This is a genomic window from Methylobacterium sp. J-092 (genome assembly GCF_022829325.1).
Lineage (GTDB): Bacteria > Pseudomonadota > Alphaproteobacteria > Rhizobiales > Beijerinckiaceae > Methylobacterium.
On sequence record NZ_JAKSXU010000070.1, the window covers coordinates 113,872 to 166,279 of the forward strand.

At 68.8% G+C, this 52,408-nt stretch carries 50 protein-coding genes, 1 tRNA gene and 2 pseudogenes (1 of these 53 cut by a window edge); 27 read left to right on the forward strand and 26 right to left on the reverse strand.

Translation table 11 applies throughout. The annotated features are described in order from the left end of the window. The 3 genes from MKK60_RS07840 to thiE all read right to left on the reverse strand — a co-directional run. On the reverse strand, positions 1–19 hold the start of the coding sequence (locus MKK60_RS07840) for a helix-turn-helix domain-containing protein (RefSeq protein WP_147729642.1). Its footprint begins 605 nt before the window's first position; the window shows 19 of its 624 coding nt (coding positions 1–19); the start codon lies at positions 17–19; the stop codon falls past the left edge of the window. A gap of 126 nt (positions 20–145) precedes the next feature. Continuing rightward, positions 146–958: a bifunctional hydroxymethylpyrimidine kinase/phosphomethylpyrimidine kinase gene (gene thiD / locus MKK60_RS07845; protein ID WP_243984862.1), complete on the reverse strand. Its 813-nt coding sequence runs from the start codon at positions 956–958 to the stop codon at positions 146–148. After that, positions 955–1,680 (reverse strand): thiamine phosphate synthase, encoded by a 726-nt coding sequence (gene thiE, locus MKK60_RS07850; protein WP_243935550.1) that lies wholly within the window; start codon positions 1,678–1,680, stop codon positions 955–957. Before thiE ends, thiD begins: the two co-directional genes overlap by 4 nt. 250 nt (positions 1,681–1,930) lie before the next feature. On the opposite strand from thiE, the gene MKK60_RS07855 reads away from it, so the two are divergent. Both MKK60_RS07855 and MKK60_RS28435 read left to right on the forward strand, forming a co-directional pair. After that, complete coding sequence (locus MKK60_RS07855; protein WP_147729042.1) at positions 1,931–2,911, forward strand: NUDIX hydrolase; 981 nt, start codon at positions 1,931–1,933, stop codon at positions 2,909–2,911. 194 nt (positions 2,912–3,105) lie between these two features. Further along, complete coding sequence (locus MKK60_RS28435; protein WP_279604018.1) at positions 3,106–6,369, forward strand: autotransporter domain-containing protein; 3,264 nt, start codon at positions 3,106–3,108, stop codon at positions 6,367–6,369. A 337-nt stretch (positions 6,370–6,706) separates the two neighbouring features. Here the strand turns inward: MKK60_RS28435 and MKK60_RS07870 are convergent, their stop codons facing one another. After that, a complete protein-coding gene (locus tag MKK60_RS07870) occupies positions 6,707–8,965 on the reverse strand; it encodes a sensor histidine kinase (protein ID WP_243984865.1) in 2,259 nt (752 codons plus the stop codon). A gap of 7 nt (positions 8,966–8,972) precedes the next feature. After that, positions 8,973–9,302 (reverse strand): SelT/SelW/SelH family protein, encoded by a 330-nt coding sequence (locus MKK60_RS07875; RefSeq protein ID WP_147844652.1) that lies wholly within the window; start codon positions 9,300–9,302, stop codon positions 8,973–8,975. A 179-nt stretch (positions 9,303–9,481) separates the two neighbouring features. Between MKK60_RS07875 and MKK60_RS07880 the strand changes: the two genes are divergently transcribed. From MKK60_RS07880 to MKK60_RS07890, 3 genes are read left to right on the forward strand one after another with little or no spacing between them, the layout of a single operon-like run. Then, complete coding sequence (locus tag MKK60_RS07880; RefSeq protein WP_409567377.1) at positions 9,482–10,117, forward strand: LemA family protein; 636 nt, start codon at positions 9,482–9,484, stop codon at positions 10,115–10,117. Positions 10,118–10,130: 13 nt separating this feature from the next. Then, positions 10,131–10,913 (forward strand): TPM domain-containing protein, encoded by a 783-nt coding sequence (locus tag MKK60_RS07885; RefSeq protein ID WP_243984867.1) that lies wholly within the window; start codon positions 10,131–10,133, stop codon positions 10,911–10,913. Next, positions 10,903–11,529: a TPM domain-containing protein gene (locus MKK60_RS07890; protein ID WP_243936442.1), complete on the forward strand. Its 627-nt coding sequence runs from the start codon at positions 10,903–10,905 to the stop codon at positions 11,527–11,529. Before MKK60_RS07885 ends, MKK60_RS07890 begins: the two co-directional genes overlap by 11 nt. 144 nt (positions 11,530–11,673) lie before the next feature. On the opposite strand, the gene moaA is transcribed toward MKK60_RS07890, so the two are convergent. Then, positions 11,674–12,693 (reverse strand): GTP 3',8-cyclase MoaA, encoded by a 1,020-nt coding sequence (gene moaA, locus MKK60_RS07895; RefSeq protein WP_243984869.1) that lies wholly within the window; start codon positions 12,691–12,693, stop codon positions 11,674–11,676. Positions 12,694–12,846: 153 nt separating this feature from the next. Here moaA and MKK60_RS07900 point away from each other — a divergent pair, with 153 nt between their 5' ends. Further along, the gene (locus MKK60_RS07900) at positions 12,847–13,293 is read left to right on the forward strand and encodes a gamma-butyrobetaine hydroxylase-like domain-containing protein (protein WP_147728341.1); all 447 of its coding nucleotides are present in this window, start codon (positions 12,847–12,849) and stop codon (positions 13,291–13,293) included. An 82-nt stretch (positions 13,294–13,375) separates the two neighbouring features. Here MKK60_RS07900 and MKK60_RS07905 read toward each other — a convergent pair whose 3' ends face one another. The 5 genes from MKK60_RS07905 to nadA all read right to left on the reverse strand — a co-directional run bounded on the left by MKK60_RS07905 (position 13,376) and on the right by nadA (position 19,482). Beyond that, positions 13,376–14,035, reverse strand: coding sequence for a L,D-transpeptidase (locus tag MKK60_RS07905; protein ID WP_147843841.1), 660 nt, complete (start codon positions 14,033–14,035; stop codon positions 13,376–13,378). A gap of 516 nt (positions 14,036–14,551) precedes the next feature. Then, positions 14,552–15,949 carry a cytochrome P450 gene (locus MKK60_RS07910; protein ID WP_243984872.1) on the reverse strand — a complete coding sequence of 466 codons (1,398 nt, stop codon included), beginning with the start codon at positions 15,947–15,949 and terminating at the stop codon, positions 14,552–14,554. 136 nt (positions 15,950–16,085) lie between these two features. Further along, entirely contained in the window at positions 16,086–16,940 is an 855-nt protein-coding gene (nadC, locus tag MKK60_RS07915; RefSeq protein WP_243935559.1) for a carboxylating nicotinate-nucleotide diphosphorylase, read from the reverse strand. Next, positions 16,937–18,463: an L-aspartate oxidase gene (locus MKK60_RS07920; protein WP_243984874.1), complete on the reverse strand. Its 1,527-nt coding sequence runs from the start codon at positions 18,461–18,463 to the stop codon at positions 16,937–16,939. The genes nadC and MKK60_RS07920 overlap by 4 nt, the downstream gene beginning before the upstream one ends. Then, a complete protein-coding gene (gene nadA, locus MKK60_RS07925; protein ID WP_147724910.1) occupies positions 18,460–19,482 on the reverse strand; it encodes a quinolinate synthase NadA in 1,023 nt (340 codons plus the stop codon). Before nadA ends, MKK60_RS07920 begins: the two co-directional genes overlap by 4 nt. Before the next feature lie 396 nt (positions 19,483–19,878). Here nadA and MKK60_RS07930 point away from each other — a divergent pair, with 396 nt between their 5' ends. The 7 genes from MKK60_RS07930 to MKK60_RS07960 all read left to right on the forward strand — a co-directional run bounded on the left by MKK60_RS07930 (position 19,879) and on the right by MKK60_RS07960 (position 27,386). Beyond that, positions 19,879–20,631, forward strand: coding sequence for a sigma-70 family RNA polymerase sigma factor (locus MKK60_RS07930; protein ID WP_147724908.1), 753 nt, complete (start codon positions 19,879–19,881; stop codon positions 20,629–20,631). A gap of 309 nt (positions 20,632–20,940) precedes the next feature. After that, entirely contained in the window at positions 20,941–21,594 is a 654-nt protein-coding gene (paoA, locus tag MKK60_RS07935; RefSeq protein ID WP_243984876.1) for an aldehyde dehydrogenase iron-sulfur subunit PaoA, read from the forward strand. Positions 21,595–21,605: 11 nt separating this feature from the next. Then, positions 21,606–22,577, forward strand: coding sequence for an FAD binding domain-containing protein (locus MKK60_RS07940; protein ID WP_243984878.1), 972 nt, complete (start codon positions 21,606–21,608; stop codon positions 22,575–22,577). A gap of 26 nt (positions 22,578–22,603) precedes the next feature. After that, positions 22,604–24,829 carry a xanthine dehydrogenase family protein molybdopterin-binding subunit gene (locus tag MKK60_RS07945; RefSeq protein ID WP_243984880.1) on the forward strand — a complete coding sequence of 742 codons (2,226 nt, stop codon included), beginning with the start codon at positions 22,604–22,606 and terminating at the stop codon, positions 24,827–24,829. Between the two features lie 71 nt (positions 24,830–24,900). Then, positions 24,901–26,436 (forward strand): acyl-CoA synthetase, encoded by a 1,536-nt coding sequence (locus MKK60_RS07950; RefSeq protein ID WP_243984882.1) that lies wholly within the window; start codon positions 24,901–24,903, stop codon positions 26,434–26,436. After that, the gene (locus tag MKK60_RS07955) at positions 26,433–27,281 is read left to right on the forward strand and encodes a glycosyltransferase family 2 protein (protein ID WP_243984884.1); all 849 of its coding nucleotides are present in this window, start codon (positions 26,433–26,435) and stop codon (positions 27,279–27,281) included. Before MKK60_RS07950 ends, MKK60_RS07955 begins: the two co-directional genes overlap by 4 nt. A 13-nt stretch (positions 27,282–27,294) precedes the next feature. After that, positions 27,295–27,386 (forward strand) — tRNA-Ser (locus MKK60_RS07960). Positions 27,387–27,519: 133 nt separating this feature from the next. On the opposite strand, the gene MKK60_RS07965 is transcribed toward MKK60_RS07960, so the two are convergent. The 8 genes from MKK60_RS07965 to MKK60_RS08000 all read right to left on the reverse strand — a co-directional run bounded on the left by MKK60_RS07965 (position 27,520) and on the right by MKK60_RS08000 (position 31,340). Next, positions 27,520–27,726 (reverse strand): hypothetical protein, encoded by a 207-nt coding sequence (locus MKK60_RS07965; protein WP_243984886.1) that lies wholly within the window; start codon positions 27,724–27,726, stop codon positions 27,520–27,522. 98 nt (positions 27,727–27,824) lie between these two features. After that, positions 27,825–28,424: a hypothetical protein gene (locus MKK60_RS07970; protein ID WP_243984888.1), complete on the reverse strand. Its 600-nt coding sequence runs from the start codon at positions 28,422–28,424 to the stop codon at positions 27,825–27,827. Between the two features lie 173 nt (positions 28,425–28,597). Beyond that, entirely contained in the window at positions 28,598–29,656 is a 1,059-nt protein-coding gene (locus tag MKK60_RS07975) for a hypothetical protein (protein WP_243984890.1), read from the reverse strand. A gap of 36 nt (positions 29,657–29,692) precedes the next feature. Further along, the gene (locus MKK60_RS07980; protein ID WP_243984892.1) at positions 29,693–30,106 is read right to left on the reverse strand and encodes a hypothetical protein; all 414 of its coding nucleotides are present in this window, start codon (positions 30,104–30,106) and stop codon (positions 29,693–29,695) included. Next, the gene (locus tag MKK60_RS07985; protein WP_243984894.1) at positions 30,103–30,345 is read right to left on the reverse strand and encodes a hypothetical protein; all 243 of its coding nucleotides are present in this window, start codon (positions 30,343–30,345) and stop codon (positions 30,103–30,105) included. The genes MKK60_RS07980 and MKK60_RS07985 overlap by 4 nt, the downstream gene beginning before the upstream one ends. Next, complete coding sequence (locus MKK60_RS07990; protein ID WP_243984896.1) at positions 30,342–30,632, reverse strand: hypothetical protein; 291 nt, start codon at positions 30,630–30,632, stop codon at positions 30,342–30,344. Before MKK60_RS07990 ends, MKK60_RS07985 begins: the two co-directional genes overlap by 4 nt. 2 nt (positions 30,633–30,634) lie before the next feature. Beyond that, a complete protein-coding gene (locus tag MKK60_RS07995; RefSeq protein ID WP_243984898.1) occupies positions 30,635–30,925 on the reverse strand; it encodes a hypothetical protein in 291 nt (96 codons plus the stop codon). Between the two features lies 1 nt (position 30,926). Then, a complete protein-coding gene (locus MKK60_RS08000; RefSeq protein WP_243984900.1) occupies positions 30,927–31,340 on the reverse strand; it encodes a hypothetical protein in 414 nt (137 codons plus the stop codon). 506 nt (positions 31,341–31,846) lie between these two features. On the opposite strand from MKK60_RS08000, the gene MKK60_RS08005 reads away from it, so the two are divergent. From MKK60_RS08005 to MKK60_RS08035, 7 genes are all read left to right on the forward strand, one after another. After that, the gene (locus MKK60_RS08005) at positions 31,847–33,565 is read left to right on the forward strand and encodes an AAA family ATPase (protein ID WP_243984901.1); all 1,719 of its coding nucleotides are present in this window, start codon (positions 31,847–31,849) and stop codon (positions 33,563–33,565) included. Further along, complete coding sequence (locus MKK60_RS08010; protein WP_243984903.1) at positions 33,565–33,816, forward strand: hypothetical protein; 252 nt, start codon at positions 33,565–33,567, stop codon at positions 33,814–33,816. The genes MKK60_RS08005 and MKK60_RS08010 overlap by 1 nt, the downstream gene beginning before the upstream one ends. Further along, the gene (locus MKK60_RS08015) at positions 33,804–34,379 is read left to right on the forward strand and encodes a hypothetical protein (RefSeq protein WP_243984905.1); all 576 of its coding nucleotides are present in this window, start codon (positions 33,804–33,806) and stop codon (positions 34,377–34,379) included. Before MKK60_RS08010 ends, MKK60_RS08015 begins: the two co-directional genes overlap by 13 nt. Then, complete coding sequence (locus MKK60_RS08020) at positions 34,369–34,779, forward strand: hypothetical protein (RefSeq protein ID WP_243984907.1); 411 nt, start codon at positions 34,369–34,371, stop codon at positions 34,777–34,779. Before MKK60_RS08015 ends, MKK60_RS08020 begins: the two co-directional genes overlap by 11 nt. Continuing rightward, positions 34,776–35,192, forward strand: coding sequence for a DUF6634 family protein (locus MKK60_RS08025; RefSeq protein WP_243984909.1), 417 nt, complete (start codon positions 34,776–34,778; stop codon positions 35,190–35,192). The genes MKK60_RS08020 and MKK60_RS08025 overlap by 4 nt, the downstream gene beginning before the upstream one ends. Next, the gene (locus tag MKK60_RS08030) at positions 35,189–35,767 is read left to right on the forward strand and encodes a hypothetical protein (RefSeq protein ID WP_243984911.1); all 579 of its coding nucleotides are present in this window, start codon (positions 35,189–35,191) and stop codon (positions 35,765–35,767) included. The genes MKK60_RS08025 and MKK60_RS08030 overlap by 4 nt, the downstream gene beginning before the upstream one ends. Before the next feature lie 62 nt (positions 35,768–35,829). Continuing rightward, complete coding sequence (locus MKK60_RS08035) at positions 35,830–36,192, forward strand: hypothetical protein (RefSeq protein WP_243984913.1); 363 nt, start codon at positions 35,830–35,832, stop codon at positions 36,190–36,192. Between the two features lie 269 nt (positions 36,193–36,461). Here MKK60_RS08035 and MKK60_RS08040 read toward each other — a convergent pair whose 3' ends face one another. Both MKK60_RS08040 and MKK60_RS08045 read right to left on the reverse strand, forming a co-directional pair. Next, entirely contained in the window at positions 36,462–37,955 is a 1,494-nt protein-coding gene (locus MKK60_RS08040; RefSeq protein ID WP_243984915.1) for a hypothetical protein, read from the reverse strand. Positions 37,956–38,201: 246 nt separating this feature from the next. Next, positions 38,202–39,257 carry a dsDNA nuclease domain-containing protein gene (locus tag MKK60_RS08045; protein WP_243984917.1) on the reverse strand — a complete coding sequence of 352 codons (1,056 nt, stop codon included), beginning with the start codon at positions 39,255–39,257 and terminating at the stop codon, positions 38,202–38,204. Positions 39,258–39,680: 423 nt separating this feature from the next. On the opposite strand from MKK60_RS08045, the pseudogene MKK60_RS08050 reads away from it, so the two are divergent. Beyond that, positions 39,681–40,058 (forward strand): annotated as a pseudogene (locus MKK60_RS08050) (SbcC/MukB-like Walker B domain-containing protein); the annotation flags it as partial. A gap of 104 nt (positions 40,059–40,162) precedes the next feature. Here the strand turns inward: MKK60_RS08050 and MKK60_RS08055 are convergent. Genes MKK60_RS08055 through MKK60_RS08065 form a run of 3 tightly spaced genes read right to left on the reverse strand, consistent with a single transcriptional unit; the run spans position 40,163 to position 41,826 of the window. Beyond that, positions 40,163–40,444, reverse strand: coding sequence for a hypothetical protein (locus MKK60_RS08055; RefSeq protein ID WP_243984919.1), 282 nt, complete (start codon positions 40,442–40,444; stop codon positions 40,163–40,165). Between the two features lie 8 nt (positions 40,445–40,452). After that, positions 40,453–41,445, reverse strand: coding sequence for a caspase domain-containing protein (locus tag MKK60_RS08060; RefSeq protein WP_243984921.1), 993 nt, complete (start codon positions 41,443–41,445; stop codon positions 40,453–40,455). A gap of 9 nt (positions 41,446–41,454) precedes the next feature. Beyond that, a complete protein-coding gene (locus MKK60_RS08065) occupies positions 41,455–41,826 on the reverse strand; it encodes a TIR domain-containing protein (protein WP_243984924.1) in 372 nt (123 codons plus the stop codon). A gap of 165 nt (positions 41,827–41,991) precedes the next feature. Between MKK60_RS08065 and MKK60_RS08070 the strand changes: the two genes are divergently transcribed. The 6 genes and pseudogenes from MKK60_RS08070 (at position 41,992) to MKK60_RS08095 (ending at position 48,612) form a co-directional block, all read left to right on the forward strand. Then, the gene (locus MKK60_RS08070; RefSeq protein WP_243984926.1) at positions 41,992–42,594 is read left to right on the forward strand and encodes a DUF6338 family protein; all 603 of its coding nucleotides are present in this window, start codon (positions 41,992–41,994) and stop codon (positions 42,592–42,594) included. Positions 42,595–42,854: 260 nt separating this feature from the next. Beyond that, positions 42,855–43,024 (forward strand): annotated as a pseudogene (locus MKK60_RS08075) (ArsB/NhaD family transporter); the annotation flags it as partial. A gap of 57 nt (positions 43,025–43,081) precedes the next feature. After that, a complete protein-coding gene (locus MKK60_RS08080) occupies positions 43,082–43,477 on the forward strand; it encodes a hypothetical protein (RefSeq protein ID WP_243984928.1) in 396 nt (131 codons plus the stop codon). Between the two features lie 82 nt (positions 43,478–43,559). Beyond that, positions 43,560–43,955 (forward strand): FixH family protein, encoded by a 396-nt coding sequence (locus MKK60_RS08085; RefSeq protein ID WP_243984930.1) that lies wholly within the window; start codon positions 43,560–43,562, stop codon positions 43,953–43,955. Beyond that, positions 43,952–45,457: an efflux RND transporter periplasmic adaptor subunit gene (locus MKK60_RS08090; RefSeq protein WP_243984932.1), complete on the forward strand. Its 1,506-nt coding sequence runs from the start codon at positions 43,952–43,954 to the stop codon at positions 45,455–45,457. The genes MKK60_RS08085 and MKK60_RS08090 overlap by 4 nt, the downstream gene beginning before the upstream one ends. Beyond that, entirely contained in the window at positions 45,454–48,612 is a 3,159-nt protein-coding gene (locus MKK60_RS08095; RefSeq protein WP_243984935.1) for an efflux RND transporter permease subunit, read from the forward strand. The genes MKK60_RS08090 and MKK60_RS08095 overlap by 4 nt, the downstream gene beginning before the upstream one ends. Positions 48,613–49,123: 511 nt before the next feature. On the opposite strand, the gene MKK60_RS08100 is transcribed toward MKK60_RS08095, so the two are convergent. Further along, positions 49,124–49,345 (reverse strand): hypothetical protein, encoded by a 222-nt coding sequence (locus tag MKK60_RS08100; protein ID WP_243984937.1) that lies wholly within the window; start codon positions 49,343–49,345, stop codon positions 49,124–49,126. A gap of 96 nt (positions 49,346–49,441) precedes the next feature. Further along, a complete protein-coding gene (locus MKK60_RS08105) occupies positions 49,442–51,772 on the reverse strand; it encodes an FdhF/YdeP family oxidoreductase (protein ID WP_243984939.1) in 2,331 nt (776 codons plus the stop codon). Between the last annotated feature and the right edge of the window lie 636 nt (positions 51,773–52,408).

Below are 52,408 nucleotides of genomic sequence, written 5' to 3' on the forward strand. Positions count from 1 at the left end.
GTTCCGCCTGTTCCTGCATCGCCGAAGCCATCCGCATTCCGCCATCGCGTTCCGTTTATCGGAACGAACGTGCGCTACTACAAACGCAATCCCCCCGCGGATGCAAGGCGACCGGCGCGGATGCCGCAGCGTGCCGGTTCGGCGTTCAGGCCCAGATCGCGAAGAAGTGGTGGACCGGCCCATGCCCCTCGCCGATCGCGAGGTCGTCGGCGGCGGCGATCGCGGCGGCGACGTAGGCCTTGGCGGCGCGGACCGCCGCCTCGAGGCCGAGGCCCTTCGCGAGGCCGGCGGCGACGGCGGCCGACAGGGTGCAGCCGGTGCCGTGGGTGTTGCGCGTCGGGTGGCGTGCGCCCGAGAAGCGCCGCACCAGCCCCTCCGAGGTCAGCAGATGGTCGACGCTCTCGTCGCCCGCGGCATGGCCGCCCTTGATCAGCACGCCGTGGGCGCCCGCCGCGACGAGGCGCCTGGCCTGCGCGGCCGCGCCGTTCTCGTCGGCTGCCGGTGCCTCGTCGAGAAGGCTCGCCGCCTCGGGCAGGTTCGGGGTGATCAGGTCGGCGAGCGGCATCAGGCGGCTGCGCAGCAGCATCACCGCGTCGTCCGAGATCAACCGGTCGCCGCTGGTGGCGACCATCACCGGATCGAGCACCACCGGGATGCGCCGCGGGATCGCGTGGCGCTCGAGCGCCGCGGCCACGGCCTCGATCACCGCCGGCTGCGACAGCATCCCGATCTTCACCGCCGTCACGGTGAGGTCGGAGAAGACGCTGTCGATCTGCGCGGCGACGAAGTCGGCGGGCACGTCGTGGATGCCCTGGACGCCGCGCGTGTTCTGCGCGGTCAGCGCCGTGATCGCGCTGGCGCCGTAGACGCCGAGCGCCGAGAAGGTCTTGAGATCGGCCTGGATCCCGGCGCCGCCGCCCGAATCCGATCCTGCGATGGTCAGCGCGATCGGCGTCATCGGGCGGCTCCCCGTTCGGCCAGCGCCGCGTCGACCCGCGCCCGCAGGTCGCGCGCCCGGCCCTCGACCGCCTCCGCCCCGAACAGGGCCGAGATCACCGCGATCCCGTCGGCGCCGGCGGCGATCACCGCGGCGGCGTTGCTCGCGTCGATGCCGGCGATCGCGCCGACCGGCACCGCGGTGCCGCGGGCGAGCCTGGCGCGGAACGCGATCCGCGCGAACCCGTCGAGGCCGACCGGTGGATCCGGGTTGTCCTTGCTGGTCGTGGCGAAGACGCCGCCGATGCAGGCGTAATCCACCGGCAGCCGATAGAGCTCGTCGGCCTGCGCGCCGGTCTTCAGCGTCAACCCGACGATCGCCCGGTCGCCGAGCAGCCGGCGGGCATCGGCCGGGTGCAGATCCGACTGGCCGAGATGCACGCCCTCGCAACCCGCGGCCAGCGCGAGGTCGACCCGGTCGTTGACCAGCAGCGGCGCGCGGCCGGCGAGGGCCGCATGGATCGCGCGGATGCGGGCGAGCGCGGCGCGGGCGTCGGCGATGTCCTTCTCGCGATACTGGAACAGGGTGCAGCCCCCGGCGACCGCCGCCGCCGCCATGTCGGCGAGGCGAGGCCCGTCGTCGCCGCAGACGCCGACGTCGAGGAGACCGTAGAGGCGCAGGTCGACCGTCGGACCGGACGCGCGGCCGGTCGTCGCGTTTCCGAGGCTGCCGCCCGCCTGCATCGCCCGCCTCCTCACGACCGGCTGTCGTCCCGGCGCGTTCGGCCCTGTCTGGCCACCGCAGAGCCGCTTAGCAAGCGCTTTCGGCCTCGGAGGCAAGAGGGCGCCATCCCCGCCGGAATGTCGGCGCCGCGTTGACGGATTGCGGCCGTTTGCGGCTTAAGCAACGACAGGTCGATGCGCGGCCGCTCCATCGACGACCGCTCGGCCTCGGGCGGCGGGTCATGCGATGGACAGGGCGACGGGAAAGACGATGTCGGCGGACTTGCGCGCGGCCGGGACGGTGCCCAGCCCCTCCTCCGTGGGGCTCGCCGCGGCGATCATCGCCGCCACCGAGGGCGAGCCGCGGGCGCTGACCGTCCAGGTGGCCGACCAGGCCGCGGGACGCGGCGACGGGCTGCCGGCCGGGCCGCTCGTGTCGGAGCATGCCACCCTGGAGCGCGGCCTGCGCGCCTGGGTCGAGCGCCAGACCCACCAGCGCCTGGGCTACGTCGAGCAGCTCTACACCTTCGGCGACCGCGACCGGCAGGCCGACGCCAGGGCAGGCGTCCACACCCTGTCGGTGGCCTACCTCGCCCTCGTGCGCGAGGAGCGCCCGGCGGGCCTGGCCGAGGCGGCCTGGCGCAACTGGTACCGCTACCTGCCCTACGAGGATTTCCGGAAGGGCCGGCCGCCCGAGCTCGACGCGATCGAGGCCGAGCTGCTGGCCTGGGCCGGCGCGCCGACCGATGCCAAGCTCCGGCGCTCGCGCGCGGACCGCCTCGGCCTCACCTTCGGCCTCAACGGCGCGACCTGGAACGAGGAGCGCGTGCTGGAACGCTACGAGCTGCTGTTCGAGGCGGGGCTGATTCCGGAAGCCGCCGGCAATGCCGGGCCCGCGCGCCCCGGCGATCCGACGGGAGTGCCGATGGCGTTCGACCATCGCCGGGTGCTCGCCACCGCGATCGGACGCCTGCGCGGCAAGATCAAGTATCGCCCGGTGGTGTTCGAGCTGATGCCGCCGCACTTCACGCTGCTCCAGCTTCAGCGCACCGTCGAGGCCCTGTCGGGAACGCAGCTCCACAAGCAGAACTTCCGCCGGCTGGTGGCGCAGCAGGGGTTGGTGGAGGAGACCGAGGGCGTCACCAGCGGCACCGCCGGGCGGCCGGCGCGCCTGGTCCGCTTCCGCCGTGAGGTCCTGCTCGAGCGCCCCGCCCCCGGCCTGCGCCTGACGCCGTCGCGCCGGTCGCAGTGATGCGAGCCGGCAAAGTCATCCTCGAGACGCCGTGTTCCGGGCCGAGGTATTTAGCCAACACAGAATAGTCCTTGTTGCTTTTCAGCAACCCCGCGTACTTCTCAATATTATGACTGGATTATGACGAAGACTCCGACGTAGACTTCGCTAGTCCTGCTCTCCGAACGCCGAAAATCGGCACGAGGGGACGAATCATGGACTTCAAGCAGGGTGTCTCGATCGCCGCGGTGGTCGTCGCGGCCTATGGGCCGGCAGCCGTCCAGGCGCAGACCGCGAACACGACGCCGGCCAACGTCAACGTGCTGAACCTGCTCGCGCCGTTCCTCTCGCTGAACGGAACGGCGGTCGGGCAGCAGACGCTGCAGCTCAACCTCTCGCAGGCCATCGCCCAGAACCAGGGCGCCTTGGTCGCCGACCAGCAGCGGGCGATCAGCGACAAGGCGCTGCCCGGAAGCGCCGCCTTCGCGACGACGATCACCCTCCTCGACGGGACGCGGGTCAATCTCGGGCCGGGCGACAACCTCGCGGGCGGCCTGCCGCTGCAGGCGGCGCAGAGCCCGGGCGGCCTCAACCCCTACCAACCCGTGGGCGGGCTCGGGCCGCAGCTCGGCGCGATCTACCAGACCGGCATCCGGGCGAGCACCGCGACGAGCGGGCCGCTCACCAACACCTTCAACCTCCTGAATCAGGCCTACACGGTGCTCAGCGCCAACCTCGGCGTGGCGAAGAGCTACTTCGCGAACGGGGCAGCGAACAACCCGAGCACCGCGCCCTCCGGCAACGCGCCGCCGATCCCGGCGGTGGCGCCGGCCGGCTACACCCTGCCCACCGGTCCCTACACGATCCCCGCCGGCTCGCCCGCCGGGGCGGCCGGGACGACCGGCACGCTGCCCAACCGCTTCGACAGCGTCCTCGACCTCGCCTACGGCGTCCGCAACACGCAAGCGGGCCAGGACGTCTACGGCTCCTCGCGGCCGATCCAGGTCGCCGCGAGCCGCTACAACGTGTTCGACCCGACGGCGCTGAGCGGCATCGCCACCAACCCGTCCTTCCCGAGCGGGCACACCCAGTACGCCTATACCGACGGCTACCTGCTCGCGATGCTGGTGCCGCAGCAGTACCAGAACATGCTGCTGCGCGCCTCGGACTACGCCAACGACCGCATCGTGCTCGGCGTGCATTATCCGCTCGACATCATCGCCTCGCGCGCCTTCTCGGCCTACGACCTCGCCCAGACCTTCACCAACCCGGCCTACAACAACAACGCCGCGACGACAGGCACGGCGATCAACATGCCGGGCCTGTTCACCCGGGCCGCGGCGGAGCTGCAGGCCTACGAGGCGGCGCAGTGCGGGAACACGGTCGCTGCGTGCGCGGCGAGTGCCGCCAACACCGCGAGCAACCCGTACGTGCCCTCCGCCGCCAACCAGGCGCTGTACCAGTCCCGCCTGACCTACGGCCTGCCGACCCTGACCTTCGCCCAGGCGCCGCGCGAGACGGCGCCCGTCAACGGCCCCGACGCCTCGATCCTGCTGGCGCCGCTCTACGGCGGCAGCACGACCGCCGCCAGGACGATCGCGCCGAACGGCGGCCTCTACGGCAACCTGCAGACCGGCACGATCAACCAGATCCTCGTCAACACCGAGACCAACGCGCTCGCCGCCTTCTACGGCACGGCGCTGAGCTACTGGAGCCGTCTCGACCTGTACTCGGCCGCCGGCTACTTCGGGAACGTCACCGGCACCCTGCGGATGGATGCCGCCGACGCGCTGGCGACGAACGTCACGGTCGGCAACGGCGGCGCGCTCTACGCCAACGGCACGATCGCCGGCCTCGCCACGGTCAACGACGGTGGCCTGCTCGGCGGCACCGGCACGGTCGGCGGCATCAGCGCGCTTCCGGGCGGCACGGTGGCGCCGGGCAACTCCATCGGCACGCTCACCGTCGCGGGCAACGCCGCGTTCGCGGCCGGCTCGGTGTTTCAGGTCGAGGCCAACGCCGCCGGCCAGTCCGACCGGCTCGCGGTCGCCGGCACGGCGACGCTCGCCGGCGGCACCGTGCAGGTGCTCGCGGCGCCCGGCACCTACGATCCGCGCACGCAGTACGCGATCCTCACCGCCAGCGGCGGCGTGGCCGGGCAGTTCGCGGGCGTGACCGCGAACTTCGCCTTCCTCTCCCCGACGCTGCGCTACCAGGCCAACGAGGTCGACCTCACGCTGACCCGCAACGACATCGCGTTCGCGACGATCGCGCAGACCCGCAACCAGGGCGCGGTCGCCAACGCGATCCAGGCCGGGGGCCCCGGCACCGGCGCCTACGACCGCACCATCGGGCTGACGACGCCCGAGGCGGTCGGAGCCTTCCGTGCGCTGACCGGGGACATCCATGCCAGCGCGATCTCGGCCGAGTTCGAGACCGCGTTCTTCGTCCGCGAGGCGATCCTGGATCGGATGCGCTGGGGCGCCACCCCCGGCTTCGCGGAGGGCGCCGATTACGGACGCCTGCCGGCCGCCTACACCGCCGACCTACCCGGTCGCCGCGCCGCGCCGGTGCCGGTGGCCGTCCGCACCCTCGACCCGCGGGTGTTCGGGTTCTGGGGACAGGGCTTCGGCAGCTTCGGGCAGGCCCGCAGCGACGGCAACGCGGCGAGCCTGTCGCGCCAGACCTCGGGCTTCGTGCTCGGCGCCGATGTCCGCGTCGCGGGCGGCTTCCGCCTCGGCGTGGCCGGCGGCTACACCGCGACCAGCCTCGACACGGCCGGGCGCCTGCAATCGGGCTCGATCGAGAGCGGCTTCGGCGGCCTCTACGGCGGCTACGAGCGCGGGCCGGTCTCGCTGCGGCTGGGCGCGGTCTACGCCGACAACGCGGCGCGCCTGACCCGGACGGTGGCGTTCGCCGGCTTCGCCGACACGCCGAGCGCCCGCACCGGCGGCTCGACGATCCAGGGCTTCGGCGAGATCGGCTACAAGCTCTTCCTGGGCGGTGCCGCGCCGCCCGTCGGCCAGGACGCCGCCCCGGTCCCGGTGGCGCTCTCCTACATCGAGCCCTTCGTCGGGGGCGCCGTCGTCGCGATCGGCCGCGACCGCTTCACCGAGACCGGCGGGATCGCCGCGCTGACGGGGTTCGCCCGCGACTACGACCTCGGGGCGGCCACCGCCGGCATGCGGGCGCAGACGAGCTTCGATCTCGGCCTCGGCGCGCCGGTCTCGGCCCACGGCCTGCTCGGCTACCGCCGGGCCTTCGGCGACGTGGTGCCGACGGCGCTCCTGGCCTTCGGCGCCACCGGCCCGGCCTTCCTCACCGCGGGCATCCCGATCGACCGCGACGCCCTCGTGGCGGAAGCCGGCCTCGACCTGCGGGTCTCGGCCGCCGCCACCCTCGGCATCGCCTACACCGGCCAGGTCGGGTCCCGCGCCGAGGACCACGCCGTCAAGGGAAACTTCACCTACCGGTTCTGAGCTGTTTCGGACCCATCACGATCGGGCCAAATTCCCACCGCCGCAACCCTCGGGTCGCGGCGGTTTTGCGTCTCACGCGATGTCCCTGCGCGCCGACCCAACCCCTCATCTCGATCCTGAACGCTTCCGAGAACCGGTAGCCTCGAAGGAGCCCGCCGGCTGGCCTCGCAATCGCAAGAGGGCTCCTTCGAGGCTGCCGAGGCAACACCTCAGGATGAGGGCGTTGGTTGGGATAGGGGGACGCCTACCCATTTGACTTCCGGTGCGCGCTATCCGCGGAACGCCGGCAGGCACCTCAGTGGAATCTGCGTCGGGCCATCCTGAAACACCCGCCCCATCAGCCGAATCGCGGCAGCGGCGCGATCCGGGGCACGTCGGTGCCGCCCTTGCGCTCGAGCAGGCCGGGCGGCGGAACCGGCGCCACGATCGTGCAGACGACGCCTGCGGGATCGAAGGCGAGATTGACCTCGCCGGCAAGCTCGCGGGCGAGGCTGCGCTCGATTAGCCGCGAGCCGAAACCGGTGCGCGTCGGCTTCGCCACCGGCGGGCCGCCGCTCTCGACCCATCGCAGGGTGAGGCTGACCTCGTCGTCGCGCCGGAGCGTCCAGGCGATGTCGATGCGGCCGCCTTCGCGCGAGAGCGCACCGTACTTGACCGCGTTGGTGCCGAGCTCGTGCAGCGCCATCGCGATCGACAGCGCGATCCGCGGCGGCAGCCGCAACGGCGGCCCGGAGACACGGAAGCGCGAGACCTCCGGGGAATCGAGCGGGCGGATCGCGTCAGCGACGACCGTGGCGATCTCGGCCCCCTCCCAGCTCTCGCGGGTGAGCACGTCGTGGACGCGGGCGAGCGCCAGGAGCCGCGCCTCGAAGGCGCCGCGGGCCGCATCGGCCTCGGCCCCGTCGAGGCTGCGCAGGGACTGGTTGGCGATCGACTGGACGGTGGCCAGCGTGTTCTTCACCCGGTGGTTCAGCTCGTGGATCAGGAGCAGCAGGTGCTCCTCGGCGGACTTCGCATCGGTGATGTCGACGTTGCAGCCGGTGTAGCCGAGGAAGGTGCCGCCGTCGTCGAGGCGCGGCACGCCCTCGCAGCGGAGCCAGCGAACCGCCCCGTCGCGGTCGATCACCCGGACCTCGGTGCGGAAGGGCTTCCGCGCGTCGAAGGCGTCGGTGAAGGTGGCCGAGAAGCCGGCGAGGTCGTCGGGATGGACGATCTTGTGCCAGCCCTCGTTGGCCAGCGCCGTCGCCGGCATTCCGAAGATGTGCTCGAAATGCATGTTGACGAAGCTGACCGTCGCGGCCTCGTCCGTCATCCAGATCAGCGCCGGCGCGGAATCGGCCATGTGGCGGAAGCGCGCCTCGCTCTCCCGCAGCGCCGAGAGCCCGCGGCGGGTGTCGGCCAGCGCGCGGTCGCGCTCGCCCTCGCGGGTCTTCAACCGGAGCGAGGCGTCGGTGAGCACGTCGCCGAGGCGGCGGATCTCGTGCACCGGCGAGGCGATGCGCGGGATCGCCTCGCCGCGCGACAGGGCCGGGCCGGAGGCCGCGAGCTGGCGCAGCGGACGCGACACCCGCGACCACAGCACGACGGCGAGCGCCGACGACGTCGCCAGGACGAGAAGGCCGAACCCGCCGAAGGCCCAGACCCAGCGGCGCAGCCGCGCGTCGACGAGGGTCTGCGGGATGCTGGTGCCGACCGTCCACCCGGTGAGGCGCGAGCGCGCCTCCACCACGACGACCAGGCGGTGCTGCCGGTCCTTGCCCTGCCAGACGCCGGGCGTCTCCGTCTGGATCTGCCGCAGGCTGGCGAGGCGCGGGCGTCCGACGATCGCGCCCGGGTCGGGCAGGCGGGCGAGAACCAGCGCCTGCCGGTCGGCGATGCCGGTGGTCCAGCCCTCGACGACCTCGCGGGCGAGGATCGCCTGCAGGCGGCTCACGGGCGCGCTGAAACTGAGGATGTAGGCGACGTTCGGGCCGACCATCACCGGCACGGCGACACCGTAGGTGGCATCGCTCGGCATCGGCCCGGGAAGGTAGCCGGTCACCATCGCCCGCTGCGTGCCCGAGGCGATCTCCTTGTCGAACGGCAGCACGGTGATCGGCAGCATGCCGCCGCGCTTGATCCCGGTGTTGACGATCTGCTGCCCGTCGGGACGGCGCAGCATGATGTCGAGGTCGATCGCCTCGCGGACGAGACGGGCCTGCGCGTCGAAGGCCTCGAACTCGCCGTCCTTTAGGCGCGGCGAGGTGGCGAGGGTCTGCAGCACCGAGACCAGGCCGGCGGTGTCGCGATCGATCGACAGGGCGATGCCGCGCACGTTCTCGCGGGCATCCTGCTCGAAGCGCGCACGCTCGACGGAGGCGTAGCGGGCGAGCAGGATCGCGGTGAAGATCAGGCCCGGCCCGATCAGCGCGATCACCAGCGCGACGAGGTAGACCTGCGTCGAGGCGCCGTTCCGCTCGAGCCGCTCGATGCGACGGCGGAGCCAGCTCGGACGCGGGCCGCGGCGGCCGCGGGCGGCGGGCAGCTCGCTCGGGCTCACCGCAGCATCCGGATCGCGGGCGGGCGCGGCGTCATCGGGGGCGTAGTCCTGCAGCATCGCGCCATCACGGGTCGGACTTCGGCCGATCGGAGCTCGGCCGGTCGATATGGCCGAGATCGCGCGCCGGATCGAGCCGGTCGCGCACGCGCTGCTTCAGGGCCTTCACGTCGGGGAAGCCGCCGTCGCGGGTCCGCTCCCAGACCGTGTCGGGGCCGACGGTGATCGAGAAGGCGCCGCCGCTCGCCGGGATCAGCGCGACCTCGCCGAGGTCGTCGCGGAAGGTCGAGAGCAGTTCCTGCGCCATCCAGGCGGCCCGCAGGAGCCAGTTGCACTGGGTACAATAGGTGATGGCAACGCGCGGCTTGTCCGCCGCAGCTTGAGGCGTGTCATCCATGGGGCGCACAGCGCACCGCGGCGATGGGCTTGTCAACCTCGACCGGCTCCGCCCGGACGAACGCGCGACGCATCGCGAACGCGCGGCGCGGCCCTTCTCCCGGCGGGTGCGGCACCCTATCTCACGTTGGCGTGATTACGGCCAAGCTGGGCCGGACGAGGCAGGCAGGAGTGGTGGACATGTCGTCGAGTGCGGACTTCGCAACGCCGCGGACCAGCCCGATCATCGCCCGCATCGCCGGTGCGCTGATCGCGATGCTGTTCGCGTCCTGCCTCTCCGGTTGCGGCGCGATCAACCGCGTGCCCACCCTGGAGGAGCAGGCGAAATCCTCCTGGAGCGAGGTGCAGAACCAGTACCAGCGCCGGGCCGACCTGATCCCGAACCTTGTCGAGACGGTGAAGGGCTACGCCAAGCAGGAGCAGGACACCCTGACCAAGGTGACCGAGGCCCGCGCCAACGCCACCAGCGTCAAGGTCGACGCCTCGACGATCACCGACCCGGCCAAGTTCAAGCAGTTTCAGGACGCGCAGAACCAGCTCAGCGGTGCGCTCGGGCGCCTGCTGGCCACGGTCGAAGCCTACCCCGACCTGAAGTCGAACCAGAACTTCCTGGCGCTGCAGTCGCAGCTCGAGGGCACCGAGAACCGGATCGCGGTGGCGCGGCGCGACTACATCGGCACGGTCCAGGCCTACAACACCGAGATCCGCACCATTCCCGGCCGCTGGATCGCGGCGTGGTTCTACCCGGAATCGAAGCCGATAGAGACTTTCACGGCAACGCCCAATTCCGAGCGGGCGCCGAACGTGAAGTTCTAGGGATTTCTCGCGCATGCGGCGCGGAGCGCTCAGGGCCTTCCCCCTCGTCCTCGCCCTCGTGGCCTGCGCCGGGCTGTGGACGGTTGCGGCGACCGCGGAGCTGACCTTCCCGAAGCTGACCGGGCGCGTCGTCGACGCCGCCGGGATCCTCACCCCCGAGCAGCGCGGGACCCTGGAGGCCAAGCTCAAGGCCTACGAGGACAAGACCTCCGATCAGGTCGTCGTCGCGACGGTGCCGAACCTTCAGGGCACCACGATCGAGGATTACGCCAACCGCCTGTTCCGGGAGTGGAAGATCGGTGAGGCGAAGACCAACAACGGCGCCCTGCTGATCGTGGCGCCGACCGAGCGCAAGGTCCGCATCGAGGTCGGCTACGGCCTCGAAGGCGCCCTCACCGACGCCCTGTCCCGCGTCATCATCGCGAGCGCGATCACGCCGCGCTTCAAGGACGGCGACTTCGCCGGCGGGATCACCGCCGGCGTCGACGGCATGCTCTCGATCCTCTCGGGCGACGCCGAGGTCTGGCAGCGCAAGCCGAAGGTCCGTTCCGACGAGGTCGATCCGGCGCAGGTCGCGATCTTCATCGGCCTGTTCCTTCTCGTCCTGTTCGTGGCGTGGCGGATGAACCGCGGCGGCCGCGGGCGCGGCGGCGGCATCGTCTTTCTTCCCGGGCCGGGGACCGGCGGTTGGAGCGGCGGCACCTCGGGCGGGTTCGGCGGCGGCTTCTCCGATGGGGGCGGGTTCTCGGGCGGCGGCGGCTCATCCGGCGGCGGGGGAGCCTCGGGTGATTGGTAGCCCCCTGCTCACGCCGGATGCCTGCGCACGGATCGAGCGAGCCGTCGGCCGCGCGGAGGCCGGCACCGCCGGCGAGATCGTGGTGATGGTGGCGGCCCGGGCCGGGCAGTACCGCTCGGTCGCGCACGTCGCGGCCCTCGTCGCCGGCCTGATCCTGCCCTGGCCGCTGCTGGTGCTGACCAGCTGGAGCACCGGAGCGATCCTGCTCGCGCAAGCCGCCCTCGTGGCGGCCCTCCTCGCGGCGGCCCTGTCGGAGCGGCTGCGCGTCGCCCTGACGCCGCGTCGTGTCCGGCGCTCGCGGGCTCGCGACGCCGCCCGCCGGGCGTTCTGGTCACGCGGGCTGGGACGCACCCGCGGACGGACCGGGATCCTGCTCTACCTGTCGCTGGCCGAGCATCATGCCGAGATCGTCGCCGACCAGGGCATCCTGGATCGCGTCGGCTCGGAGCACTGGACCGCGACGCTCGCCGACCTCACTGCCGCCCTGCGCAAGGGCGAGGCGGAAGCCGGGCTTCTGCGCGCGGTCGAACGCATGGGAGCGGAGCTTGCGCGTCACGTACCGGCCGGCCGCGGCGACCCGGACGAGCTGCCGAACCACGTGATCGTCGTGGAATAGGACCGCAGCGGTCCGGACGATGGCGGGAAACGCTCCCCGCACCGCGACGGAGGCGATCGCCCGGCCGGGATACCGGAAGCGGATATCCGCTCACCCCCTCACAGTGAGAGTTGTGGGGATGAGAATCGAGGGGTCGGGCCGGTCCTAGCCGCCGGTGACGCTCATGTGGCGCGGCACCGCGGCCGGGCGCTGGCGCTCGATGACGAAGTCGTGCCCCTTCGGCTTGCGCGAGATCGCCTCGACCACGGCCGCCGTCACGAGCGCGTCGTCCGGCGAGGCGCGCAGCGCCGCGCGGAGGTCGGCGGCGTCCTCCTGGCCGAGGCACATGTAGAGCTTGCCGGTGCAGGTCAGGCGAACGCGGTTGCAGCTCTCGCAGAAATTGTGGGTCAGCGGGGTGATGAAGCCGAGCCGCCCGCCGGTCTCCTCGACGCGGACGTAGCGGGCTGGGCCGCCGGTGCGGTCGGGCAGCGGCGTCATCGTGTAGCGGTGCTCGAGACGCGCGCGGGCGACCGAGAGCGGCAGGAACTGGTCGGTGCGGTCGCCGTCGACCTCGCCCAGCGGCATCACCTCGATCAGCGTCATGTCCATGCCGAGGCCGTGGGCCCAGGCGATCATGTCGGCGATCTCGTCCTCGTTGACGTCCTTCAGCGCCACCGCGTTGATCTTCACCTTGATGCCGGCGGCCCGCGCCGCCGCGATGCCGTCGAGCACCACGGGCAGGTCGCCGCGGCGGGTGATCGCGCGGAACTTCTCCGGGTCGAGGGTATCGAGCGAGACGTTGACCCGGCGGATGCCGAGCTCGGCGAGCTCGGCCGCGAAGCGCCCGAGCTGGGTGCCGTTGGTGGTGAGCGTCAGCTCGTCCAGCGCACCGGTGCCGAGATGGCGGGACAGGCGGCGGAACAGGTGCATGATGTCGCGACGCACCAGCGGCTCGCCGCCGGTGATCCGCAGCTTGCGCACGCCGCGATCGATGAACACCCCGCAGAGCCGGTCGAGCTCTTCCAGCGTGAGCAGGTCGCGCTTGGGCAGGAAGTTCATCTCCTCCGACATGCAGTAGACGCAGCGCAGGTCGCAGCGGTCGGTCACGGAGATGCGCAGGTAGGTGATCGCCCGCTGGAACGGGTCGATCAGCGGCGCCGGCTGAACGTGGCTTTGATGGCCCATGCGGGACTCTGAAGGCGGCGATGCAGTTTCCGCGCGGCGATCGGATGACGAACCTAGCATGGATGCGCATATGATGGGACGCAGGCCCGTGGGCAAGCGCGTGCAGGGACGCAGACGCGCCGCCGGCCTCAGAAGTTGCAAGGGAGTTCGACCGTGACCGAGGAACGCTGGCCGACCGAGATCCGGCTTTCGGGAGACAAGCGCGTGCTCAACATCGCCTTCGACGATGGTGGGCGCTACGCGCTGCCGGCGGAGTATCTGCGGGTGTCGAGCCCGTCGGCCGAGGTGCAGGGCCACTCGCCGGCCGAGCGCAAGGTGATCGGCGGCAAGCGCGCGGTCGCGATCCTCGAGATCCAGCCGGTCGGCAACTACGCGGTCAAGCTCGGCTTCGACGACATGCACGACACCGGCATCTTCGGCTGGGGCTACCTGCACGAGCTCGGCCGCGAGTACGACGCCCGCTGGTCGACCTACCTCAGCGAGCTGGCCGAGCGCGGCCTGGACCGGGAGACCGCGAAGGTCGCCCCGATCAAGGGGGGCTCCCCCAAGGACGCCGGCGCGAAGGGCGGATGCGGCGGCGGCGGGTGCGGCTGCCATTGAAACCCGCCTGCGAAACGAGAAAGGCCGGCGTCTCCGCCGGCCTTTCTCGTTCTGCAACCGTTCCGGACCGGCGATCGGCCGATCAGCGCTGGACGATGACCTTCGTGCCGACCTTGGCGCGGGTGTAGAGGTCGATCACGTCCTCGTTGGCCATGCGGATGCAGCCCGAGGACACGGCGGTGCCGATGGTCTCCGGCTCGTTCGAGCCGTGGATGCGGTAGATCGATCCGCCGAGATACATCGCGCGGGCGCCGAGCGGGTTCTCGATGCCGCCCTTCATGAAGCGCGGCAGGTCGGGGCGGCGGCGCAGCATGGTCGCCGGCGGGCGCCAATCCGGCCATTCCTTCTTCATCGTGATGTTCTGCACGCCGCCCCAGGTGAAGCCGGGACGGCCGACGCCGACGCCGTAGCGCAGAGCCTCGCCGTTGCCGAGGATGTAGTACAGGCGGCGCTCGGCGGTGGAGACGACGATGGTGCCGGCCGAGTACGGGCCGTTATAGGCCACGGTCTCGCGCGGAACCGCCGACATCTGCGGGACGGCGGAGGCCATCGGGTCGGCTGCGTTGAGCGAAGCGTTGGCCGTCGGGACCGCCACGGCCTGAACCGCCTGCGGGCGCACGCGCACCGACAGCGCGTTGTCCAGCGGCTGACGGGTCAACGGGTCGATCTCGTAGGCGAGTGCAGGCGCCGCCCAGGCGGCAGCCGCACAGACGAGCCCGATCAGGGCGAAGTTACGACGCATCAAGGCCTCTCAAAAGGCAGGCGAAAGTTGTGGAGAACGCGGTGGACGACGCTTCGGCACGATGCCGTGCCAAGTCTCGCCAAGGGGTAAACGAGCGCGGCCCAAAGCCAAGCCTGAAACCGCGCCGCACCATGGTTCGCGTCGCGCCGTGACACGGTGGCAACACTGTGGCAGCTTTGCCGTATCGGAGCGAGAACGTGGCCGGGTCGCGCGCTGTGGATAACGAACGCTGAAACATCTTTTGCCGGCAGCTGCCGAATACGGCGACGGTGCGGCGGGATCGAGATGAGGACCTGCCGCGACGTGACGCGAACCGATCGTCATCCGGTCGAGCGCTGTCCTGGCCGCGACATCGCGCGGGCTTTGTAGTCTATTCGGCGCCATGCCCCGATACGGATGCCTGCCGCACCGGATAGGAAATCTTCGCCCGTATCCTGAGACCACGGGCCACCTTCCGAAGCGCGTTCCTCAAGATCGAGGACGCGCTTTTTCCTTTTCGGGAGGTCGATGCTTGGCTCAGCGCGGCTCGACCAGCACCGGCAGGCCGCCCTTCGGCTGCAGGCTGATTGCGCCGAACGGCACCACCGGCGCGTCGGAGGCGAGGCGGAAGCGGAAGCGGCGCCCGAGCACGGCGATCACGACCAGCATCTGCGTCAGCGCGAAGGATGCCCCGACGCAGACCCGCGGGCCGGTCGCGAACGGCAGGTAGGCGAGCCGCGGGCGGCCGACGCCGTTGCCTTCCGTGAAGCGCTCGGGATCGAACAGGTCGGGATCGCGCCAGAGCTTTCGGTGCCGGTGCACGATCCACGGCATCACGGCGATGATCGCGCCGCGCCGGACCCGGTGGCCGCCGACGACGTCGCGAGCCGCGGCCTGCCGCAGGATGGCGGGGATCGGCGGATACAGCCGCATCACCTCGTCGAGCACGCGGCGGGTATAGGGCAGCTTGTCCAAGGCGTCGGGGGTCGCGACGCCGTCGGGCATCGCCGCGTCGAGCTCGGCATGGAAGCGCGCCTCGACGGTGGGATGCAGGGCGAGGAGGTACCAGATCCAGGTCAGCGCTCGCACGGAGGCCGCGCCGCCGGCGATCAGGCTCGCGGCCTCGTCGCGCACCTCCGCATCCGGCAGGCCTTCGCCGGTCTGCCGGTCGCGCCCGTGGGCGAGGCGCCACAACAGGTCGTGCGGGCCGGCGTAGTCCGGCCCTCGCCGTGCGGCGATCATCGCGTGCAGGTCGGCGTCGAGCAGCGGCAGGGCCGGGTCGCGGCGGCGGTGGACGAGGCGGTCCGCGAGCCAAGGCGGCTTCGGGATCAGGTCGATCAGCCGCGGCTTGTGCGGCACCTTCGAAAGCCAGCGCAGGATCGGCAACCCGGCAGGATCGCCGCCGGTGACCACTTGGTTCCACAGCAGCGTCGAGAGGCTTCCGACCGAGCGCTCGATATCGACCGGCGCGGTCGAGCCCTCGGCCTCGACCGCGTCGGCGATGCGGCCGGCCAGTTCCAGCATCGCCGGGATGTCGGGACGGATCGAGCGCGGATCGATCGTCGGCGTCGCGACGCGGCGGTGCCGCCGCCAGACCTCGCCCTCGCTCGCCAGGGTGCCGGTGCGCAGATCGGTCTCGAACAGGCGGCGGATCGAGGTCACGCGGGGATAGTTGTCGAACCGGTCGATCAGCACGTGACGGATCGCGTCAGGATCGCTGACGAAGAGGACCTGCTGGCTCCAGTAGTTGCGCGGGACGATCAGGCGCTCGAACAGCTCGGCGTCGCAGGCCGCGAGCGAGTTGGTCGCGGCGGTCCTCAGGAAGGTCCAGGTCGGCAGCCGCCGAGCCGGACGCGGCGGCATGCCGGGAATCGGCGGATCGCCGGCCGCCGAAGCCGCCCGTTCCGCCACGTCGTCCGATACGCCGACCGCCATGGAACCCCAACCCGATCACCGGGCCGGATGCTGCCGGACCGCCTCGCCTCGCCCCGAGACGACCCTCCCATGCCGATCCGACGGTCGCGGCACAAGGGCTGATGCCGGGAGGCACCTACCGGTCCGGGTGTTCCGGTCAGGCGGCGTCGAGGCCGAGATCGATGATCGCGGCGCTGTGGGTGATCCAGCCGCAGGAGATCAGGTCGACCCCCGACGCCGCCACTGCGCCGATGGTCGCCGCGGTGATCCGGCCCGAGGCTTCCGCCAGCGCACGCCCGTCGATCATCGCCACCGCCCGGGTGAGCTGCTCCGGATTCATGTTGTCGAGGAGCACCGCGTCGGCGCCGACCGAAAGCGCCTCCTGCAGCTGGTCGAGCGTGTCGACCTCGACCTCGATCTTGACGAGGTGCCCCGCCCGGGCGCGCGCCCGCTCGATCGCCGGAACGATGCCGCCGGCCACCGCCACGTGGTTGTCCTTGATCAACACCGCGTCGTCGAGGCCGAAGCGGTGATTCGAGCCGCCGCCGGCGCGCACCGCGTGCTTCTCCAGCGCGCGCAGGCCCGGCGTGGTTTTGCGGGTACAGACGATCGAGGCCTTGCCGTGCGGCCGCGCCGCCTCGACGAGCCCTGCCGTGGCGGTCGCGACGCCCGACATCCGGCAGAGCAGGTTCAGCGCGACGCGCTCGGCGGTGAGGATCGCGCGGGCCGGCCCCGACAGCCGGATCACCACGTCGCCGGGCGCGACGCGGGCGCCGTCGCCGCGCTCGACCACGGCCCGCACCGCCGGATCGATCAGGGCGAAGGCGATCACCGCGGCGTCGACGCCGGAGATCACGCCGTCCTGGCGGGCGGCGATGACGCCGTCCAGGCGTGCGTCCGGCGGCACGATCGCATCGGTGGTGATGTCGCCGGCGCGGCCGAGATCCTCGAGCAGCGCGGCGCGGACGATCGGCTCCACGAGGAGCCGCGGCAGGGGCAGGATATCGCTCATCGGGCCAACGCCTCGTCGGTGCGCGCGGGCTCGGATGGCGCCGCGCCAGGGCTGCGCAGCGTCGCCTCGGTGTGCCGGGCCGGCGCGGCGTGCGGATGGTCGCTGCGCCAGTGGCCGCCGCGGCTCTCGCAGCGACCGAGTGCCGCCTGCGCCATCATCCGGGCGGTGAGCGCGGCGTCGCAGCCCGTTTCAGCCAAGCGCGACAGGCCGTCGACGGCGATCTGCAGGCCGGCCGCGTCGCGGACCACGCCGACATGGCGCTCCATGATCGCCCGGATCGCCGGCAGGTCGCTCGATGCGCGCGCGGTGCGGATCTCGGGCAGGACGGCGGCCGGAGGCATCGCGTCGAAGGCGTCGGCGATGAAGCCGGAGAAGGCCAGCGCCTCGAGCAGCGAGTTGCTGGCGAGCCGGTTCGCGCCGTGCAGGCCGGTCGAGGCGACCTCGCCGTTGGCGTAGAGGCCGGGAACGCTCGACGCGCCGGTGCCGTCCACCTGGATGCCGCCCATGTGGTAGTGCGCGGCCGGCCGCACCGGGATCGCCTGCCGCGCCGGATCGATGCCGGCCGTCGCGCACAGGCCGGCGACGGTGGGGAAGCGCGTCGGCATCGAAGCGTCGAGCGCCCCGCGGGTGTCGAGATAGACCGTGCGGCCCCGCGCCAGGGCCTGGAAGATGCCGCGGGCGACGACGTCGCGCGGGGCGAGGTCGCCGCCGGCGATGCCGGCCATCACGGCGGCGCCGGTCTCGTCGACGAGCCGGGCGCCCTCCCCCCGCAGCGCCTCGGTGGCGAGCGGCATCGGGTCGGCGCCGACGGCGATCGCCGTCGGGTGGAACTGCACGAATTCGAGGTCGCGCATCACCGCGCCGGCCCGGGCCGCCAGCGCGAGGCCGCGGCCGGTGGCGCCGCGCGGGTTCGTGGTCGAGGCGTAGAGCGCGCCGACCCCGCCCGTGGCGAGCACGACGGCGCGGGCACGGATGCGGAAGCGCGCGCCGTCGCGCTCGCACACGACGCCGGCCGCCGCCCCGTTCTCGTCCTGAAGCAGGTCGTGGACCGAGGCGGTCACCACCTCGATGGAGGGCGTCGCGAACACCGCGCGCACCAGCGTCTCGAGGACGCGCGCGCCGGTGGAGTCGCCGCCCGCCCGCACGATCCGGCGACGGCCGTGAGCCGCCTCCAGGCCGAGGGCCAAAGCACCGTCGGCGTCGCGGTCGAACGGCGCGCCGAGCGAAACCAGCCAGTCGATCAGCCGCGGACCTGCCGCGGCCACCCGAAGGGCGACCGCAGGATCGGTGAGGCCGGCACCCGCAGCTTCGGTGTCGGCGGCATGGAGCGACGGGGCGTCGTCGGCGCCGATCGCGGCGGCGATGCCGCCCTGCGCCCAGCCGGTGGCGGTGCCGAGCCCGAGCGGCGCAGCGCTGACCAGCGTCACCGGCCGCGGCGCGAGCCGCAGGGCGACGCTCAGGCCGGCGACGCCGGCGCCGACGACGACGACGCGGTCGGCGGGGTTGCGCGAGAACGCGTTCATCGCGCACCCACCGCGAGCATGCGCTCCACCGCGGCGCGCGCCCGGTCGGCCAAGGCCGGGTCGACGACGACCTCGTGGGTCAGGGTCTCCAGGGCGTGCCGGATGTTCGACAGGCTCATCCGCTTCATGTGCGGGCACATGTTGCACGGCTTGATGAACTCGATGTCCGGGTTCGCGGCCGCGATGTTGTCGGCCATCGAGCACTCGGTCACGAGCACGACCTGCGCCGGGCGCTTCTCGGTGACGAAGTTCATCATCATCGCGGTCGAGCCCGAGAAGTCGGATTCGGCGACGACGTCCGGCGGGCATTCCGGGTGGGCGATGACGGTGACGCCGGGATAGCTCTCGCGCACCTCGCGGATGTCGGCGGGCGTGAAGCGCTCGTGCACCTCGCAATGCCCGGCCCAGGTGAGGATCTCAATCTCGGGCAGCACCGCCTGGACGTTCTGCGCCAGGAACTCGTCGGGGATCATCAGCACGCGCTTCACGCCGAGCGAGCGGATCACCTCGACGGCGTTGCCGGAGGTGCAGCACAGGTCGGACTCGGCCTTCACCGCCGCGGAGGTGTTGACGTAGGTCACGATCGGCACGCCGGGATACTTGGCGCGCAGGCCGCGCACGTCGGCGGCGGTGATCGAGTCGGCGAGCGAGCAGCCGGCGCCGAGGTCCGGGATCAGGACGGTCTTGCCCGGGTTCAGCAGCTTGGCCGTCTCGGCCATGAAGTGCACGCCGGCGAGCACGATCACGTCAGCCTTCACCGTCACCGCCTCGCGGGCGAGCGCCAGGCTGTCGCCGACGATGTCGGCCACCGTGTGGAAGATCTCCGGCGCCTGATAGTTGTGCGCCAGGATCACGGCGTTGCGCTCGCGCTTGAGGCGGAGGATCGCCTCGATGTCGGGGGCGAGCGCCGGCCATTCGATCGCCGGGATGTGCCGGCTGACCCGGGCGTAGATCTCGGGCAGCGGCATCCCTGCCGGAACGGCGCGGGGGGCGGAGACGGGAAACGCGGTCGACGCCATGGCGCCCTCCATTATGCTCAGTTTGAGCATTGTGCCGCCTAAGTTAGGCGCGCCGGATCGCCGTGTCTAGATATGCTGAGACTGAGCATAACGGTTTTGCGACGCACCCTGCGCGATGCGTCGCACAACGCCGTCGCCCCGGTCCGAGGCTCGCGCGCTTCCGGCGTGATGGGCTCGTGCAGGACAGGTTGGTCGTCCTGTCCGGGATGCGGAATTTTTGACCAGGACGCGGGCCGTGGGAGGACCGACGCCTCGCCGCGATGAGGCAGCAATGCCTAGATCGCCGCAGGCCGAAACCGCCCAAAGATAACCTATGTTGCTGCGGCACCCGATCGATTGCGCGACATCGCGAGCCGGTGCCGAGGCGCCATCGGAACTCCAGCTGCGCGGGGCACGATGCTCATCACCACGGAAGACAGCAATGGCTCCTCGGACTCCCTGTCCGTCGCGGCGCCGAAACTGTCCGATGCGATCCGCATCCATCTCGGTGAGCATCTTCGAACCACGTATGCCGCCTCGATGCAGGCCCCGCCGCCGTCCCATCTCGGCGATCTGCTGGCGCGCCTCGAAGTTGTTCTTGCTGACGCGCAGGGGCGCGACGACGCGGCGTTCAAGGCCGGCCTGCTCGAAGCCGCCACCAGCCTGCACAGCTTCGCCATCTCGCTGACTCGCAACCCCTCGGCGGCCGACGACCTCGTGCAGGACACGATGCTGCGCGCCTGGCGCAGCCGCGGCAGCTTCAAGGTCGGGACCAACCTCGGCGCCTGGCTGTTCACCATCATGCGCAACGCCTTCTACAGCGTCCACCGCAAGCACGCCCGCGAGGTCGCCGACAGCGACGGCGATCACGCCGCGCGCCTGACGAGCCTGCCCGAGCAGGGCGGCCACCTCGATCTTCAGGACGTGCAGGCCGCGCTCGGGCGCCTGTCGCCGCCGATGCGCGAGGCGCTGATCCTCGTCGCCGTCGAAAACGTGTCGTACGAAGAGGCGGCGACGATCCTCAAGTGCCGGATCGGCACCGTGAAGAGCCGCGTGTGGCGCGCCCGCGACCAACTCGCGCACATGCTCGGCTATACCGGCGCCGAGGTCGGCGCCGACCACCTCACGCTCTCGGCGATCGGCGAAGGCGGCCTCGCTGCCGGCGCCTGAGCGGACCGTCCCTTCGCGGGCGCGACCTGCCCCTTCGCAGGCGCGACCTGCGTCGTCGAGCGCGAGCGGCAGCCCTAAGGTCGAGAGCGATCCCTGAAGCCGGCAGCGCGCTGCATCCGGGTCGTCGAACCATGCCGCCGCACGGCGCGCCGATCGCGATCACATTCTTTATCCAACCGCGCCGATCCGGCGCAGTCTGGAACGGATCGAATCAATCCGTCTGGCGTTCCCGTTGCGATACCGCCCTGCGGGCACGCACTTCGCCCGCACCACAGCCGCCGGCACCACCGGTCGCACGGGACAGCGAGCATGACGGACAAGACACGAGACGGCGCCTTCGCGCTGACGCGGCGGACGCTGATGGAGAGTTGCGCCGTCGCGGCGGCCGCCACCGGCTTCGGCCTGCCGGCAAAGCCGGCCTTCGCGGACGCACCGGGCGATCCGGCGCCGCAGATGCTGCCGGTCCGCCTGACGGTGAACGGCACCGAGCACGACCTCACCCTCGACACGCGCACCACCCTGCTCGACGCGCTACGCGAGCATCTCGACCTCAACGGCTCGAAGAAGGGCTGCGACCACGGCCAATGCGGCGCGTGCACGGTGCTGGTGGATGGGCGCCGGATCAATTCCTGCCTGACGCTCGCCGCGATGCACGATGGCGACGCGATCACCACGATCGAAGGCTTGGGCACCGAGGAGCAGCTCCACCCGATCCAGGCGGCGTTCCTTCAGCATGACGGGTTCCAGTGCGGCTACTGCACGCCGGGCCAGATCTGCTCCAGCGTCGGCATGCTGGCGGAAATCAAGGCGGGCTGGCCGAGCCACGTCACCGAAGACCTCGTCGGCAAGGCTGCGTTCACCGATGCCGAGATCCGCGAGCGGATGAGCGGCAACCTGTGCCGCTGCAGCGCCTACCCGAACATCGTCGCGGCGATCCGCGACGTCGCCGGCACCGAACTCTAGAGGCGCGCGCGATGAAAGCCTTCACCTACGAGCGGCCTTCCACCGTCCGCGACGCGGCGCGGCTCGCGGCGGACCGGCCGAATGCCAAGTTCATCGCCGGCGGCACCAACCTGCTCGACCTGATGAAGCTCCAGGTCGAGACGCCGGCGACCCTGATCGACGTCAACCGGCTGCCCCTCGACAAGGTCGAGGCCACGCCGGAGGGCGGCCTGCGCATCGGCGCGCTCGTGCGCAACTCCGATCTCGCTGCCGACCCGCGGGTGCGGAAGGATTACGCGGTGCTGAGCAAGGCCCTGCTCGCGGGCGCTTCGGGGCAGCTGCGCAACAAGGCCACGACCGCTGGAAACCTGCTCCAGCGCACGCGGTGCTACTATTTCTACGACACGTCGAAACCCTGCAACAAGCGCGAGCCAGGCTCGGGCTGCTCGGCGATCGGCGGGTTCAACCGCATCATGGCGGTGCTCGGCACCAGCGATGCCTGCATCGCCACCAACCCCTCCGACATGAATGTCGCGATGCGGGTCCTCGATGCCAGCGTCGAGACGCTGTCGCCGAACGGCGCGACCCGCGCGATCCCGATGGCACAGTTCCACCGCCTGCCGGGCGACACCCCGCAGATCGAGACCGCCCTGCAGCCGGGCGAGATCATCACGGCCGTGACGCTGCCGAAGCCCGTCGAGGGCCTGCACGTGTATCGTAAGGTGCGCGACCGCGCCTCCTACGCCTTCGCCACGGTCTCGATCGCGGCCGTCATCGGCAAGGCGGACGGCAAGATCACGCAGGCGCGGATGGCCTTCGGCGGCCTCGCGCACAAGCCGTGGCGGGTCGAGGCGGCCGAGGCCGTGCTCGCCAAGGGCGGCAGCGCCGACGACGCCGCGGATGCGGTCTTGGACGGCGCCCGCGGCTACGGCACCAACGACTTCAAGATCCCGCTGACCCGGCGGACGCTCCGCGCGGTGGTGACTGACGCCACCCGGACCTGACCGTCCACGCTTTCAGGATGAATGCCATGGAGATGAATCAACCGGTCGGGAAGACGCCGCTCGACGACAGGCCCGGCGGCCTCGTCGGACGGCCGATCGACCGCATCGACGGCCGCCTCAAGGTGATGGGCCGCGCGCCCTATGCCTACGAGACCCGAGAGGTGAAGAACCCGGCCTACGGCTTCATCGTCGGCGCGACGATCGCCGCCGGCACGATCCGCTCGATCGATACCGCCGCCGCCGCGAAGGCACCCGGCGTCATCCATGTGATGACCCACGAGAACGTGCCCGAGCAAGGGGAGAAGAAGGAGCAGGTCTGGCCGCAGCTCGCCGGGACGAACATCGGGTTCTTCGATCAGCCGGTGGCCTTCGTCGTGGCAGAGACCTTCGAGCAGGCGCGCGCCGCGGCCAAGCTGGTGAAGGTCGCCTACGACGTCCGGGCCCCGAAAGCCTCGCTGCGGGCGGCGCTGCGCCAGGCGGTCGAGCCGAAGAAGCAGCAGACCGACCCGGATTCGAAGCTCGGCGACTTCGACGGCGCCTTCGCCGCGGCCCCGGTCAAGCTCGACGTCGAGTACACGACGCCGACGCAGATCCACGCGCAGATGGAGCCGCACGCGACGATCGCCTCGTGGGAGGGCGACAAGGTCGTGCTCTACACCGCCAACCAGATGCTGAACCGCGGGCAGAAGTCGCTCGCTTCGGTGCTGAAGCTGCCGGTCGAGAACGTGCGTCTGGTGAGCCATTACATCGGCGGCGGCTTCGGCTCGAAGCTGCAGCCGATGCCGGAGGCGACGCTCGCCGCGCTGGCTTCCAAGGCGATCCAGCGCCCCGTGAAGGTGGCCCTGACCCGGCAGCAGGAATTCCACGTCGCGACCCACCGCACCGACACGATCCAGCGCATCCGGCTGGCCTCCGACCGCGACGGAAGGCTGACGGCCCTGTCCCACGAATCCTGGTCCGACACGGCACAGGGCGACGAGTTCTACGAGACCTCGGCCAACGTCACGCGCTCGCTCTACGCCGCGCCGAACCGCATCACGCGCCATCGCCTGGCCAAGCTCGACCTGCCGATCGCGTCCTCGATGCGTGCGCCCGGCGAGGCCGTCGGCATGCTCGCCTTCGAATGCGCCATGGACGAGCTCGCCGAGCAGATCGGCCTCGACCCGATCGAGCTGCGAATCCGCAACGAGCCGACGCAGGACCCGGAGAAGCAGGTGCCGTTCACCGTGCGCCAGCTCGTGCCGTGCATGCGTGAGGGTGCCAAGCTGTTCGGATGGGACCGCCGCAAGGCGGCCGGCACGGTGCGCGACGGCAATTGGATGGTCGGCATGGGCATGTCGGCGGCGGCCCGCCTCAACCCGCTGATGCCCTCCTCGGCGTCGGTGAAGCTCGGCGCCGACGGATACCTGACCGTGCGGATGGCGATGACTGACATCGGCACCGGCACCTACACCATCCTCGCCCAGATCGCCGGCGAGATGATGGGGCTCCCGGTCGAGCGCATCCGCGTCGAGATCGGCGACACCGCCTATCCGGCGGCGGCCGGCTCCGGCGGATCGTTCGGCGCGGGCTCGGCCGGCTCGGCGCTCTACGTCGCCTGCGACAACCTGCGCAATAAGCTCGTGGCGGCGACCGACCTCAACCCGGACGGCGTCGTCTTCGCGGACGGGCGCGTCACCTCGGGCAACCGCTCCGAAGCCCTGATCGACCTCGCTGGGTCGAGCGGCGTCGCGGCGGAGGGCGAGATCAAGCCCGGCGCGCTGAAGGAGAAGTTCTCGCACTACTCGTTCGGTGCGCACTTCGCCGAGGTCGGCGTCGACCGCGACACCGGCGAGATCCGCCTGAGGCGGATGCTCGGCGTCTTCACCGGCGGCCGCATCCTCAACGCCAAGACCGCCCGCAGCCAGGCGATCGGCGGGATGACCTTCGGCGTCGGCGCGGCGCTGATGGAGGATGCGGTGATCGACCCGCGCACCGCCACCTACGTCAACCACGATCTCGCCGAGTATCACGTGCCGGTCCACGCCGACATTCCTGCGATGGACGCGGTGTTCCTGCCGGAGCGCGACGACAAGGCCAACCCGCTCAAGAGCAAGGGGCTGGGCGAGCTCGGCATCTGCGGCGCCGGCGCGGCTTTGGCCAACGCCGTCTACAACGCCACCGGCATCCGCATCCGCGACTATCCGCTGACGCTGGACAAGGTGCTTAAGGGCTTCGAGGAGCAGGAAGGCCGCGCGCCGCGCCGGGCATGACGCCAGGGAGTGGTTGACGGCGGCCTCGCCCATGGACATCCCGCGATGTGCCAACATCCGGGAGCCACGCCATGGTGTCCGCCGACCGCCATCCCCCGAGCCGCTTCAACGCGGCGCGCTACTGCCTCGGCGAGAACGTGTGGGCACGGCCGGACAAGACCGCGCTGATCCTCGTCGGCGCGGGCGAGGCGGTCGAGACCCTCACCTTCGCCGAGGCCGACCGCGCCGTCCGCGGGATCGCGGCCGGGCTCCTGGCCCGCGGATTGCGCCGCGGCGACCGGGTGATGATCCGCATGGGCAACGAGGCCGACTACGTCCTCGTCTACTTCGCCGCGCTCGCCGCCGGCCTCGTCGCCCTCCCCTCGTCGCCGCAGCTGACGCCGGCCGAGGCGGCCTTCCTGATGGAGAACTCGGGTGCGGCGGCGGTCGCCGTCGGCGGCGGCTGCGTGGTCGATCCGGCGGCTCTCGGCGACTGCATCCTCCTCGATGCTGCGGCCATCGCCGCGATGAAGACCGAAGCGCCGCTCGCCGACTACGCGGACACCTCCGCCGACGACCCGGCGACCCTAGTCTACACCTCCGGCACCACCAGCCGACCGAAGGGCGTGCTGCACGCCCACCGCGCGGTCTACGGCCGCCGGCCGATGCTCGAACACTGGCTCGGCCTTTCGGAATCCGACACGATGCTGCACGCCGGCACGATGAACTGGACCTACACGCTCGGCGTCGGCATCACCGATCCGTGGTCCGTCGGCGCGTCCGCCGCGCTGTACAACGGGCCGCGCGACCCGTCCGTCTGGCCCCGGCTGATCGCGCGCCATCGCGCCACGATCTTCGCCGCCGTGCCGAGCCTGTATCGCCAGATCCTCAAGTACGGCGACCCGGGCAGCCACGACCTGTCGAGCCTGCGCCACGGCTGCACCGCCGGCGAGGCGCTTCCCGCGGACGTGCTCGACGCCTGGACCGAAGCGACGGGAAAGCCGCTCTACGAGGCGCTCGGCATGAGCGAGATCTCGACCTACGTCTCGACCGGGCCGACGATCGCGCAGCGCCGCGGCTCGCCGGGCAAGCCCCAGCCGGGACGGCGCGTGGCGATCCTGCCGGTCGAGGGCGCACCCGAGCCGGTACCGGGCGGCGAGACCGGCCTGCTCGCGGTCCACCGCTCCGAGCCCGGCCTGATGCTCGGCTACTGGAACAGGCCCGACGAGGAGGCGCAGGTGCTGCGCAGCGACTGGTTCGCCGGCGGCGACCTCGCCCGGCTCGATGCCGACGGCTATCTCTGGTTCGAGGGTCGCAACGACGACCTGATGAACGCGATGGGCTACCGCGTCTCCCCGAACGAGGTCGAGGGCGCGTTGATCGCGCATCCGTCCGTCGCCGAAGCCGGGGTCGCCGAGCTGGCCGTGCGCGCCGACGTCTCGGTGATCTGTGGCTTCGTCGTGCTGCAGCCGGGCGCCGAGCCCGACGCGGACGCGCTGATCGCGTGGTGCGCCGAGCGCCTCGCGGCCTACAAGCGCCCGCGGGAGATCCGCTTCCTCGACGCCCTCCCCCGCACCGCCAACGGCAAGGTCCAGCGCAAGCGGCTCGCCGCGGCGACCGGGGCTTGAGCCGCGTGTCCGCGATCCCGCAGAACGGCACGCGCACCCTGCCGATCTCCGTCTTCATCATCGCCCGCAACGAGGCGGACCGCATCGGCGCGACGATCCGTGCGGTGCGCGACCTGACCGACGACCTGGTGGTGGTCGATTCCGGCTCGACCGACGGGACGCAGGCGCTGGCGGCCTCCCTCGGCGCGCGGGTGATCCACAACGACTGGCCGGGCTACGGCCCGCAGAAGCGCTTCGCCGAGGACCAGTGCCGCCACGCCTGGCTCCTGAACCTCGACGCCGACGAGGTGGTGCCGCCCGACCTCGCCGCCAACATCCGTGCCTTGTTCGCCGCCGGCGAGCCCGAAACGCCCGCCTGGCGCATCGCCATCGCCGAGATCTTCCCCGGCGAAAGCCGGCCGCATCGCTGGGCCTACGCCCTGACGCCGGTGCGGCTCTACCGCAAGGATCGCGGGCGCTACTCGCCCTCCCCGGTCCACGACCGGGTGGCGCTCGAGCCCGGCGTCGAGCCCGGACGGCTCAACGGGGTGATCCATCACTTCTCGGTGCGCTCGCTCGGCGACCAGCTCGACAAGCTCAACCGCTACTCCGACCAGCAGGCCGACGACCTCGAAGCCCGCGGCGTCGCGATCCCGAGCTGGCGCGTGTTCGTGGAGCTGCCCGGCAACTTCCTGAAGGCCTATTTCGGCCGCCGCCACTGCGTCCGCGGCGTCTACGGCTTCCTCACGGCGATGAACTACGCGATCTCGCGCCACCTGCGCATCGCCAAGCACTACGAACGCCGAAGGGCCTCCGCCACACGCCAAGCCCGCGACCCGCTTGACCGCCCCGGCCCGACCTCTTAGAGCCGACGACGCTGGAGACGTGGCCGAGCGGCTGAAGGCACTCGTTTGCTAAATGAGCATACCCAGAAATGGGTATCGAGGGTTCGAATCCCTCCGTCTCCGCCACTCCATTTCGTGGCGAAATTTTATAGCCTTCGCAACGACTTGCGGGACCCCGATTTTCGGTAAGTCCCCAACAAGTACCCAAATCCCTGGACTTAGAGAGTACCTAGGGCGTTCAGGCTTTCCACGCTTCCGACTACCGAGACCGGGCCGCCTCGCGCTCCCGGCGCTCCGGGCCGAGCTTCCTCGCTAGGTCGGCCGGGGATTTCGCCCGCACGAACCGGCGGCTGACCTGCCCGGACAGGCTGGCCATCTCGGTCAACGCGTCGCCGAGCGCCCGCCGCAGGGCATCGCACGCGTCGCCGTCGGCGGCCTCCATGTAGGTGCGTTCGAGCTCGTCCACGATCGTCTCCACCGTCTAGTCCATGAGAACGAATAGAGAACAGATTGGCCGGGGAGTCGATCCCTGGACGCGACATTTCGGCCGGCGATCAGGGCCGCCTACGGCATGCCCGGCTTGCGCCACGGGTCGGCTTCCGCGCGCTCCCGCCGGGAGCTGGGCTGAGCCTTGTGGGGGAAGGCGTCCCGGTTCTCCTCCAGGGCCTCCCAGACGTGGTCCGGCACGCCGAACGGGACCGACCAGTAGTCGACGTGCTGGCCACCCTTGGCAATCATCTGGACGTAGCCGAGCGACAGCAGCTCCCCCGCGTAGCCGCAGTCGGAGGTGTTCGTGAAGGTGCGGCGCTTGTGGTGCAGCAGGTAGCCGAAGATCTGCCGCTCCTTGTCGCTGAGGAACGGGATGTACGAGACGAACTCCCGCTTCCGCTTGGCGGCGAGCCGCTTGTACAGGTGCGCCTCGTAACGCGGCTTCACCGCCCAGCTGATGCCCCGGTAGATGGCCGCCAGCAGCAGCCCGATCGCGAGGCCGCCCGAGAGGAGCCCGACCAGGGCGATGCTGAGCCCGACGACCTCCGGGATCGCCATGGGCAGGAGGCCGAGGTGGTTGAGGTAGATGGCCGCCCCGCACGCGAGCGCGAGCCCGAAGAACGCCGGGAGGCCGGCCTTCAGGAAGTCCAGCCATTTCGCGTCGGGGAACACCATGTCGCCAAGGTAGAGCGCGGCCTCACCCTGGGCGATCTCAGGTAGGCGCCCGCTCCACAGGTTTAGGATGCGCTGGGGTCAGCCCTCGCCCCGCGCGAGCGCGACGCCGACGGCGGCCCACAGCGGGATCGCCACCGCGGCGAGGATGACCAGGACGTGGATGCCCTGCTGGGTCATGCCCGCCTCCGTGCGTCGGCCGCGGCTGCCCGACGCTCCTTTCGATTGGGGCCAGTCTCACGGCGGTAAGCCAGCGTCGAGACGAACGGGCTCAACTCGCGAAACGTCACCTCGAACTTGGTCGTGAGCTCGGTGGTCTGCTCGGTGCACATGGCCATCTCGCGCACGCCCTTGCGTCTCAGGGGAATGCCGATGCCGCCGACCATGACGATCGCCTTCGGCTCCGGCGCCACGTCGGTGAACTCGGAGAGCTGCTCGACGCCGACGCGCTTGCCGTAGCCGTTCTCGGCGGTGAGGTCCTCGGTGATGCCGACGTCCCCGAACCGGGACGCCATCGTCATCCGGACGGGCTTTCCCTCATGCCGAGCGAACAGCATCGGAACGGGATCCCGCCCCATGGGCAGGCCGAGGCGCTCCTCCAGGCCCCGGTCGAAGACCTCGTCGCCCGTCGGGTACCTCAGGGCGGCCGGGCGGCAATGGTAGTCGAGGAACTGGCGCAGGCACTCGGGCTGGGTCGGGTCGTCGAGGTACTCGTCGCAGTGCTTGGCCATGGCGCCCTCAGTCGTAGTACCGGGTGAACTTGACGGCGCGGCTCTCCAGCGCAGCCGCGGCGATCGCTCGGGCATCGGGATGGCAGGCGACGACGGCGCGCGCAGGGCCTCACGGTGAAGCCAGTCCTCGACGATGTGTCCGAGACCGGTTCGTTCGAGGTCCGCCAGGGCGGCTACGACGGCCTTCACTACCGGGACCGAGAGCTCAGGCCGGTCCTCGGTGTCGAACCAGCAGGCGACGTTGCGGGTCTCGTACCAAGGGTCGTCCTTGCCTCGGATCGCCAGAACGAAGTCATCGAGGCAGCGGTCGGGTCCGGCGCGCCCCCGCACGAATTCCACACCCTCATCTGCCTCGTAGTTGTAGATGAAGGTCCACACGTCCCGATCGGTCGGGACATCGATTGGCCCGATGCCCGAGGTCGGCGGGTTCGCATGAGCCCCAGCTAACGCCTCTTGCATTGGCGGCAGCGTACCGGACATCGTCATCCACTTGCGGTCGCTCATGCCGTTCCAGTCACCGTTCTGCATGGGTCCCCCCCCTCAGCTGTATGCCGACCACACGGCCGGGAGCTCGCCGCCGCCGCGGATCCGGGCGTCCTCGTGGACGAAGCGCGCGATCGTGAACTCGGTGTGCCCGCCGCGCGGGGTCGCCCTTGTCGTGGCGTCGGCCGCCCGCCGGCACAGGTCCTGGCACTCCGGATCCCCGGCCGCCCGATCCTGGCAGCCATCCTGGCACCGGGCGTAGGCGGCCAGGCCCCGGGTGAACCTCGTCTCGTCGTCGGCCGGCAGGTAGCGGGCGACGGCCTCGCGGGCCCGGGCGGGCGCGGTGGCACGGGCCTCCCGTTCAAGCACGGATGGGCTGAACCATCGCTCGACGGCCTCCTCGTAGGTGAGCTCCGCATCGGCTCGGAGGGCCTCCAGGGAGTGGCGGACGTAGGCTTCGTAGTCGCTCATCGCGCGATGGGCTCCGGGTAGAGCGCGTTGAACCGGCGCAGCCGCTCGTCGGCGGTCGACCAGTTATTGAGGGCCTGCTCCTTGGCCTCGATGGCCTCGGGGGTCGGCGACCACAGGCCGGTGTCGACGATGGCGTAACGCTGGGCGAACTCCACCTCGGCGACCGCCTCGTCGAGGAGCGCCTGCAGGCCCCGGCGCGCCAGGGCGACCATGTCGAACTCGGTGGGCTCAATCGTCATGCAGACCTCCTGACGGCGTTGGCGAGCTGCTTACCGAGGGCGGCAGCCTCCATCCAGTCGTCCGCGAGGGAGGACTGGATCGCCGTGGCGTACGCGGCCTCGAAGTTCCGGAGGGCCTGGTCGATCGGGGCGAACACCGGCTGGTGAGCGACCGGCTCCGGCGGGACCTCGCCTCGCATGCGGGCGGCCCAACGAGCGTTGGCGGCCGCGGTCCGGGGGTTCCCGCTGAAGCGCTTGGCGAGCCGGGCGAAGATCTCGGGGTCGACGGCGGTGGCGGCGGTGGGCATGGTCACTCGGCTCCCGGAGGCGCCGGCGTCGGCTGGTTGTCGGTTCTGAGAAAACGGGGGTCGATCTTACGGCCAGCCGGGGAGGCGGCGGCGACACCGGCCGCGGTGAGCCCAACCCGCATCGGGCCGGCCCCTTCGACCGGGTCGAGGGTCATCAGGCGCAGCCACGTGTCTGCAAGGAACGGGAGGCGTTCCCCGGCCGAAACGACGCCGCCGTGCTTGTCGATGGCCCCTTCGCCAACAGCCGCCTTCAGGGCGCGCAGGGCTTCCAGCTGGGAGTCCGTGAGGGTCATGTCAGACCTTCCCTGCGCAATGCGGGCACGCGACGGCGTGCTCGTCGGTCCCGATGAGACCGGTGTCGAAGCAGTGGCCGCACTGGTTTTTGGCCCACTCGCGCCATCCCTCAGCCGCCGCATCGTTCATGGCTTCGACCTCGGCCTCGCGGGCCTGCTCGGTCGCGCTGATGCAGGCCACAGAGGCCTCGCCCTCTTTCTTGCAGAGCCGAGTGATCGTGAAGGCGCCATCGTCCTCGGCGATAGCGACCACCTTCAAGTATCGGTCACCGGGCTGGATGCCTGCACAGTCGCAAAGGCTGCACACATGCACCTTGCGGGCGGTGTGCTCTGTCGAACTCAGGATCTTGTCGCCGACGGGCTCGCAGTCCTCGCGGCCAACACCTTCCCAATGGATCTGCTCTGCGTAGGTCATGAGGCACCCCTCCTGCCAAGAGGGTCCCATCGAGGTCCGGATTCGAACAGGGACATTCCCGCAACAGCAAGCGGGATCCCGATAGTCGTTGCGGTGGCGATGTTACACCCGCCTGACAAAGCTGGGTTCTGTCAGGCGTTTGTAACATCGGATGACCAGCATCCTGGGCATCTCAGGTCGACGCCGAGGTTATGCCCAGCATACTGGGCATCCCGAAATGCGTGCTATCGCGATCACTTCGGGGGTTTTGGGCCAGAATGATCGTTATACCGCACATTTCCAGGGGCATCCCGTCGGGTTGACTGGTTCAGCCCAGGGTTTCGTACACCAGGATTTCAGCGCGCCCCCGGCCCGTCTTGAACGGGACCACCCGTTCATGCATCTTACGGACTCCCACGGAGCACGACCTTCGCCATGACCTCGCGCCTGCAGAAACGGACCGCCTCGATAGCCTGAGCCCCCGAGCTCGGATCGACCCTGCGTGTCCTTCTGCCTGCGAGACCCCCATGCCCAAGATGTCCGACCACGCCGGCCGCGCTCGCGCGCAGGCCGTCCTCTCCGTCCGCCTCGCCCGCGACAGCTTCATCAGCAAGACGCCCGCGAATGGTGGCATCCCGAACACGTCGAGGGAGCTCCTCGCCGGCGCGGAGTTCCTCGGCGAGGACGTCCGCATCGACGTCGCCGCCTTCCTATTCCCCCTGGTGAAGCGCGGGTCGAAGCACCGGCTCCCGCCCCGCCTCTACACGACGCTCCGCCGGCTCCAGGACGATCCGACGCTGGCCAACGTCCGCGTCGCGCGCCGGTCCTGCGCCCTGGCCGTGTCGCGGGCCGACGCCCATTGGGAGGGCGAGGAGATGCTGGGCGAGACCCGCATGGAGCTCGACGATCTCGTCATGCGCTGCTGGATCTGGGAGGCCGGCCTCGGCTGCCCGGGCGCGGCCGCCCACTGCGCCGGGCTCGCCTTCGACGCGTACCGCATGACGAGCGCCACGCCGGCCGTCAGCCCGCTCCCGTTCCGGCTGCTCCGGTCGGCGATCGAGTACCTGATCGCCTCGCGCATGCCGCCGGTCGGCGCCTACGCGTCGCCCTACGTGCCGGAGGCCCGGAGCGACCAGCTCCTGCACGCCTACGGCGACGTCCGCGACCTGGCGTATTTCCTCGGCGTCGTCGTTCAAGGCATCGCCGAGGGCCCCGTGAAGGAGGAGCCGGAGGCCGCCCCGGACGACGACGACCTGTCGGCGCTGGCGGACCTAAGCGAGGACCGCTCGGGCATCGTGCGGAACCCGGCGCCGGCCAAGCCGGTCGAGCCGGTCGAGGACGGCCGGACGTACAGCGCCGGCGACATCCTCTTCGGCCCGACCCGCATGGTGCTCGCCTCGACCGAGCACCTGCCCAAGAGCCGGAAGGGCGACAACCACCCGACCGAGGAGGCGCGCAAGATCGCCGGCAAGCGGCTGCCCCTCGTCGGGACGCACCGGGACCTGCCCGAGATCCAGGCCGAGCTAGACGCCGAGTTCGTCCACCTCGGCGAGATCACCGGACGGATCCTGTCCGGGCTCGTCGGCCGGGACTGGAGCCACGTGCAGCCGACGCTGCTCGTCGGCCCGCCGGGGGCGGCGAAGACGCGCTACGCCCGCCGCCTGGGCGAGGTCCTCGGGCTGCCCGTGAGCGTGCACAGCCTCGGGGGATCCAGCGACGCCTCCTTCATGGGGACGTCGAGGCAGTGGTCCACCGGGCGCTTCTCCGTGCCCCTGCAGGAGATCGTGAAGTCGGGCATCGCCAACCCGCTCATCGTCCTCGACGAGCTCGATAAGGCGGGACACTCCCACCGGAACGGATCGATCCTGGACGTCCTCGTCAACCTGCTCGGCGGGGAGACGGCCGCCCGGTACTCGGACCCCTACCTGGAGTGCGCGACCGACCTCTCGGCGGTCAGCTACGTCCTGACGGCCAACAGCCTTGGGGGCCTCCCGAAGCCGCTGCTCGACCGCCTCCGGATCATAGAGATCCCCACCCCGGGCCCGGAGCACCTGCTGCCCCTGGCGACCTCGATCCTCGACGACGTCCGCGCCGACCGGGGCCTCGACGACGTGTGGTGCCCGGGCCTGGAGGCGTGGGAGCTCGACGCCCTGGCCGAGCACTGGCCCGGGGGCAGCCTGCGCGCCCTGCGCCGCCTGATCGAGGCGGTGGTCGACGCCCGCTCGCACTCCGCGCGGAGGCAGTGATGCCCCCGCTGCTGCAGCTCCGCGCCCTGCGCGACATGGTCGAGGCCGACGTGTTCGACGAGCGCGTCGACGCCAACCTCGGGTCCGGCGTCCACCGCTACGTCGCCGCCCTGGTCCGCCTCGTAGAGGACGGGGACCGGGACCCCTCCATCGCCCTCAACGAGGGCCTCTCGGCCGCGGGCTTCCTCCGCGTCGTCCCCCGCCTTCCCCCCGTCCGCGCCCGCCAATGGAGCTCGTCATGTCCCGCCTGATCCAAGCCGAGGCCACCGCCATCCTCGCCGTCGTCCTGCGGGGCAAGGCCGAGTTCGTCACCGTCACCGGCGTCGACGTCACGCCGGACGGCCCGCGGGTCCGGTTCGCCCAGGTCCCCCGGCCGCGGCCCCGGGACCCGAAGGCCGCTCCGGCCGACACGACGGTCCTGTGCGAGCTCCTCAGCCGGACGCTCGCCCTGCGCTGGCGGACGCCGTCCCCGGTGGCGCCGGAGGACAGCTACGTCGCACTCACCAAGGCCTACCCGACGGTCTACACGACGACCACGGAGACGTCGGCGGGGTGGCACTGGCTACTCGCGGCACTGGCCGAAGTGCTGGTCGAGCTCGGGCTGCCGGCCGGGTTCCAGACCCTTCAGGTCAAGGAGAAGTTCGCGACGCTGCGGTTCTATTGGGGCGCCGACGACGACGCCCGTGTCGGTTTCGGCGCCATCATCAACGCCGCCGAGCGGCTGTCCGGCGGCATCTGCGACGCGTGCGGCCGCCCCGGCAGGTTCCGGTCCGGAGGGTGGTCCAAGACCGCGTGCGACGACCATGCGCGATGAGGTCGAGGTCTACCGCAACGTCACCCGCCGCCGCTGGTCCGTCCGCGTCGGTCGCTGGGTAGCCGCCCACATGGACGCGATCGCCCTGCGTGACGTCGTCTTCCGGTCGTCGGAGGTCTCCCGCCTCCGGACGATCCGGACAGGCATCCGGGACGTCCATGCATGGGCCCGCGGCGTCCCCGTCCCGGGACTGGGACGGCCCGACGATGCGGTCCCCGTCCGGTACCGGCCCCGCATCGAGCCGGGCTTCCGCGACCCGGACGGCGGCATCGTCGTGATGGCGGACTTCGCGTGGTTCGAGCCTGACGGGACCTGCTGGGCGGCCCTGGAAACTTTCATCGTCGGAGCGGAAGCTCTTCCCCAAGGACGGATCATCGTCACCTCCGGAGCACCGCTATGAGACTGAAAGTTCTGAACAGCTTCGAGCGGAACGCCCTGGAGCGGCGGCGCGCCAAGGTCCGCGAGACCCTCTCCAAGATCGAGGCCGGCTGGGTGCCCGGCGAGGCCGCCCTGGCCGAGGCCCCGTTCCTCGACGACTGGCTGACCCGCACGTATCCGGGGACCGACCTGCCGAACCTGGTCGGGAATTGCTGGGGGCATCCGACGCTCGGCGACCGCTGGATCCGGACGAGCCCGATCCTGCACCAGGGCGATGGCTACGCTGTCACGGAGAACACGGTCTACATCCTCGGCCGCGAATGCACCGCCTCGAACGAGGCACGGCTCGACAAGATCCTGTCCGGCCGCCGGGGCCGCGGTCGCGAGGCGTGCCCCGAGCCCGACTTCGACGACGAGACGGAGGTGAAGCCGTGATCGTCCTCAGCGAGAAGCAGCAGGCAGCCATCGACAGCGCCTTCAACGACCGCGACAAGCTCGCCGCGGGCTGGCAGCCGCCGGGCGAGCTATGGGCCGACGCGCCGGTCCTGAACAGGTGGTTCCACGGCGTCCATCCGGTCTCCGGGACAATGGCGATCGTCGGCGAGCGGGATGGCGAGCAGCGCCGCAGCTCGCCCGTCGTGGCCATGCTGACCGGTCCCGGCGGGATCGGGTGGGCGAGGACGCTGAACGGCTGGATCCGCCTCGCCCTCACCGTGGACGAGCTCCACGCCCCGGGGCTGCGGACGATCTCGGAGGGTGCCCGCGAGATCGAGTTCGCGGCGCAGCGGGCCGGGTACACGGCTCCGAACCGGACGCTGCAGCCGACGGGCCCGCTTGCTCTCGATGACCGATGGGCCGGGGTCGCCGACCATTTCGACAGGACGGCCGAGGACAGCGAGACGGCCCTCGCGGTGTTCTACGCCCGCCTCCGCAAGGTCGGCCTGACGGAGGCGCGAATGATGGTCGCCGGATGGTGGGTCGCCCGCCAGCTCGACTTCGAAATCGCCTAGGCCCAGGCATTCTATCGATCCGGCCAGGGCGTACTTAAAACCTTTGATCCCATGATCCGGTCATGCGCTCCTTCCTGACCCTCGCGGCTTTCGCCGCCCTCTCCACCCCCGCCCTGGCGGATCGCTTCGAAGCACGTCTCGTCGCGCCCACACCCCAGGGCGGGAACCTTGCCGCGAGGCTGATCGTCGACGGCGGCCCGGGCGGCGTCCGGTGGACGATGGCCTGCACGGACGAGGGCGACCCGCGCAATCGGCCGGCCCGGATCCGGACCTACGCCGGGTCGGCCCCGTTCGAGGCGGAATGGGTCGTGGGCACGGCGCCGGAGGGTCGGTTCACCCTGGCGCTGCGGGGGCGGCCGCTCCTAGCGACGTCGCTCGAAGGGTGCCCGAAGATGGGGGTCCCGACCCTGCGGTCGTTCCCCTAGCGCGGCGTCTTGGTGCGCAGTGCAAGCAGCTCCCAGGTCCCGACGACCGTCGGCCGAGAGACCGGAGACCTCGTCCTTCGCTGGAGGCGGACGGTGCTCGAACTCATCGGGCGGCACGATGGTGGCACACCCGGTATGCCTTCCGGCAAAAAGCGCTTGGCCGCGTCGGGTGAGCGGACTGACAGCCCCTGAAAAGGCCAGCTGTGCAGAATGACATTGAGAGTGGAAGGATCGCAAATTCAGAAGCGTGAAGTCTGACAGCGCTAAGATTATAGCATTTGAACTCGAAACACATCGATGAGCGCGGATACCTCGGCGTATATGTTGGGCTGGAGCAATTTACGCTCGTTGGCCAGCTCGATCACCTTTCCCTTCATGTCGTATCCGTTTAGAGATACCGAGCCCACGATGAACTGAGCGTTCTCAGGCCTCTGGGCTTCGATCGTGCTGAAGATGCGCTTCGCGTTCACGGGGTCCTGATCCTGCTGCAATGGACTGTCGAGGACGACGGGCGCCGTGATCGCCGTCGAATGCTCGAAGCAGGTGCTGACGAACGCGAGGACGTAAGAAAGGACCGCTCGTGGATGAACCGATCCGGTATCCTTGATGACGTGGTGGATCTTCTGTGCCCTGTCCAAATTGATATTTTTAACGTACAGCAAATTCAAGTTTGATGTAACCTTCTCGGCGAAGAAAGACTCAATTTTATCTTTTCGCGCTTTGTTTTCGAGTTTTTTGATTAGCTTTCTGACCGTCCCGATGCCGGTGGTAAGTTCGGCTGCCTTTGCCTCGATATCTGCGGACTGTTGGTCGAAGATGCTCAGTGCCTGACGCTGTCCCTCGGACGCGATAACCTGAGCGAGGGTGATCTCGCCCTGTTTGATGGTGAGCACCTCCTGGGCAGCGGCAATCTGCTCGTCGGCGGTCCGCAGATTGAGGCGAGCGGCCTCGACCTGCGCCTTGACCTCGATCATCTGGTCGACGAGCTCGTTCAGGACCGCGACGCATGCCTCGCGGTCCTCGATGATGCCGAACCTCATCGCGAAGTTATTCTCGTGGACGGTTCCGCACGTCGGGCAGGGGATAGGCTCGTAGCCACGCTCGACCAGCCATTCACGATCGTTCTCAAGTTCCTTGAGGGCGCGGCGCCCGACCTCGAACTGGTCGTTCAGGAGCGTTCTTTGCGCGATCACGTCGCTTACCGCGGCGGCGAACCTGGCTCGCTTCTCACGCAGCTTCTTCAACTCGGCGAGCAAACGCAGGATCGCCGCCTCGTACGCTTCCTGGTCGATCGACAACGCGTCCTGGGTCACGGATTGCCGGAGGGCCAGGGCCGACCGTTCGACGACGGTGGCCTGGCTCCGCAACTCGCCTTTCTCGACGGCCATCAGTTGAAGCTCGGCCCGGCGGGCGTACCATTCGTCGGGCAGGATGCCCGAATGGTACGAGACGATACTTCGATGGTAGTTGGCGAACTGCTTCAGCCCATCGAACGACTGCCAGGGACGCTCCCAACCTACATCCTGATCGACGTAGAACGGTAGGAAGAAGAAGGCCGGTGTCGGCGTCGTCGGCTTCCCCTTGCGGTCCGGCAAGACCAGATTGATCCCGAGTAGCTTCGCGAGGGACGGTGCCAACTGGCTGGTCACCTTTTGCATCGACTCCATGAGAACGCGCTTCTCATCGAAGAGCGCGAAGACCGATCCATGCCGTAGCATGAAGAAGGTTTTACCATCTACCTGGAACTCAAGGAGATCGGTCACCTTCAGGTTGGGCCAACTTTCGTGAACACGAGCTGGGTCCGCACCGATGAATCAGTACAAGGATTTGATTAGGGACGACTTACCGGTTGAGTTGCCTCCTAGGATGATCGTCATCTCCGGGTCGAACGTCGTCTTGAACGCTCCCTGCTCCAGGTCGGACATGAGATATAATTTTTCGAAGCGTAAGTTTTTCATCGGTCTTCTTGCGCAAGTTCCTCACCAGCAATCTAACTTTGCGTTCGTCGCTCATGATGAGAACTCGTAGAGGAAGGCGGCGCTTAGGTACGCGCCGTCCTGATAAATACCGAACCGCTGGGCGAGCGCGCGGACGTGACCGAGATTTGATGCAACGATCCCGGCGAGCGTTTGATCGCCGTCGTCGATGTCGTTCGCAAGGTCATTAAGGTTTGTGCAGAACCGCTCGAAAGCGATCGTGACCACGCTGAGCTTCTCAAGCTCGTAGCGTCTCCAGGCGCGGCCGATATCGCGCTTTCGAACGGGAGATATCCCGGTAAGGTCGTTCGAGACGTCAGACCACTTCGGCCTGCTCTGATGGCGCCGTTTAGTCTTGTCCAGCATCTCCTGGACCTGGACACGCGTCAGCGCCTTCGCCCGCATTAAATCCTGAAAGTTCGTCACGCTCCCCATGTGCTTGGACCGTTCGCGGGCGTGTTCGAGGATGACCACGACGAACGCCGATGATGGACAGTCCGGGATACCGAGTTGGGTCTCAAGGAACTGAATTATCAAGCCCCGCAGCATGGTTCCGGGCCTGCCCAGCGGAAGGTCCGATAGATGATACTCGAAAAGGTCGATGTCGCCTGCAGCGAACGTTGGGACCTCGGCAGCGATGGCTTTCTTGAACGCGTCGGTTTTGACGCTTTCCCCTTTGTCGAAAGTGCAAGGACACTTCGTATGCTCGATGAACTCACAAGGTTGGTTGCTGACGAAGCCTAGAACCTCGGCCGAATTTCCGAATTTGACCCGGTTGTTGTACATATTCGCCATTATCGATGGAATTTTTTCGCTCCCTCCGCGCCGCTTGTAGCGCTGTGTAAGCCGCTTCACGGTCCAATTGCCGGAAGTTTTGGTCTTTACCTGATAAAACCTTGCTTTCGTTGCTTGGGTCGAGCCGTTTAGGACCACTATGTCATCGTGGAATTCGAACGCGACGGCGTAGTCATCCGATTTTCCGTGCAGCATCAGAACGAGCGAGATGGCCCAGGAGGCCTGGTAATCGAGCCGTTCGAGCGCGATGCTTCCACCCTTCTCGCGCTGCGGAATGGCGATGAGATCGTCCATCAAGTTCAAGGCCTGCGCCCCCGTTACCATATCCCCTTCAGGCGAGAATCACGCATAGGTAGCTCTGAAGCAACCTTCGTAAGTCTCCTTTCGTGTGGGGCGTCCGACCTGATGTGGCTGCCGGAGAGGTCGTTTCCCACCTCAGGCTGTGCCGGCCTACGATCGACCGCGGGCCGATCCCTATGGGTCCGCCCCCGTTTAGGTCGCGCTCCCCCCGACGAGGGCGAGCAGCACTTGCGCGCCGTCATGCCGCTCCGCGATGGAAACCGCCCGTCATCCGCCGATCGTCCCCATGCTCATCGTCGCAAGCGTGGCAGCTTGCGTGGAACCTTCTAAATGTGTTCTGTTTTTGTTCCGAAGAATTTGCGGAGCGCGAGCATGCAGGTCTACGGCGTCGTCATCGGCTTTCCCATGCCGATCCCCAGTCAGGGCGCCGACCTCGCGCTCCACGTCCTCGACCGTGACATGGGCGACGAACTGCGCGGCACCCGCAGCCTCTCGGGCGGCGAGCGTTTCCTGGTGGCGCTCGCCCCAGCGCTGGCGCTGTCGGGCCTGGAGGGACGACAAGCCTTCGTCGACACGCTCTTCATCGACGAGCGTTTCGGGCCGCTCGACGCCGACACCCTCGATGTCGCCATCGACGCCCTGGAGACCTTGCAGGGCCAGGGCCAGGGCCGGCGCGTCGGCGTGATCACCCACGTGGCCGCGATGATCGATCGCATCGCCGTCCAGGTACGGGTCGAGCGCCGGGGCAACGGACGCAGCGTCGTGAGGGCCGTCGACAGCTGCTTGCCGGGTTGAGCGCCTTTCTCGGGTGGTCACTTCGTCACCCAGGGTGCAGGTGTCGCACGCCGCGGCGATGATCGACCGCATCGCAGGGTATGCCGGCGCCCCACCCCGGCCGTTCAGCCCCCCTGCTGGGTCAATGCAGCCATGATGATCGGCAGGTACTTCCGTACTTGCTCTCGGTCGCTCTCCTTCTCCTTCTCGGAGAGATCGTCATAACAGGAGCTTATCTGTTTTTCCCATCGGTCGACGAGTTCGGCAGGTATGGTCAAGGACCCGTCGGCCTGTCGCACGGACTTCCCATGCATGTATTTCTGCCAATGCGACCACCGCTCGTGCTCCACGGCAGCCAACCGCTCGACCAATCCTTCCAGCAAGACCTCATAATCAACCTCCGCCATGGAACACCTCAGATCAACCCGCTCGCAACGAGCTTGCGGTAGTGCTCGCCGAGGACGGTCAACTCACACGACTTACCCTGCATGGCCGCGTGCCACATGTGCGTGGCGCCCACGGGCCGGACCAGGTTGACCTTCACGAAGCGTTGCAGCAGCGCGAATACCGCCGTTTTCGCCGGGTCGGGCGCCGGTATGCCCGGGTCGAGTTTCTGGTCCTCCGACCGCTCCGGCTCATAGGCCGGGTCCAGCGGGAAATCGTAGGCCGCGCGCGGGAAATGGGTGTCGAGTGCCTGCAGGTCCGCGAGCGGGATGGGCGGCTCCGCCTTCCGCAGCGAGACGAAAGTCTTCACATTGGTCTTGAACACCGGACGCTGCGCCCATGGACCGAGTGACTGGTCGATGTGGGCATAGATGCTGCCAGGCGTCACCTCCCCGACGAGGTTGGCGGCGGCGCCGCCCAGCGCATCGACCAGCAGGGTCGTGAACACCCCGGCCCCGCCGCCCTCGATCTCGGAGGCGTACTGTTCCGCGGTGGACGCGGTCAGGACGGTCATCCCCTCGCCAACCTCGGCGACAGGCTGCCCGCCGCCGCGATCACCGGCGACACCGCTGTGGCAACTATCGAGGATAACGACCTTGTTCCGGGCGCGCGACTGAGTGGCGAGGCTCATCAGTTCGTGCAGCGAAAAACCGTCGTCGCCGGTCTCGCAGTCCGTCGCGCAGATGAAACCGCCGGTGTCCTCGATGAACCCATGCCCCGCGAAATAGAACAACGCAATGTCTGCATCGCCCGCGAAAAGTTCGCGGGCGGCCTCCTTCAGCTTCGATTTCCTCACCGCGGCCGAACCGCCGGCCCCGATCATGATGCGGGGATTGGCGAAGTTCACGGTCCCGTCGGCATGCCGCTCAAGCACGGACTTGACCGCGTAGGCATCGTTCACACAACCGCTCAGCGAGCCGATGTGATCATAATGATCGATGCCGACGATAAGGGCCTTGCGCATTCGAACCCCTCAGAGAGTGTCGATGAAGCCGCTGATGTTCGTGTCCGTCCACTTGTAGGTCGATACGCCGTCGATCTGCGTGCGATCGGTTGAGTACGCCCAGATACCGCGGATCTTCTTACCTTCCTCTTTTGCGCACTTGATCTCCCACTTCTGCCCGCTCGATTGCAGGGAGTTTTCGCTGACGAGGATGATCACGCCGTCGGAACGCTTGATCCGCGTGCGAACGCGATCCTTCCAGTTCTCGTCATAGGGTTCCTTGACGGACATATCGATGAATTCATACGGCAACCGCGGATGCAGCCGTTGCCCGACGAACAGATTGCGCTGTGCCTCGTCCTCTATGGCGAATGCGATGAACACCACTTTTTTGTCAGCCACGGCTTTCCCTCCCCTGCCCCATGGGGCAGGTTCATGATATGTACTACATCCTTATCCCATGGCGATACCGCCGTATACCGTTCATGCACTGAAACGACGGCCGCGGCCCGATACATCGACCTTAAGCAACGGGCTGCATAAACTCGATTAGGGAAGTTCTTATAAGTGCCCGAGTTGAAAGACCTGAATAATATCTACCTGATCGCGGCATTCATTATACCGGGCTTGATTATTTCATATATGCGCTCCCGGTTCATAACGGGGAGGATGGAGAAATTCAGCGATGCCGCATTGGGATATCTCGCGCTGACGATCGTCTACTATGGATTTTCCATTCCGGTCATCGGCTGGATCCTTGGTTTCGAGCAAGGCTTGGCAAGGACCCTGCTGTGGTGGTGTCTGCTCATCGTCGGCCCCACGGCGTTCGGCCTACTGCTGGGAGTGGCGACCCAACGTGAATGGTTACGGTGGACCGCAACCAAACTGAAGTTGCGCATGGTTCACAACACTCCGACATCCTGGGATTGGCGGTTCGCCAACTGCGATAGGGCACGGTTCGTCATGGTCACGCTTGTCGACGGATCTACAGTGGTCGGGATTTTCGGTGTCGGATCGTTTGCCTCCACAAATCCGACAGAACGCGACATTTATATCGAAGAACTGATGGATATCGCGGATGACGGTACGTGGTCATACCGAGTTGAGCCGACCGGGATCCTGATAGTGGCGAAAGAAATTCGCTACATCGAATTCAAGCAGGAGCCATGAGAATGGAACGCGATAATCGTGGACGCCCGGGAATTACCCAGGACGGCTGGCGTCCGACCAACGAAGGTCACCGCCCGCAGTCGGAAAGGGGATTTCAGCCCGCCTCCACGCCCGGTAATCCAGGCGCCGGTCATCAGCCTTCGGCGCCGGGTGGACGTCCTGCGCCCCCGACGACCGGAACCGGCGTGAAGCCACCGCCCACCAAACCCGACAAGCAAGCCTGATCGGGATAGCCGTCGAGATGCCCGTCCCACCATTCAACGCCGATCGGCAGCCTCGCGACGCTGCTCCGGCTGCACGTGCTGGCGGGCAAGGGCCAGAGGATCGCTGGGGCCAGTACATGAGGGTCGGCTTGGTCATCACGCCGCCGGTCCTGCTGGTCACCCTTCTCGCACTCGCAATCCGGCTTCCGATCCTCGGTCCGCAGTGAGATCGTGCGTCGTCCCACTCACTTCCTCGCCGCCCCGCGATATGGCAACGTAGTCTCGTGACTTTAAGGCTCGCCCTCCGGCGGCTGCTTCCGCTTCTCGCGGTCCTCAGCCTCGCCCTCGCACCGGTGACCGCATCCGCGGCCGCCGCGGGCATGCATGCCTCGATGGCTATGCAGGTCCACGCCGCGGCGATGCCCGACGAGGCCATGGACGACATGGCCGGGTCGGCCATGGACGAGATGCCGTGCTGCCCCAGGGAGCGGCCGGACATGCCCGACTGCTCGAAGGGCTGCCCGCTGATGGCGCTCTGCCTGGCGAAGGTCGCCACCGGGCTGCCGGTGGCCCTCGGACTTCCGGGCCGCGTCTCCGTCGTCGAGGGGACTGCGTGGGCCGTCATCGCCTCCTTCGACAGCCTCTCGCAAGGGCCGCCCACCGAGCCTCCCCGAGCCTGAACCCGATGCCGCCGGCGCCTGCGCCGGCCGATCCCGCGCGCCTGAAGGCCCGGGTCCCATCGTTTTCAGGAGATCATCGACCGTGTCCAACACATCGTTTTCGCGCGCGCTTACGGCTGCGCTGCTCGGCCTCGCCCTGACCGCCGCGGCCCGGGCCGACACCAAGGACTACGAGTTCCAACTGGTGAAGGACGAGGCCAAGCAGGGGGAGGCCATCCTCGACGTTCGCCTGGTCGACAAGCGCACGTCCAAGCCCGTGCCGAACGCCGTCATCTTCGCCAAGCGCATCGACATGGCGCCCGACAGCATGGAGGAGATGACCTCCAAGATCGAGCAGCTGCCGTCGCCGGAGCCGGGCCTCTACCGGTTCAAGGCGAAACTGACGATGGCCGGCGGCTGGCGCCTCTCGCTCGGGGCCAAGGTCCAGGGCGAGACCGGCACCGTCGAGAACAGGCTGGTGTTCAAGGCCACCAAGTGAGCCGGTCGGCTTGGGCAGCCGGGACCCTCGCCGCGCTCGCGGCGGGTGTTTTGGGATTTGGCGCGGGGCATGAGGGCAGCCCCGTGCCGGCGCTCGTCCGGCAGGCGCGGACCGAATTCGCCCATTGGCTGCCGAGCACCCCACGGCCAGCTTCCCCGATGCAGGCACCGGTCGCGGCGAAGGCGACGGGACCGGTCGTCTACTACCAGGACCCGGACGGGAAGCTGGACTACGCCTCCGAACCCAAGCGCACGGCGGACGGTCGCGACTATCGCGCCGTCCGCGCCAGCGAGGACGTGCGCTTCTACGAACCCGACGAGGCGGAGGCGATGCCCGACGGCGGGCACGGCGACATGGCCATGGGTCAGGCCACCACGCCTGCGGGGACCCGCAAGGTGCGCTTCTACCGCAACCCGATGGGCCTTCCGGACACCTCGCCGATTCCGAAGAAGGACTCGATGGGGATGGACTACCTCCCCGTCTACGAGGGGGAGGACACCGACGGCGGCACCGTGAGGATCTCGCCCGGCAAGCTCCAGCGCACCGGGGTCCGGACGGCGGTCGTCGAGCGACGCGTCCTGTCGATGCCGGTGCGGGCGCCGGGTGCCATCGAGGAGGACGAGCGCCGGATCTCGGTCATCGCGATGCGTACCGACGCCTTCATCGAGAAGGTCGAGGCCGTCACCACCGGTGACCACGTGCACAAGGGCCAGCCGCTCCTGGGCCTGTTCTCGCCGGAGATGAACGCCGCCGCCGCGCAGTACCTCACCGGCATCGGCTACGAGGGCGCCCGCCGACGGCTGGAGAACCTCGGCATCCCGCCCGAGGTCATCGACGAGATCGAGCGCACCCGAAAAGTGCCCTCCACCATCACGTGGTCGGCGCCCCGGGACGGCGTCGTGGTCGAGCGCAACGTCTCCGACGGCATGCGCGCGAAGTCCGGCGATACCCTGTTCAAGCTCGTCGACCATTCCAGGGTCTGGGTCCTGGCCGACGTGACCGAACGCGACCTGGCGGCCGTGGCGGAGGGCCAGACGGCGACCGCGCGCGCCCGGACTTTCCCGGACCGCGTCTTCACCGGCGCGGTGACCCGGATCTACCCGCACCTCGCCATGGGGACCCGCACCGCCCGCCTGCGCATCGAGCTGCCCAACCCGAACGGCGACCTGCGCCCGGGGATGTTCGCCGACGTGACGATCGCCACCGGCAGCGACAAGCCGGTGGTCGCGGTGCCCGATGATGCCGTCATAGATACCGGCACCAGGCAGGTCGTGCTTCTGGACAAGGGCGAGGGTCGCTTCGAGCCCCGACCGGTCCGGCTCGGCGTCCGCGGCGACGGCTACGTCGAGATCCGCGACGGCATCGTCGCCGGGGACCGCGTGGTGACGTCGGCCAACTTCCTGATCGATGCCGAGAGCAACCTGAAGGCGGCGCTGCATGGGCTCTCCGAGCCCAAGCCCGATCCCGGGCCGCAAGCCGCCGCCGAGGGGAAGGCGCCATGATCGCCCGCCTCATCGCCTGGTCGGCCCGGAACCTGGTGCTGGTCCTGATAGGGACGGTGTTCGCGGTCGGAGCCGGGCTCTACGCCCTTAGGACCCTGCCGCTCGATGCGATCCCGGACCTCTCGGACGTCCAGACCATCGTCTACACCGAGTACCCTGGGCAGGCGCCGCAGGTCATCGAGGATCAGGTCACATACCCCCTGACCACCGCGATGTTGACGGTGCCGAGGTCGAAGGTCGTGCGCGGCTTCTCGTTCTTCGGGGTGTCGTTCGTCTACGTGATCTTCGAGGACTGCACCGACCCGTACTGGGCGCGCAGCCGGGTGCTCGAATACCTCAACACCGTGGCCAAGCGTCTGCCGGCCGGCGTTACCCCGACGCTGGGACCGGACGCGACCGGGGTCGGCTGGGTCTACCAGTACGTCGTGGTCGCCAAGGAACGGAGCCTCGCCGAGCTCCGCTCGCTTCAGGACTGGGTCGTGCGCTTCGGGGCGTCCCGGGCCGAGGGCGTGGCGGAGGTCGCCGGCGTCGGCGGCTTCGTGAAGCAGTACAACGTGGTCGTCGATCCCAACCGGTTGCGGGCACAGGGCATCACCCTGTCCAAGCTCCGGGAGGCCATCCGGGCGAGCAACGCCGACGTCGGCGGCCGCACCGTCGAGCTCTCCGAGTTCGAGTTCGTCGTCCGTGGCCGCGGGTACCTCAAGAGCGTCGCCGACATCGAGAGCATCGTCCTGAGGACCGAGGCGGGCACGCCACTGCGGGTGAAGGACGTCGCCCGGGTCGAGCTCGGTCCGGACGAGCGCCGCGGCATCACCGAGATGAACGGCGACGGCGAGGTCGCCGGCGGGATCGTCCTGCAGCGGTTCGGGGCCAACGCCCTGAACGTCATCGAGGGCGCCAAAGCCCGGCTCGCCGAGGTCGCCGCCAGCCTGCCCAAGGGCACGGAGATCCTGCCGGTCTACGACCGCTCGCACCTCATCGAGGCGGCCATCGAGACCCTCAAGGGCACGCTGATCGAGGAGAGCGCCATCGTCGCCCTCGTCTGCATCGTGTTCCTGCTCCACGTCCGCAGCGCGCTGGTCGCAATCCTGATGCTGCCGGTCGGCATCCTGATGGCGTTCGTAGGCATGAAGGCCCTGGGGCTCGGGGCCAACATCATGAGCCTGGGCGGCATCGCCATCGCGGTGGGCGCCATGATCGACGCCGCCATCGTGATGATCGAGAACACCCACAAGCACCTAGAGCGGCCGGACCCCGGCATGCCTCGTGTCGAGGTCCTTATCGAGGCGGCGAGCGAGGTCGGGCCGTCGCTGTTCTTCTCGCTCCTCATCATCACGGTGAGCTTCCTGCCGATCTTCACCCTGGAGAGCCAGGAGGGCCGCCTGTTCGGTCCGCTGGCCTTCACCAAGACGTTCGCGATGGCGGCCGCGGCGGTGCTGTCCCTGACCCTGGTCCCTGCCCTGATGGTCCTGTTCGTCCGTGGCCGGATCATCCCCGAGCGCCGCAACCCTGTGAACAGGCTCCTGATCTGGGTCTACCGCCCCCTCATCGCGGGCGTCCTGCAGGCGCGGGTGCTGACGATCCTGCTGGCCCTCGTCGTCCTAGCGGCGACGGCGTGGCCGGCGAGCCGGCTCGGCTCGGAATTCATGCCCGATCTCGACGAGGGCACGCTGATGTACATGCCCACCACCCTGCCGGGCATCTCGGTCACCAAGGCCGGTGACCTGCTCGCCACCCAGGACCGGATCATCAAGTCGTTCCCCGAGGTCGCCTCGGTCTACGGCAAGGCCGGACGGGCCAACACCGCGACCGACCCGGCGCCGAGCGAGATGTTCGAGACAATCGTCAACCTGAAGCCGAAGGTCGAGTGGCGCCCCGGGGTCACGACGGCGAGCCTGAGGGCCGAGATGGACGCCGCGCTCCAGTTCCCTGGGGTCTCGAACGCCTGGACCCAGCCGATCCGCGCCCGCATCGACATGCTCTCGACCGGTATCCGCACGCCGGTCGGGATCAAGGTACTCGGGACGGACCTGACCGAGATGGAAAAGGTCGCCCGCCAGGTCGAGGCGGTGGTGAAGTCGGTGCCGGGCACGTCGAGCGCCTACGCCGAGCGCGTCCAGGGCGGCTACTTCCTCGACATCACCCCCGACCGCGAGGCGCTGGGCCGGTACGGCCTGACCGTCGGCGACGTGCAGGACGTGATCGCCATGGCGCTCGGAGGCGAGAGCGTCACCAACACCGTCGAGGGCCGCGAGCGCTATACCGTCAACGTACGCTACCCGCGCGCCTTCCGCTCCGACCCGCGATCCATCGCCTCCGAGGTTCAGGTGCCCATCACGGGCGGGGGAACGGTGCCGCTCGGCGAGGTCGCCAAGGTGCAGTTGAACCGCGGCCCGACCCAGATCCGGACCGAGAACGGCCAGCTCGCGGTCTTCATCTACGTCGACGTCGCAGGCCGCGATCTCGGGGGCTACGTCGCCGAGGCGCGGGCGGCGGTGGCCAACGAGGTGAGCCTGCCGCAGGGAACCCTCGTGCAGTGGAGCGGGCAGGTCGAGTACCTCGACCGGGCGACCGCCCGACTTAAAGTCGTGGTGCCCCTGACGCTGCTGATCGTGTTCCTGCTACTGTACCTCAACTTCCGGCGGCTGACCGAGACCCTGATCGTCATGCTTTCGCTGCCCTTCGCCCTCGTCGGCGGGGTCTGGCTGATGTGGTGGATGGGCTTCAACCTGTCGGTGGCGGTCGCGGTCGGCTTCATCGCGCTGGCCGGCGTGGCCGCCGAGACCGGGGTGATCATGCTGGTCTACCTCGATCATGCGCTCGTCGAGGTGCGCGCCGGCTGCGATCGCGACGGGCGGGCTTTCACCGGCGACGACCTGCGCCGGGCCATCATGGTCGGCGCGGTCGAACGGGTCCGCCCAAAGATGATGACCGTGGTCGCCATCATGGCCGGGCTCCTGCCTATCCTGTGGAGCACCGGATCGGGCTCCGAGGTCATGCAACGGATCGCGGTCCCCATGATCGGCGGCATGGTCTCGTCGACCGTCCTGACACTAGTTGTGATCCCGGCGGTGTACGGCCTCGTGAAAGGATGGGGCCTGCCGCGGTCCGAACCGAGCGCCATCGACCCCGAGACCCTACTTGTAACGTTCTGAACAATCTTACGGAGGGAACCCATGCCCTGGGCCCACTCCCAACCCCTTGCCAACCATCGGAAGGTCTTCTCCCAGGCTGTCGAAGCAGAGGTCAACGACCGGGTTGGGTGGAAAGCAGTCTGGCTGCTTTTGGCAAATGGTGCAGCGAAACCGGACCTTAGCTCAAACATTGAAGGTCGACGGATTTACGCACATCTCGGTCATCCAAGGAGCCGCGGTGGATCCTTGCTAGCGGTCGCCCAATGTGGCCCCGCGACAGCCCGTTCGCATAAGGGCACCCTCCGGAACGAGGCGTCCCGTGATCGTCCGTGGCCCAGTGCAACTCTGTGTGATCCCTGCGAGGGTCCGCTTCCAGGCTGACGACAGGCAGCAGCCTACGGCTGGGTTGGGTGGTTTTCAGCTGGTCCGCTTTGGGGCAGCGACGCGAGAAAGCGGACATCGTCGCCGAGCCCGCTCACGACCCTTCTCGGACCCTCCAAAGGTCTCCTTCGCGGCAGGTTGGCGGAGGATGCTACGATCGGCGTGGGCGGGAGGCGGACAGTACGCGATGGACGTTCACGAACCGTCGCTCCTGCGCACGACCCAGGATGCGCAGGACGCTCGTCACCGTGCGGCGGCCCGGTGTCAGGATCGCACCGATCAGCAGTGGCTGAGCATGGCGACATGAGCGGCGGACGAACAATTGCGCGAACGCCAGAATGATCGCAGCGAAGCGGGCAGGCAGGGGCTGCATGGCGGAGTCTCTTGGCCAGGACGCTACCAGCCTACCCGTCACGCCTGCTACGTCACCTCACCTCACTCAATCCGCCGCCAATGGCCAAAGTCGAGCTTATCCCCCGGCGTATTCGAGCTGCGGTTCGAGCACCCGTGCGTCCTCGGAATGAATGGTGACGGGGATCATCTTCGCTGCAGGCGTTTTACTGCCGATCGCGTAGTGCCAGATTGGCATCAGGACGTTGCACTCCGGGTAGTACCCGCCGATGCAACCGATCGGGATGTCGTAGGCCACGACGAGAAGGCCGGGCAGCCGCCGGTCGATCCCGTCGTCGGCAACCGTCTTAAGGGTCACCGCCTGTCCGACCTTGAGCCCCAGACGGTCAATGTCCGAGCGGTTCATCAGCACAACTTTGCGGGTGTTGTTGATGCCGCGGAAGCGGTCGTCGTAGCCGTAGACCGTCGTGTTGAACTGGTCGTTCGAGCGAAGGGTCATCAGGCGCAGGACGTCGTGCCCGACGGCCGGCATGTCCGCATCCTCATCCAGGGCCTTCGGGGTCACGATGGTGGCTCGACCAGTTTCCGTTCGCCATTCGCGCCGCTTGGCCGGCAGGTCGCGTTGGAAGCCACCGGGTTCCCACATGCGTCGCTCGTAATCCCAGAATGACTCGGGCAGCGTGTAAGCGATCTCCTTCCGGATCTCGGCGTAATCGCGCATGTAGTCCGTCCAGCGCACGCGTGGATTGGAAGCAAGCGTCCGCAGCGCAAGTTCGCAGATGAGCCGGTTCTCGCTGATCAGATGCGGCGAGGCCGGCTTCCGCAGGCCGCGGTTGCCGTGAACACAGGCCGAGGTGTCCTCCATCGACAGGACCTGTGGACCGGCCTCGGTCTCGTCGATCTCCAGACGACCAAGCACTGGGAGAATGTAGCTAACCGCGCCCGGTAGCAACGCACTCCGGTTGAGCTTGGTGATGACGTTGACCGTCAGGCGCAGCCGACGCCAGGCGGGCTCCATCTGGCCGTGATCGGGAATCGCCCGGACGAAGTTGCCGCCGAGCATCACGAAGGCCCGGACCTCGTCCTTGAGGATCGCTTCGCAGGCCTCGACCGTATTGTAGCCGGCCTCGCGCGGCGGCTCGAAGCCGAACTGCTCACCCAGCCGATCCAGCGGGAACAACTCGGGCTTTTCGGTGATCCCGACCGTGCGCTGCCCCTGCACGTTGGAATGGCCACGCACTGGGCAGATCCCAGCGCCACTGCGGCCCATGTTGCCGCGCATCAGGAGGAGGTTCACCAGCATCTGCACGGTTTCGACGCCGGCCTGATGCTGGGTCAGGCCCATGCCGTAGACCGCGACGACGGCGTGGGCCCCCGCGTAGACGGTGGCGGTCGCCTCCAGGTCGGCTCGGTGCAGGCCCGAACGACGCTCCAGCTCGTCCCACTCCTGGACGCGCAGCCATGCCGCGAAGGTGTCGAAGCCGTGGGTGTGCTCCGCTATGAACGCCTCGTCGAGGATCGCAGGGCCGCTTGCCTCCCGCGACGCGTCGTGAGCGGCGAGAACCGCCTTACATATGCCGGCGAGCGCGGCGAGGTCGCCGCCCGCCTTGACCTGATGATATTGCGAGCTGATCCGGGTTTCCTGGCCCAGTAGCATCTCCGCGGTCGATTGAGGGTTCGTAAAGCGCTCCAGCCCGCGCTCGCGAAGCGGATTGTAGGTGATAATCGGCACGCCACGCCGGCTCGCCTCCTGCAGGGGATGCAGCATCCGGGGCGAGTTGCTGCCGGGGTTCTGGCCGAAGAACAGGATGCAGTCGGACTTGGCGAAGTCGTCGAGTGAGATTGTCCCGATGCCTTGGCCGATGCTGATCGGTAGCGCCACCGAGGTCGTCTCGTGGCACATGTTGGACGAGTCCGGCAGGTTATTGTTGCCGTAAAGCCGGGCGAAGAGCTGGTAGAGGTAGCTGCCCTCGTTCGAGAGGCGGCCGGAGCTGTAGAACACCGTTCCTTTGAGGTGGTCCTCCACGGCGCGCAACTCGCCCGCGATCTCGTCCAGGGCGTGCCCCCACGACACGGGCACGTATTTGTCTGAGTCCGCGTCGTAGCGCAGCGGGTGGGTCAGGCGTCCGGTTTGCTCCAGCTGGAACTCGTCCCAGCCAAGCAGTTCGGTGACGGTGTGCTTAGCGAAGAAGGCCGGGGTGCAGCGGTGGGCCGTGAGCTCCCAGGCCACAGCCTTCACACCGTTCTCGCAGAACTCGAATGGGAGCGGGCTCGCCGGCTTGATCCAGGCGCAGCTGTTGCACTGGTAGCCGTCGACCTTGTTGTGACGGGTCAGAGCGACCGGAACGCTCGCCAGCACGCCCTCGCGCCTTAGAATGTTGCCAACTGAAAGGGCCGAACCCCACCCGCCGGAGGGACGACGGTAGGGTTTGAACGTGGGCTTTGACAACAAATGCACTCCAAAGGCGATTCCTTGAGGAAACACCCGCTATCGACGAGCGTTTCATATCATCACGTTTGGATGCAAATATTTATTTGCATCTATCATTTGATGTAAAACGAGGTCAATATGGTCGTCGGACGCGATTATATGCTCAAGAAAGGCGCTGGGCCATCTGCGCCCAAGCTTTTTCTTGATACGCGGGTTATCCCACTGGCGGTCAATCTAGCTGGAGCACTAGAGGTGGCCTTGAACCGCGCATCGACGCGTACGGGCATCCGGCCTTCGTTGATCTGCACCGGCGTCGCAGCTCTCGGTATCCTCGCGGTGCTTCGGCTGCGGCGAGGTTCGGGAGGCGTGGGGACCCGGAGGGCCTGACCCAGTTGTGGCAATGGTTTGGCGGATGACAGCTTTGCCCAATCGACAAACAAAAACGGCGTTGCCGCTCTTGGGTTGCGAGCTGACACAACTCAGCGTCATCGCGTCAGGGGGATCATTGGCGCATAAGACCCCGTTTCATAATGGGCAGAACAGCTTAGCTATTGGGTGAGCGGCGAGCATCGCGGGCGTTGGGAGAGTGTCTGACGCTCACCCAGGAACCCCGATGTGGACGCCCGCCGCCCGCGCCGAGCTTGCGCGCGAGAG

What these genes read in the sequence shown, in the direction of transcription:
- MKK60_RS08000 (WP_243984900.1), bottom strand. Translation starts at nt 31,340, where the DNA reads ATGACCTACGCAGAGCAGATCCATTGGGAAGGTGTTGGCCGCGAGGAC.
- MKK60_RS08020 (WP_243984907.1), top strand. Translation starts at nt 34,369, where the DNA reads ATGCGCGATGAGGTCGAGGTCTACCGCAACGTCACCCGCCGCCGCTGG.
- MKK60_RS07920 (WP_243984874.1), bottom strand. Translation starts at nt 18,463, where the DNA reads ATGAACGCGTTCTCGCGCAACCCCGCCGACCGCGTCGTCGTCGTCGGC.
- MKK60_RS07995 (WP_243984898.1), bottom strand. Translation starts at nt 30,925, where the DNA reads ATGACCCTCACGGACTCCCAGCTGGAAGCCCTGCGCGCCCTGAAGGCG.
- MKK60_RS08045 (WP_243984917.1), bottom strand. Translation starts at nt 39,257, where the DNA reads ATGGACGATCTCATCGCCATTCCGCAGCGCGAGAAGGGTGGAAGCATC.
- MKK60_RS07855 (WP_147729042.1), top strand. Translation starts at nt 1,931, where the DNA reads ATGTCGGCGGACTTGCGCGCGGCCGGGACGGTGCCCAGCCCCTCCTCC.
- nadA (WP_147724910.1), bottom strand. Translation starts at nt 19,482, where the DNA reads ATGGCGTCGACCGCGTTTCCCGTCTCCGCCCCCCGCGCCGTTCCGGCA.
- MKK60_RS07990 (WP_243984896.1), bottom strand. Translation starts at nt 30,632, where the DNA reads ATGCCCACCGCCGCCACCGCCGTCGACCCCGAGATCTTCGCCCGGCTC.
- MKK60_RS07870 (WP_243984865.1), bottom strand. Translation starts at nt 8,965, where the DNA reads ATGCTGCAGGACTACGCCCCCGATGACGCCGCGCCCGCCCGCGATCCG.
- MKK60_RS08100 (WP_243984937.1), bottom strand. Translation starts at nt 49,345, where the DNA reads ATGCAGCCCCTGCCTGCCCGCTTCGCTGCGATCATTCTGGCGTTCGCG.
- moaA (WP_243984869.1), bottom strand. Translation starts at nt 12,693, where the DNA reads ATGGGCCATCAAAGCCACGTTCAGCCGGCGCCGCTGATCGACCCGTTC.
- MKK60_RS28435 (WP_279604018.1), top strand. Translation starts at nt 3,106, where the DNA reads ATGGACTTCAAGCAGGGTGTCTCGATCGCCGCGGTGGTCGTCGCGGCC.
- MKK60_RS08095 (WP_243984935.1), top strand. Translation starts at nt 45,454, where the DNA reads ATGATCGCCCGCCTCATCGCCTGGTCGGCCCGGAACCTGGTGCTGGTC.
- MKK60_RS07980 (WP_243984892.1), bottom strand. Translation starts at nt 30,106, where the DNA reads ATGAGCGACTACGAAGCCTACGTCCGCCACTCCCTGGAGGCCCTCCGA.
- MKK60_RS07905 (WP_147843841.1), bottom strand. Translation starts at nt 14,035, where the DNA reads ATGCGTCGTAACTTCGCCCTGATCGGGCTCGTCTGTGCGGCTGCCGCC.
- MKK60_RS07975 (WP_243984890.1), bottom strand. Translation starts at nt 29,656, where the DNA reads ATGAGCGACCGCAAGTGGATGACGATGTCCGGTACGCTGCCGCCAATG.
- MKK60_RS07910 (WP_243984872.1), bottom strand. Translation starts at nt 15,949, where the DNA reads ATGGCGGTCGGCGTATCGGACGACGTGGCGGAACGGGCGGCTTCGGCG.
- MKK60_RS07950 (WP_243984882.1), top strand. Translation starts at nt 24,901, where the DNA reads ATGGTGTCCGCCGACCGCCATCCCCCGAGCCGCTTCAACGCGGCGCGC.
- MKK60_RS07930 (WP_147724908.1), top strand. Translation starts at nt 19,879, where the DNA reads ATGCTCATCACCACGGAAGACAGCAATGGCTCCTCGGACTCCCTGTCC.
- MKK60_RS07880 (WP_409567377.1), top strand. Translation starts at nt 9,482, where the DNA reads ATGTCGTCGAGTGCGGACTTCGCAACGCCGCGGACCAGCCCGATCATC.
- thiE (WP_243935550.1), bottom strand. Translation starts at nt 1,680, where the DNA reads ATGCAGGCGGGCGGCAGCCTCGGAAACGCGACGACCGGCCGCGCGTCC.
- MKK60_RS07940 (WP_243984878.1), top strand. Translation starts at nt 21,606, where the DNA reads ATGAAAGCCTTCACCTACGAGCGGCCTTCCACCGTCCGCGACGCGGCG.
- MKK60_RS08010 (WP_243984903.1), top strand. Translation starts at nt 33,565, where the DNA reads ATGCCCCCGCTGCTGCAGCTCCGCGCCCTGCGCGACATGGTCGAGGCC.
- MKK60_RS07945 (WP_243984880.1), top strand. Translation starts at nt 22,604, where the DNA reads ATGGAGATGAATCAACCGGTCGGGAAGACGCCGCTCGACGACAGGCCC.
- MKK60_RS08015 (WP_243984905.1), top strand. Translation starts at nt 33,804, where the DNA reads ATGTCCCGCCTGATCCAAGCCGAGGCCACCGCCATCCTCGCCGTCGTC.
- MKK60_RS07875 (WP_147844652.1), bottom strand. Translation starts at nt 9,302, where the DNA reads ATGGATGACACGCCTCAAGCTGCGGCGGACAAGCCGCGCGTTGCCATC.
- MKK60_RS07885 (WP_243984867.1), top strand. Translation starts at nt 10,131, where the DNA reads ATGCGGCGCGGAGCGCTCAGGGCCTTCCCCCTCGTCCTCGCCCTCGTG.
- MKK60_RS08025 (WP_243984909.1), top strand. Translation starts at nt 34,776, where the DNA reads ATGAGACTGAAAGTTCTGAACAGCTTCGAGCGGAACGCCCTGGAGCGG.
- MKK60_RS08035 (WP_243984913.1), top strand. Translation starts at nt 35,830, where the DNA reads ATGCGCTCCTTCCTGACCCTCGCGGCTTTCGCCGCCCTCTCCACCCCC.
- MKK60_RS08060 (WP_243984921.1), bottom strand. Translation starts at nt 41,445, where the DNA reads ATGCGCAAGGCCCTTATCGTCGGCATCGATCATTATGATCACATCGGC.
- thiD (WP_243984862.1), bottom strand. Translation starts at nt 958, where the DNA reads ATGACGCCGATCGCGCTGACCATCGCAGGATCGGATTCGGGCGGCGGC.
- MKK60_RS08005 (WP_243984901.1), top strand. Translation starts at nt 31,847, where the DNA reads ATGCCCAAGATGTCCGACCACGCCGGCCGCGCTCGCGCGCAGGCCGTC.
- MKK60_RS07985 (WP_243984894.1), bottom strand. Translation starts at nt 30,345, where the DNA reads ATGACGATTGAGCCCACCGAGTTCGACATGGTCGCCCTGGCGCGCCGG.
- MKK60_RS07970 (WP_243984888.1), bottom strand. Translation starts at nt 28,424, where the DNA reads ATGGTGTTCCCCGACGCGAAATGGCTGGACTTCCTGAAGGCCGGCCTC.
- MKK60_RS08055 (WP_243984919.1), bottom strand. Translation starts at nt 40,444, where the DNA reads ATGGCGGAGGTTGATTATGAGGTCTTGCTGGAAGGATTGGTCGAGCGG.
- paoA (WP_243984876.1), top strand. Translation starts at nt 20,941, where the DNA reads ATGACGGACAAGACACGAGACGGCGCCTTCGCGCTGACGCGGCGGACG.
- nadC (WP_243935559.1), bottom strand. Translation starts at nt 16,940, where the DNA reads ATGAGCGATATCCTGCCCCTGCCGCGGCTCCTCGTGGAGCCGATCGTC.